Source organism: Alteromonas sp. MmMcT2-5, from assembly GCF_022348315.1.
Taxonomy (GTDB): Bacteria; Pseudomonadota; Gammaproteobacteria; order Enterobacterales; family Alteromonadaceae; genus Alteromonas; species Alteromonas macleodii.
This window is the reverse complement of sequence record NZ_JAKRFB010000035.1, coordinates 1-45,117: the sequence shown is the minus strand read 5'-3', so window position 1 is coordinate 45,117 and position 45,117 is coordinate 1. Positions and strand designations below refer to the sequence as shown.

The window sequence follows — 45,117 nt, the reverse complement described above, 5'->3', positions numbered from 1 at the left end:
TTTGCTTTGCTAATTGTTTAAAGTCGTCGGCTGTATGCATATCAAAATCACTCGAATATGAATACCACTATTAGATCAAACTTTTAAGACAATTGGTATGAGACCGCACCTTAGTTTGGGCATGGAAACTCCTAACCAAGTGCACGATCGAAAAGGCCAGCTACTAGAGCTGGCCTAAAAACTGTCAACCTATCTTAGGACGGGTCATAGTTTGCTCACCGTCAACTGGCTTTCCTTTGAGGTAAGTCTAACAAAATGGCGGCGAATATTCGTAATGAATTAAAACAAAGCCAATGCGGCAGGCCAAAACGCTATTAATAAATGTAGACAACCGCATGCCATGGCGCCAGCGATAAGATCGTCAAGCATAATACCTGTACCGCCGTGTAAGCGCTTATCGATAATACCTATTGGCCAAGGCTTTAAGATATCGAAAAGCCTGAATAGAATAAAACCTACAAGCAAAGAGGACGCTGAAATAGGTACAAACAGAAAGGTCACAAACATGCCCGCTATTTCATCCCACACAATAGAGCCGTGATCGTGAACCTGCATATCGTCAGCAGTCTTGCCACACAGGTAAATGCCTACAACTGAGAATATCAGCGTAAGCGCGATAAAGGAAATTAGGGAAATCTGGCTACAGGCAATAAGTAGGGGCAACGCAGCAAGTGAGCCAAAGGTTCCCGGCATGAAAGGAATAAGTCCACTGCCAAAACCTAGTGCAAGAAAATGCACGGGATTTTTCATACTCACTCTAGCGCGAAACTCAGCCTGCATGCTTTTTCCTTTTTATCGCTTTTGTCGGACAAATAGGCCGCCTAAAAGGCGTGCTCGTAACCTGACACGTTAACAGGTGTGTACTTTTCGTTGTCTTTGAGCAATGAAAGTGTGCCGTTATGACCGGTTAATTGGCCAATACATGTGGCTTTCACGTTTGTGCTTGCCAACGAGGTTTCAAGACTTCCGCGCTGCTCTTCACTTACAGTGAAAATAAGCTCATAGTCATCGCCTGCAGACAGCGCGTATTCGATAGCTTGCTCAGGTGTAACCGCGCTTGTTAATGCTCGTGACAACGGTAAACGCTCTACATGAACATTTGCACCGCAATTAGACGCTTTTAGGATATGACCTAAATCTGAAATTAAACCATCAGAGATATCAATGCACGACGTTGCAATACGTCGGATAGCTGTGCCCACCGCTACGCGAGGAGTTGGGAAGTAATGACGATTTACCAAGACATCTTTCGCTTCACCACTTACACTCAGCTTATTTTGCAGGATGTCTAAACCTGCACCTGCGTCACCAAGCGTTCCCGTGACATAAAGCCAATGACCTGGCTTAGCGCCGCTACGCGTTAGCTCAGAACCTGGCGGTATGAAGCCTTGAGCTGTAATCGTGAACGCCATTGGGCCTTTAACCGTATCGCCACCGATTAGCTGTACAGAATAGTACTGAGTTAGCTCATAAAGGCCCGAAACAAAGTCATCTAGCCAAGTTTCGTCGACTTCCGGTAATGACAGAGATAAGCTAATCCACGCTGGCTCTGCGCCCATTGCGGCAAGGTCGCTTAAGTTTACCGCCACTGTTTTATACGCAACAGACTTCGCCGGTGCGTCTTTCAAAAAGTGCACACCTGCAACCAGGGTATCTGTGGTAACGGCAAGCTGTTGGTTTTCAGGAACCGTTGTTACAGCACAGTCATCACCAATACCAATAACAACGTCTTTGCGTTTGTGGCCGCTGTTTGAAAAGTAGCGGCCGATAAGATCAAATTCTTTCACGGTAATTTTTAAACCCTTTTAGCGGCAGTCCATGCCGCCACGGTAAGGTTAGTCGCGCTCGTCTTTGCGCAATGTGCGCACTGCTTTGTCCAGTGCACCATTAATGAACTTGTGACTTTCTTCAGCACCAAATGCTTTAGCAAGCTCAATCGCCTCATTAATAATTACGCGGTAAGGGACGTCAATGCGCTCGGTCAGTTCCAGCGTCGCAATGCGCAAGATTGCTTTTTCAATAGCGTCTAACTCTTCAGGCAAACGGCCAAGGTAAGGCTTGATGGTCGCATCAAGTTTACTTGCGTTGTGTGCAACACCGCGAAGCAGAGCTTGGAAATACGCCATATCTACCTTTTGCATGTCGTTACTGGTGGCTAGCGCCAGTTCAACCTGCTGAATATCGTTGTGACTCATTTGCCATGAATACACGCCTTGCAGAGCGAGTTCACGGGCTTTACGACGAGCTGAAACTTTCACTTAATGTTTACCTTAAAGCTTTTCAACAGCATCGATAACGTTAACCATTTCCAGCGCACCAAGTGCAGCTTCTGCACCTTTGTTGCCCGCTTTGGTTCCTGAACGCTCGATAGCCTGTTCAATTGAATCTGTTGTAATTACGCCAAATGATACGGGTACACCGTATTCAAGAGAAACTTGCGCAAGACCTTTGTTGCATTCGCCTGCTACAAAATCAAAGTGTGGCGTACCACCACGAATAACCGCACCTAGTGCGATGATGGCGTCAAATGACTTTTTCTCAGCTAATTTCTTAGCTACTACAGGTAACTCGTAAGCACCAGGTACACGTACTAACGTGATATCGTCATCACTCACTTCACCGTGACGCTCTAGTGTATCTAGTGCACCTTCAAGTAAGCTTTCAACTACAAAGCTATTAAAGCGTGATACAACGATAGCAAATTTCTTACCGGTTGCTCTGATATTACCTTCAATTACCTGCATGGATTCATTCCTCGAGAAAAAACGGCGCGAAGTATACCACAACTGCGCCCAAACTAAATCGATTGTTTCTTTAACTTCAACTATTCGTAAACGGGTACGTTAGCTTAACTCAATGTGGGAAGGGAGTGCTTGTCGAAAACCCTCCACCGCATGAATGCGGTGGCGGAGCGTACAAGGATGTATTCACCGCGTGTTTGCGACGAGCACTCCCTCTCCACTTTAGCTCCGCCCTACAGCTAAGTACTAGTCGTGCACGTACTCCACTACTTCAAGGCCGTAACCTGAAAGTGCGTGATATTTAATTGGTTTACTAAGAAGACGCATTTTGTGTACGCCCATTGATGCTAGAATTTGACTGCCTACACCAATAGTGCGTGACGATCCCTGCCAGTCAGCGCCAGTCGGGCGCTCGCCTCGGTCTTCTGCGGCAAAGCGGCGTACCTGACTTTCAATATGCTCTTCTTTACCTAATAGCACCAATACGCCACCGTCTTCTGAAATTTTGCGCATGCCATCTGCAAGCGTCATCGAGCGATGAATACCGCGGGTAGACCCAAGAAGATCACTAAACGTATTGTGAAGGTGTACACGTACAAGTGTCGGCTCATCTTCTTTAATTTCGCCTTTTTTAAGTGCGAAATGAAGTTGGTTGTCGATGCTGTCTTTAAACGTGTGAAGCTCGAAATCACCATACTCGGTTGGCATATTGCATTGAGCGACCTTTTGAATGGTGGTTTCGTTGAGATTGCGATATTCAATTAAATCAGCAATGGTGCCGATTTTAAGATTATGTTTTTCAGCAAACTTTTCTAGTTCTGGACGACGGGCCATCGTGCCGTCTTCATTGAGGATTTCTACAATAACCCCAGCAGGCTCTAACCCTGCCAAACGCGGTAAATCTACACCGGCTTCTGTGTGACCTGCGCGGTTTAACACGCCACCGTCTTTAGCAATTAGCGGAAAAATATGACCCGGCTGTACAATGTCTGTCGCTTTCGCGTCTTTCGCTACAGCAGCTTTAATGGTTGTTGCGCGATCTGCCGCCGAAATGCCTGTGGTCACGCCGGTTGCCGCTTCAATAGACACAGTGAAGTTGGTAGAAAATTGTGCTTCGTTTTTATCCACCATAAGCGGAAGGTTCAGGGTGCGACAGCGCTCTTGCGTCATTGGTAAACACACTAAACCGCGAGCGTGGGTTACCATAAAGTTAATGGCTTCAGGCGTCACATGCTCTGCCGCCATTATCAAATCGCCTTCATTTTCCCTGTCTTCGTCATCCATCAAGATAACCATTTTACCTTGGCGAATGTCTTCAATAATTTCTTGTGTAGTGTTAAATACCATGTTGTGTGCTTCTTGTAGGGTTATTTTCTTAAAAATCCGTTCTCGGCAAGAAATGCCATGTCAATGCCTTTGCTTTTTGGTTCGGCGGCTTTGTCGCCCAACATCAGTCGCTCTAAATAGCGCGCAATAACATCAACCTCTAAGTTCACCGCTGTGCCCACCTTATAGCTCCCCATAATGGTTTCTTGCAATGTATGAGGAATGATCCAAAGCATAAATTCTGCGCCATTAACTTCGTTAACAGTTAAGCTGATACCATCAACGGTGATACTACCTTTATGCGCAATATATTTAGCCAAGGCTTCTGGCGCTTTTACCCAGAACTCTACGTAGTCTGAGTGCTTAATGATTTGTGTAACCTCGCCTACACCATCAACGTGACCGGAAACGATATGTCCGCCTAAACGGTCGCTTGGACGCATCGCTTTCTCAAGATTCACCGTAGAGCCTGCGCTGTAATGTGCAAAGCCTGTTAATTTGATGGTCTCTGCCGACACATCTGCACAATAATAATCGGGGCCCATATCAGTAACTGTTAAGCAAACACCATTGGTCGCAATACTGTCGCCGAGTGCGACATCAGACATATCAAGCGTAGGCGATGAAACGGTAAGTCGAATATCGTTGCCACGGTTATCAAGCTTCTTAATTGTACCTAGCGCTTGAATAATTCCAGTAAACATAAAGTTCCTCTTTAATCGCGTTAACCACGGGTGTTGCTAACATCAGGACGGAAGATAAGCTTAATATCGTTACCCACTTGACGATTTTCAATAAGCGAAAGCGAAATACATTCATTTAGCGACGTGAACGCGGGTAAATTAACCATACTGACTCCCTTATCACCTAAAAGCTTAGGCGCTTGGTAGCATATAAGTTCATCCACCAGCCCTTCTTGCAATAATGCACCGGCAAGGCCAGGGCCTGCTTCCACCCAAACTTCATTGTATTGCTTGTCACCCAATGCTGACATTAGCGCATGTAAGTCGAGCTTACCGTCTTTTTCGTCCAGTTGGAGATAGTGCTGAGTAGCGGTGTCTGGGTGAGCCTGTGACGTCGCCGTGAACGTAATATTGCCGTCGTTAAAAAGTGTGTAGTCTCTACTAAGCTTACTTTTGCTATCTACAACCACACGGGCTGGCTGGCGGATATGATCTAGTGGATACTTTTCAAACTGAGCCTCTTTTTCACGAACTAAGAGGCTAGGGTTATCGGCTTTCACCGTACCTGAGCCTGTGAGCACCACGCAACTTTGTGCACGATACTGTTGCACATCCCGCCTTGCTTCTGCACCAGTAATCCACTGACTCACCCCATTTTGAAGGGCTATTTTTCCATCTAGGCTAATGCCTAATTTCACGCGAACAAAGGGCTTACCAGTAAGCATGCGTTTAATAAACCCAGGGTTTAGCGCTGCGGCCTCAGCAGCCATCACTTCGCTTACCACTTCGATGCCTGCTTCCTGCAGAATGCTAATACCGTTACCGCATACGTTTGGATTCGGGTCGGTCATAGCAATAACAACACGCGCTACCTTTGCTTCTACTAAGGCAACAGCGCAAGGCGGTGTGCGACCAAAATGACTACAAGGTTCAAGTGTAACGTATGCCGTCGCGCCCTTTGCGCCTAGCGGACGTGCGTTAGATGCTTGTCTTAATGCATGCACTTCGGCATGGGGTGTACCAGCTTGAATGTGATATCCCTGACCAAGCAATTGATTGTTTTCGTCAACAATTACACAGCCTACGCGAGGGTTAGGAGAAGTGGTAAAACGCCCTTGTTGGGCAAGCTGAATGGCTTTTGCCATCCAAAAATAATCGTTTTTAACCGTATCGTGGTTCACTTGGATTCCTGTTGTAGCCCTAAGTGCCTAATGTTTGAGAGGTCGCCGACTTAATCTCCTAATCGCGCAATCTCTTCTCCGAATTCGCGAATATCTTCGAAAGAGCGATAAACGGAGGCGAACCGGACATAAGCAACTTTGTCGAGTTCTTTGAGGGCTTTCATAATTAGGTTGCCGAGCAGTTCACTGCTCACTTCACGTTCACCGGTTGCGCGCAACTGTGACTTAAGTGAGAGGATACATTGTTCAACTTTTTCTGTGCTCACAGGGCGCTTTTCGAGTGCGCGTTGCAAGCCTGCACGAAGTTTATCTTCGTTAAACGGTTCACGAGAACCATCGCGTTTAATAACGCGAGGCATCACGAGCTCGGCACTTTCAAAGGTCGTGAAGCGCTCGTGACACACCATACATTCACGGCGTCTACGCACCTGTTGCCCTTCTGCAACCAAACGAGAATCAATGACTTTTGTTTCTTGTTCTGAACAAAACGGGCAAAACATGAATAATCCTTAAATATTGCGTACTTAGGTATCTAAATTAAACCTAGACTAGTTAGTCCAGCATTAGTACCAAAGTACGCAATAAAACACAAACCTATTTATTTATAAACAGGGAATTGTGCGCAAAGTGCAACCACTTCGTCTTGAACACGTTTGATAACAGACTCATCGCCCATGTTATCTAGAATGTCGCAAATCCATGTTGCAACTTGTTTAGCTTGTTCTTCTTTGAAACCACGGCGAGTAATCGCTGGGCTACCAATACGAAGACCGCTGGTTACAAACGGTGAACGCGGGTCATTTGGCACTGAGTTTTTGTTTACCGTAATATTTGCGGCACCAAGTGCTGCGTCAGCATCTTTACCGGTAATGTCCTTGTCGATAAGGTCAAGAAGGAACAAGTGGTTGTCAGTACCGCCAGAAACGATGTTATAACCGCGCTCTTGCATTACAGAAACCATAGCTTTCGCATTTGCAACAACCTGCTGCTGATACACTTTAAATTCTGGCTGTAGTGCTTCTTTGAATGCAACCGCTTTAGCTGCGATCACGTGGCAAAGAGGGCCACCTTGGTTGCCTGGGAATACAGAGCTGTTTAGCTTTTTGTAAATCGCTTCATCGCCGCATGAAGAAAGGATTAAACCACTACGTGGGCCAGCAAGGGTTTTATGAGTAGTCGTTGTTACCACGTGAGCGTGAGGAAGCGGGTTTGGATAGACGCCCGCTGCTACAAGACCTGCTACGTGCGCCATATCTACGAGCAAGTAAGCGCCAACGCTATCAGCGATTTCACGGAATTTTGCCCAATCAACAATGCCAGAATACGCAGAGAAACCACCGATAATCATTTTCGGCTTGTGCTCTTTAGCAAGTGCCTCAACCTGAGCGTAATCGATTTCACCGGTTTCTTTGTTCAGACCATACTGAACAGCATTGTAGGTTTTACCAGAGAAGTTTACGTGTGAACCGTGAGTAAGGTGACCACCTTCAGAAAGGCTCATTCCCAATACCGTATCGCCTGCGTCAAGTAGTGCCATGAATACGGCAGAGTTAGCTTGTGAACCAGCGTGCGGTTGAACGTTCGCGTAGTCTGCACCAAATAGTGCTTTTGCACGGTCAATAGCAAGTTGTTCAACAACGTCTACGTGCTCACAACCACCGTAATAGCGCTTGCCTGGGTAACCTTCAGCGTACTTATTAGTAAGCTGCGAACCCTGTGCTTCCATTACACGTGGGCTACAGTAGTTCTCAGAGGCAATAAGCTCAATGTGATGTTCTTGACGCTCAACCTCTTTAGACATTGCATCGGCTAATTCAGGATCGAAGTCGGCTATATTCATTTCGCGAGAAAACATGGGGGCTCCTTAACTGCGGTTTTTATATGGCGTTACGCACTGATTGCTCAAATTCGAGCCATATTCTAGTCATTTTCGGGTGCTTGTATACCGCTTTATGACCAAATTAATATAAATGGCGCAGGTTTAACGAAATACCTGCGCCAGCGCGAGATCAGACCTGTTTTTCTAGGGCTTTAACACGGTCAAATAAACTACCAATTTTGGCAAGGCGAACCGTATTTTTGCGCCAGTCACGGTTAGTTTGTGCTGGCTGGCCAGAAGAATAAACGCCCGGTTCAGTGATATCTTGTACAATCATGGTGTAGCCAGTCACCTGAACATTGTCGCAAATGCTTATGTGACCGTTAATGCCAACTCCACCACCGATAATAACGTGTTTGCCGATATGGCAGCTACCGGCAATACCTGTAGCACCGCAAATACAAGAATGATCACCAATAATACAGTTGTGGCCAATTTGTACTTGGTTATCGATAATAACGTTAGTGCCTAAAATCGTATCTTCCATGGCGCCGCGGTCAATGCTGCTGCTTGCGCCAATCTGACTGTCGTCACCAATGCGAACCGACCCTGTTTGTGGAATAGGGATCCAAACGCCTTTATCGTTTGCGTAACCAAAGCCTGCCGCACCAATAACTGTTTGGCTATGAATTGTCACGCGCTTACCAATCACAACGTCATGATAGATAGTTACGTTCGGGTGAATGGTACAGCCTTCACCAATATGGGTACCTCTACGAATAACCGTATTCGCGCCTACAGTAACTCTATCGCCTAAAACCACGTTCTCTTCAATGATTACATTGTGGCCTAGCGATACATCACTGCCGATGCGGGCAGATGGCGCAATAACCGCTGTATCAGCAATACCTGTCGCTACCGCTGGGGTAGTATCAAACAACTGAGCGATGAGGGCGAACGCTGCATGAGGGTTTGCCACAACCAACGCTGGAACTGGGCTATCATCTTTTAAGTTTTTGTGCAGAATTACCGCACCAGCCTGAGTATCTTTTAACTGCGGCTTGTATTTAGGATTTGTTAGAAACGAAATTTGGTGCGATGCTGCACCAGATAACGTACCTACTGCAGATATCGTGATATTTCCATCACCCTGCACTTCCCCATTCACGTGCTTAGCAAGCTCATCCAAACTGTATGTGCGTTTATTCATAGCAGTCATTTAAATTACCTGTTCAGAGATATCGATAGAACCTGTTGACTTTTATTGTAGAAATTTAGGTTTAGTTGGAAACCCTTTTAATCGCGAAACAATCCTACAGGCTCTGGTTTTGAGTCTAACGCTTTTAGGCTATATCTGGTGGCTACAAACTCCCCAGAAAGCACACGCTTACCCTTTATAATGAAACCAAGTTTACCTTAAATCGCCTCATCAACCGACGCATAAATCAAACTTTTTAAAATGAGCGCTCAAATTTTCATCAAGCACGAAAAACGCCGAGCATAAGTGACAAGGGCCTATTGACCTTTTCTGTACATCAAAGGTCAACAGGCTCTAGCATAAACTACCCTCTTACGAGTAGAATACGCCCAATTAGGACTTTATTATTTTTCACCGCTTTTTCAGCGAGGATAGAGCATGGCTCAATACGTTTACAGTATGCATCGCGTGGGCAAAATCGTCCCACCTAATAGACACATTCTAAAAAATATCTCACTTAGCTTTTTCCCAGGCGCCAAAATTGGTGTGCTAGGCCTAAACGGTGCAGGTAAATCAACCTTACTTCGCATTATGGCTGGCGTAGATACCGATATTGAAGGTGAAGCGCGCCCTCAACCGGGCTTAAAAGTGGGCTACCTTCCTCAGGAGCCTCAGCTTGATGAAACAAAAGATGTTCGCGGCAATATCGAAGAAGCCGTCGCCGACGTTAAACACGCATTAACTCGCCTAGATGAAGTATATGCAGCTTATGCAGAAGCAGACGCTGATTTTGACGCCCTTGCTAAAGAGCAGGGCGAGTTAGAGGCTATTATTCAAGCCAAAGATGGCCACAACTTAGAAAATGCATTGGAGCGTGCTGCTGATGCCCTTCGCCTTCCAGCGTGGGATGCGGACGTTAGCAAACTATCTGGTGGTGAACGCCGCCGTGTAGCGCTGTGCCGCCTACTTCTAGAAAAGCCTGAAATGTTGCTTCTAGATGAACCCACTAACCACTTAGACGCAGAATCAGTGGCATGGCTAGAGCGTTTCCTTCACGATTATGAAGGTACGGTAGTCGCTATTACCCACGATAGATACTTCCTTGATAACGTTGCAGGTTGGATTTTAGAACTTGACCGTGGTGAAGGTATTCCGTGGGAAGGTAACTACTCTTCTTGGTTGGAGCAAAAAGAAAACCGACTTGAGCAAGAAGAGCGTACCGAAACGGCGCGTATGAAGAGCATGAAACAGGAACTTGAGTGGGTACGCTCAAACCCGAAAGGTCGTCATGCTAAAAGTAAAGCTCGTATGGCCCGCTTTGAAGAACTATCTACCAGCGATTACCAAAAGCGTAATGAAACCAATGAGCTTTTCATTCCACCAGGTGAACGCTTAGGTGACAAGGTTATTGAAGTAAGCAACCTTAAAAAGTCGTATGGCGATCGCGTACTTATCGACGACTTAACGTTTAAAGTACCAAAGGGTGCCATTGTAGGTATCGTTGGCCCTAACGGCGCGGGTAAATCAACCTTGTTCAGAATGCTTACTGGTGCTGAGCAACCTGATTCAGGGACCATCGATTTAGGTGAAACCGTTCAAATTGCTGCGGTAGAACAGTTCCGCGACCACATGAACGAAAACAACACCGTGTGGAAAGAAATTTCTGACGAACAAGACATTATTCGCATTGGTAACTTTGAAATTAACAGCCGCGCCTACTGCAGCCGTTTTAACTTTAAAGGCACCGACCAGCAGAAGTTCATCAAAGACTTGTCAGGTGGTGAGCGTAACCGTGTTCACCTTGCGAAACTGCTTAAAGCAGGCGGTAACGTATTGCTACTGGATGAGCCAACCAACGACCTAGACGTAGAAACACTTCGCGCCTTGGAAAACGCGTTGTTGGAGTTCCCAGGCTGTGCCATGGTTATCTCGCACGACCGCTGGTTCCTAGACCGTGTAGCAACACACATTATGGATTACCGCGATGAAGGTAACATCAACTTCTTCGAAGGTAACTACTCAGACTACGAAAGCTGGTTGAAGCAAGAATTTGGACAAGATGTGGTTGAACCGCACCGCCTTAAATATAAGCGTATGTCTAAATAACACAAATTCAGAGATGTAAGAGCTGTATCTCTGCTTTACGCCTAAAGCCGCTATCGCTGATAGCGGCTTTTTTATTTGTTCGCTTTTCATTGCGAACCCACGCAAATTAGCCAATACTAATACCAGTCCGCATAGGTCATTACCCACTCAGTGGGCAATTATCTACGCGGACTGATATAACAGCGTTAATGATAACTGGGTATTTGAAAAATGACGGATAAGCGCCAATTTCAACGGGTGTCACTGAATGTAAATGGCACACTGGCACACAATGACGTTAGTATTGATGTGGTAGTCAGCGACGTATCGCTTCAAGGCATTAAACTTCAAGCTACCGAAACGGCGTTGTCACACTTACCTTTTGACAGTCACGACCCTTACACTGCTACCTTCCAAGCAAATGAAGACAGTCCTGTAATAACCCTTTCTATTTCGCAGTTGTATCGTCATGCCGACAGTAGAAAAGAACGGGTTTCATTAGGCTGTAAAGTTGAGCGAATGGATGTAGACAGCATTAGCGCCCTTCGTCGTTTAATTACTTTAAACAGCGATGACGCCAGTATTGAAGAGAAAGACCTGAATGCATTAGTTGATGCGGTTTATCAGGCGCCACATTAACCTTTAAAAAACGCGTTTCACTCGTTTAATGCAGGAAAGACCCATTTAATAGGCCTTTCAATTTAACAGGCACCGTCAACACTTTACTTAAATGTTGAGCCTTTCGCATTACTCAAGCGCGTCTAACGCCTCAGATAAGCGCGCTACCGGCACCACTTTCATACCATTAATGGCTTGCTTAGGCGCATTGGCTTTTGGCACGATCGCCCGCTTAAAACCATGTTTCGCTGCTTCGATAATGCGTTCCGTTCCGTTAGGAACCGGGCGAATCTCGCCGGCTAGCCCGACTTCGCCGAATACAATTAAATCTCTGGGCAGCGAGCGATTTCTAAAGCTTGAAATCATGGCCAATAATAAGGCTAAGTCTGCACTGGTCTCTGATACTCTTACACCACCTACCACGTTGACAAAAACGTCTTGATCGTTCATTTGCACATTGCCATGGCGATGCAAAACCGCGAGCAGCATCGACAAACGGTTCTGATCCAACCCTACAGCGATTCGCCTTGGGTTCGACATCTGCGAATAGTCTACCAACGCCTGTATTTCTACAAGTAACGGGCGGGTGCCCTCCCAGATAACCATAACGCTAGACCCTGGCGTTTCATTGTCACCTCGACTTAAGAATATGGCCGATGGGTTGCTTACCTCTTTAAGGCCTTTTTCTGTCATGGCAAACACGCCGAGCTCATTTACCGCACCAAAGCGGTTTTTATGACTTCGAAGCGTACGGTAGCGACCATCACTTTCTCCTTCCAGCATCATAGAGCTGTCGATACAGTGCTCAAGAACTTTCGGACCCGCCAAGTTACCGTCTTTTGTTACATGGCCAACAATGAACATAGCAATATGATTTTGCTTGGCAAAGCGCGTTAAATACGCCGCGCTTTCTCGTACTTGCGACACACTGCCTGGCGCAGACTGCACGTCTGACACGTGCATCACCTGAATAGAGTCGATAACCATAATTTTAGGCTTTTTCGTAAGGGCTAAATCGCAGATGGTTTCCACGTTTGTTTCGGCTAACATCATCAGCTTGTCATCAGGTAGATTTAAGCGCTTTGCTCGCATGGCGACTTGCTGAAGCGACTCTTCCCCTGTGACATAAAGCGCGGTTTCACTTTTTGCCATCTGACACATTACTTGAAGCAGAAGCGTACTCTTTCCCGCTCCTGGCGAGCCACCAATTAACATAGCTGCCCCAGGGACTATTCCGCCCCCTAACACTCTATCTAGCTCTTTAAATGTTGACGAGAATCGCGGTAGTGATTCGAGATCTATTGCATTTAATGTCTCAATTTTGGCAGCGGTTTGCCCTGCATAGCCTGACGTGGTTTGGCGTGCGACACTTTTGGCACTTGCAACCACAAACTCACTTATCGTATTCCACGCTTTACACTCCGAACATTGACCTTGCCAGCGAGGGAACTCTGCACCGCAGTCAGAACACACATAAGCAGTTTTACGTTTTGCCATATTCCAGTTTTATCCATTGCTTAAAAAGAGTATTCTAACACTTAACAACGGTGAAATAAGCACAAACCTAAGGTCAGTTCTCCTCCAGTAAAACTGGTACAAAAGTATAACGACTTTACGGGTTAATGAGTTTTGCTGATTTGCCGATAACAACTAAAATAATGATACTAAACAACAAAGTTGCGCATTCATGAGTCAAGATTTAAAGCAATATGCTGATATTATTGAACAGCTAAAGCCCATGGTTAATGAGCCTGAGTTTAATCAGGTATTGCTTCAAACTGCATCTGATGTGCCGAAAGAAAAGCGCTTCCTCATCAAAATGGAAGTGAAACGCCTAGCCAAACCCTGTATGCGCACCATAGACTTGCGTGGTCATGTTGACGGAAAGTGCAATAAATATGTACACGAAGGACGTAGCCATTACATGGATGACGTCGCTGTTGACAAGTTTGAAGAGCAGTTGAGGGTATTTGGCCGATATACTTACGGTGTTTACGAAGCGGTACAAAACACCGAAAACAACTTTCGCTTAATGCGCGAAAAAGAACTCGCACAAGAACGCGCTGATAAAGAAAATCCTGAACTCAAAAAGCGCTCAGCAGTATTGGAGCAGTTTAAAGTTCCTACCGTAAACCTGCTTGATTACAGACAGCGCAACGCTGAACGCATGAACTTCGCTGTGGCGGTAGAATTATTCAATAGCGCCAATCAATCAATGCGCGGTTTGAGTGTTGATATATCTCTTGAAGGCTTGCAGGTAAAACTCTCTAAAGACGCGTTTTTCAAAAAAGGAGAAACGCTGTTTATATTCTTTAGGGGCTTAGAGAATGAATTTGCCATGGACAAAAAGAATGGCATTGCATATAAGCTCGTAAAGATAATAACTAAAAACGATGTTAACTATCTTGCCTTGCAGCGCGATAAAGAAAAGCCAAGCCCCGCATTCGACAAATTCTTAGAAAGCTTTATACACGGCAATAAACGCCGATATAAAGTTAATATGAGCAATACGATTGAGGCGATTACCAGTAAAATTTGTGAGCAGTACTTTTCGCCGCGTAGCCCCACGTTGCCGGTGTATATAGACGTCATTAATAAAACGCTGGTTCCCCGGTTTGCTATGGTTAACGAAGTGAACCGCGAAACCGTACAGTATTGGCAAGACGAAGACGATAACTGTCGATTGAACTTCTTACTCACCCAGGAAAGGCTTATGCGCTTATTGCAGAAGTCAGAAGAAGTAAGAGAGATTTTCGTATTTAGTTTTACTCATTTGCAGAACGACAAGGTCTATTTTTACTCAGCGTCTTACGAGGAACTCTTGCAAAAAGACGTACTAACCCGAGTATTTTTAGGGTTTGGCTCTAAAAAAGCGAGTTGGCGTGTATTTAAAATAACCTTAACAGAGGTTGACCCTGAGCAGGCCCATATTCCGCTTTCCATTCCGGATTCTGTCGGTAATAAAGTTAAAAAACTGAACACTCCGCCATCGGCTCGACTAATGTCAAAGCTGAAAAACCTGCGATTCTTGGCACACGTAACCGATGTAACCTCAGTAACAGGGCAAGAGACCTACAACGAGTTTAAGTTTAATCGAGAAAACCTCTCTCATCTGCGAAATTTTGGGCATCCGCGCAATCGCGCTCCTTCGAATGTTCAGGTTGTCAGGTTTAAATATGAAGAGCAACGCATTGAAAGTCGCTATCAGCTGAGAACCCAAATTGAAGCTCGCTTCAATAATGAAGAACTGGTGCACAAAGGGATCAGCGAAGATATTTCGGTGCATGGACTTGGACTTCGTATAGAGTTGAGCAAAGAATATAAAGGTAATTTAGAGGGCAAAGTAGAAGTCGCCTTCCCTCGTCTGCAAGAAATTGCCAGTTCCTTTGATATCATGCATTTGCAATACGAAATCATTTATCACAACGTCGACAAGAACATTCTTCATTTAAAAACTATGCCGGGCGACGAGGGCAAAAGTGCTAGAAACTTCTTTGAAGAACTGATTAAAAAGAACAAAGGCAGCCTTAAAGTAGAGAACGACGAAGAAGAAGTACCAGGCATGGGACAAGCGCTTCGTTGTATTAATGCGCGAAACGCTACTTCCCTATCCTTCTTAATGAGTAAGGAAGGTGTTCGCTACACTCCACAGGCTTGTATTGTCGGAAAGCAGGACGAACGCATAACCACCCTAACCACGCAATACGCCGAACGTGGGCAAGTGAATTTAGAGTTTCTCTTTAGAGACCGAAAACAAGATATACCTTTTGTACAAAGTGGCATTAAGGCCGTTAAGCTTGAAAATATGCCGTTGCGACAGGAATTATTTATCTCATTCGATGCATCACAAAAAGAGCCGCGAATGGCGATCATTCCTCGCTATTCCGATAAATTCGAAAATAACGAGCAGCGCCGAGCGTTTATTAGAGAAGCTATGGTTCGCGGCCAGTTCGTAGCTATTCATGTCATGCTAACCACAACCGGCAAGCCAGACATGACCATGCTGCAAACGGAAATCAATTACGTCACCATGTACGCCATGCACCGGGCCCGTGAGCTAGAGAAGAAAATGTGGAGTATTGCAGCGTGCTCTCATCTAGTCGATGTCACAGATGAAGTACTTATAAGATACGGCTTTACAGTGGAAGACATCACGGCAAATAAAACGTTAAAAAGTGCGGTTCAACCTAAGGCCATTGCGCGCAACGCGTAGTGAAATCGCAAAGCCTATCAATTTAAATGAGCCCGAAGGTTAAAACCCATCACGGGAGGATTTTAATCACAAGATTTTGGAAACTTGTGGCTGGTGAAAGGTAACCGATAAAGTGTGAAGCGCTAGTTTTATTGCCCCAAAACTAACGCTTGTATTACAGACTCTCGCTAACTACTTGTCTAGAAAATACAGAAGGCTATGTAAACTGCCAATGCGGATTGCCACATCCGCCTTTTCATTAACCAGTGGCTTACCGTGACACGCCACGCCTAGCGCTGATTCAGCCATCATGACCAAATCGTTAGCTCCATCACCCATAGCAACGGTTTGTTTGGCTGAAATTTGCCACTTCTCGGCAAGGGCGTTTACGGTTCGCGCCTTAACGTCTGCATTGACAATTTCACCCTCTACTTTTCCAGTCAGCTGCTCGTTTTTCACCGCAAGCGTGTTAGAAATGGCAAAATCGAGTCCAAGCCTTGCTTTTAGGTGGTCAGCGAAAAAGGTGAATCCACCTGAGGCGATCGCTAATTTCCAATTATGCTGTTTCAAGTGAGTAAGCAAGGCTTGAATGCCGGGCATGATAGGTATGCTGTCACGAATTTGATTAAGGTGACTAACTGGCACGCCTTCCAAGCAGGCCACTCTATGCGTTAAGCTATCATTAAACGCAATTTCTCCACGCATTGCCTTAGCGGTAACTTCTGCCACCTGCTCGCCAACACCCGCCAATTTAGCTATTTCATCGATACATTCAATCGCGATGACAGTGCTATCCATGTCCATGACCAGTAGTCCTGGCTCAGACAATGAGGGGCGAGAGCCCTGCAAACCAACATCAACATTATATGCCTTGGATACGTCGCCCAGCAGTGGCTTAATCTGCTCAAGTTCAGTGTTTTGCAAAGCACCTCTAATTTCTATTACATCATCCCCCATTTGCTTGTGTAAATGATGGAAAGCAGCGCTAGAAGGAGTAAACACATCGTTGAGTTTAATTAAAACGCTGTGCAGTAGATAAGGTGTTACAGCTTGACCAATAACGGTTAACGTATGTGAATACGCACTGTCTTTGTGACTATTGCTAACTACATGAGACAAAAGAGAAGCTAAATGGATATCGTCATTATCGATATTATTAAGAAGAGTGTCTTTCATAACGCACACAGAAACTGCGGTGATTGGCAAATGGTGCTCTAATGCTAACCAATTAGGCTAACTAATAAAATATCTCCTTTTAAATTATTTCGAATTATCCTACTGTTAGGCAACCCTCGTGACTTTATGGAAAAGCGAATTGGTAGACGGGCTAAGCAAAGCAGCTTCACAAACAAAGAATGACTCGCATTCGTTGTACACAGTTCTAAAGCGATTGTTCCACACAATAGTAGTGAGTGCGGTGTTTGCTTTGATAGTGGTATTGCTTCTGTTATTCCAACAATACCAAAACGACTGGCTTACCGTGCAAACTCGCTTCTCTGGAGAGAGCATTGCAAGGCAGTATGCAAAACTGCTACAACCTGCCTTTATCGCTGACGCACTTTCGAATCAGGAAACTGAGAACAATGTAGATTCCGCGCTATCTGATACTCTCACTCAACGGGAGTATATTGAAAGTGTCGCCTCTATTTTGGTCGACGAGCCACACATTCTTGCCTTGTCTGTGTTTGATAAGGACGGGAGGTATATTGCTCCTTTGCCTCAAATTGCCAGTGTGGTGTCGATGAGTCAGTCGCAAAGTGTAACGCCGCTAACCTATGTTGGCGTTATCACTGACGATAATGAAAATTTACTAGGTTATGTGAATATTCACATGAACACGCAGGCTGTCCTCGAGAGTCCACTGACATTGCGTTACCAGCTTGCTCTTATTGCGTGTATTCTCGTCTTTTTAGCGCTCATGCTAGGTATTTACCTAACCCGGGCCTTTTATAAATCTCGCCCATGGTTTATTCAGGTAATCGAATCAAAAAGAAATAAAGAGAAGCGCTAGATAGCTAATTTGGAAGTCTATGCTTCACTTCCAGCATCAATATCAAATAGTCGAGTGTAGTTCGCTGTGGTGGTGGACACTATTTCTTTATGTGACATGCCATAGCGGTCGCTTATAACATCAACGACATCTGATAAATAACGAGGTTCGTTTGCTTCTCCTTGTCTACCGCACATGGGCATATCAGGGGCATCCGTTTCTAAAAGCAATTTATCAAAATGGTGTTCTAACAAAAACCCAAGGGTGTTTCGTGTTTTTTGAGCACGCTCATAGGTAATCGTACCGCCTACACCTAGGTAAAACCCTCTATCAATATACCCTTTGGCCACTTCAATACTTCCTGAAAAAGCATGTACAACGCCTATACCTTGGTATTTGGTTTGCTTCAATGCTTCAACTAGCAGGTGATGACTTTTTCTGTGATGTAAAATTACGGGTAACGATACTTTATCGGCAAGTTTCAAATGGTTATGTAGCGCTTCCTTTTGAAGCGCTAATGGCACGCTTATATGCCCATCGATACCTGTTTCCCCCACGGCTTTTACCGAAGGGTGCAAGTTAGCCGTAGCGTCCTCAAGTTGACGAAGACTCTTCTTGAGTGTTTGCTCTGGCTTTTCAAGCTCACTGCCAGTTAAAAAATAAGGATGGAGTCCAAGCGCAGTATCAATAGATAAAAGGCTTTCATAGCGTTCATTGAGCGCTTGTAACGCCTGCCAAGATTCGGGGGTAATGCTAGGCGCCATGATGCGGGTAAGCCCTGCGGCTTTGGCGCTTTCTAATGCAACTCTAAGATCTTTCTTTTGTGCAAGTAAGTCGAGATGGCAATGACTATCAATCACGGTTTCGATGCCTCCTTGTTACTTATCTCGCCGCACGCTATCTACAAGCTCAATAGTTAAACGGGCTCACATTCTAGTGAAGTACTTTAGCGGGAACGAAAGGTGAACGTATTCCCTACGGCATAAGGCGCTGTGTTACCCACGCGCCATCTTCAGTTTTGTTGTATTCAAAGCGGTCATGTAGCCTATCTTCTCCACCTTGCCAAAACTCAATTTGATGAGGCACGATCCTGAAACCGCCCCAAAAGTCCGGCACGGGAAGCTCTTTGTTAGCAAACTTATCTTTTAACTGCTTAAACTGGGTCAGTAGAAGCTCCCTGCTGCCAATAGGTTTGCTTTGTTTTGACGCGTACGCTGCTAGCTGACTGTCTTTCGGTCGCGAAAAGAAATAAGCAGCATTCTCAGAAACAGAAAGCTTTTCAACGCTGCCACATACGCGAACCTGACGCTCCATAAAAAACCAGGGAAAGTGGCACGACACTTTAGGGTTTACCGCTAACTCTTGTGCCTTACGGCTGCCTAAGTTAGTGAAAAACACAAAGCCCTTTTCACTGACATCTTTTAACAAAACAATACGCTGAGAGGGTTGGCCGTTGGCATCGACGGTGGCAACCGTCATTGCAGTAGGATCAGGAATTCCGGCGTCTATGGCGTCTTTTAACCATTTATCGAACATGATAAATGGACTTGAAGTAATATCTGACTCACTCAAACTGCCCTTTGAGTACTGCCTGCGCATATCTGAAATTGCCATATACCGCTCCTAAAAAGAAGTTGTTGTGCCTGCTAGAGATGTTGAAACCGAGTAAATAAACCACCGTGTAAATGCTCACATAAGCGCATCTAACTGAGGTAGTTGTCCACAAGCCATCAGCTACACCACTTGGCGAAAATGCTGACTCACTATCTTTGCTAATATAACGTGCTAATATAACGCCAGTTACAGCTAACTAGCGTTATAAAGATAATATTAGCGTGAACTAGAAGTTACTGTCGTCTCCGTAACCTAGAGAGCGCAGAGCACGTTCATCGTCTGCCCAGCCTTGTTTCACTTTCACCCAAAGTTCTAGAAATACTTTGTTGTCGAACAAGTTTTCCATATCTTTACGCGCTTGCTCACCAATGGTTTTCAAATGCTTTCCGCCTTTGCCGATGATCATGCGTTTTTGGGTTTCACGCTCTACCAAAATCAGACCGCTGATACGATAAACACCATTGTCTGCCATTTTGAATTGCTCAATTTCCACAGTAGTAGAGTAAGGCAGTTCATCGCCGGTAAAGCGCATAAGCTTTTCGCGAATGATTTCAGCAGCCATAAAGCGGCTTGAGCGGTCAGTAATGTAATCTTCCGGGAAGAAAAACTCACTTTTAGGTAGCGACTTGGCCACTAACTCTCTAATTTCGTCAACCATTCGGCCCTGTTTAGCACTGATAGGGATCATGTGCTCAAACGGGTGCTTTTCGCCAAGTTTTTTAAGGTGAACCATAAAGTTTTCTTTATCTTCAACCTTATCCATTTTGTTTACGATGAGATAGCAAGGAAGGTTCGCTTGTTTAACCTTACTTAATACCATTTCATCTTCGGCGTTGAATCGATCGCCTTCGACAACAAAAAGCACAAGGCCAACTTCAGCCAAAGAGCTTGATGCCGCGCGGTTCATGTAGCGATTAATCGCGCGCTTTTCGTCTTGGTGAAGCCCTGGGGTATCAACGTAAATCGCTTGATAATCACCGTCGGTGTCTATACCAAGAATACGGTGGCGCGTGGTTTGCGGCTTACGCGACGTAATGCTTACTTTTTGACCTAGCAAGCGATTGAGCAAGGTCGATTTACCTACATTAGGGCGACCTACTATGGCAACTAGGCCACAGCGAGTTTGAATATCAGGCATTTCTGGCAAATTCGATTCATCATGCGTTGTCATCAAGCTTCTCCAATGTTAAACGAGCAGCTTCTTGTTCTGCTTTTCGGCGGCTATTGCCAGACGCCACTACCGCTTCTGGTAGACTTTCTACCTGACAGCTAACTTCAAAAGTCTGAGCATGATCTTTCCCTGAAATAGATAGCACTTCATAGGTTGGCAGCGCTTGTTTACGACCTTGTAAAAACTCCTGAAGACGAGTTTTGCTGTCTTTAGGGTGGGCATTAGGGTCTAGTTTGTTTATGCGGGTTTCCCATAAACGGTCTATAACGCCTCGTACCTCGTCCATACCGGAATCGAGATAAATAGCCCCTAAAATAGCTTCAACTGCATCGGCTAAAATCGAACTTCTACGATGACCACCGCTTTTGAGCTCACCGGGCCCTAAGTTAAGTAGTTCACCCACACTGGCTTCCTTTGCAAGTTCTGCCAGTGTGTCTCCTTTAACCAAAGTAGAGCGCATTCGTGTGAGTTTGCCTTCTGGCACAGTTGGGAATCGCTTAAACAGCGTTTCCCCAACAATCATGCCTAAAATAGCGTCACCTAAAAATTCTAGTCGCTCATTGTGCTGTTTAGCCGCACTGCGATGAGTAAGTGCTTGTTCCAATAAAGCTTCATTGCTAAATGTGTAGCCTATCGCCTTGTACAGACGACGATATTTATCAATTCCCTGCATTAATGAATGCCACCTGCTCGCTCAAATCGAACACCTGTTGGTACCCAAGTTGGAAGGAAGTCTGACGGACTGCGCTCAAATTCAAATGAAATCCAAATCGCCACCGCTTTTCCAACCAAGTTTGCATCTGGCACAAAACCCCAAAAACGGCTGTCGCGGCTGTTATCACGGTTATCGCCTAGCACGAAATACTGACCTTCTGGCACAATCCACTCATTGCTGCGCGTTCCAGGCTGGGTATAAAAATTAACCGGCGATATCTCGCGTACTGGGTGGCGCAAAATGTCGTGCTCTACTGTGCCTAAATCTTCGGTGTAACGCATAAGCTGCGCCATGTCCTGTACGAACTCACCACGCTCTTGGAACGTCAGCGGTACGGCTTTCAATTTAGGGCAGTTGTTGCCAGTCTCACACTTCGGTTTGATATAAACCTGTTTATTTTGATAAACCACAGTATCGCCCGGTAAACCGATCACGCGCTTAATGTAGTCAATTGAAGGCTCTTCAGGGTACTTGAAAACCACCACATCGCCACGCTCTGGAACGCCAGTTTCAATCAGCTTACTTCTGAAAACCGGGTCTTTCACGCCATAGGCAAACTTTTCAACCAAAATGAAGTCACCCACTAACAGAGTGGGCATCATTGAGCCTGAAGGAATTTGAAATGGTTCATATAAAAACGAACGCAATACCAACACGAAAGCAATAACAGGAAAAATCTGTTGCGAAGTATCAACAAGGTACGGCAGTTGAGGATCTTCTCCATAGCCCGCTCCTTCTGCGGTTGCCGCAGCCTGTAAGCGTGCTTTTCGTTTTGGTGCAAACACTAGGCTATCCACTAGCCAGATTAATCCTGTTATTAAGGTGAGTGCCACCAAAATCAAGGAGAAGTAATTCGCCATTATTTGCCCACCTTCAATACTGCAAGGAACGCATCTTGTGGCAATTCAACATTACCCACTTGCTTCATTCGCTTTTTACCTTCTTTCTGCTTTTGAAGTAGTTTCTTCTTACGGCTTACGTCACCGCCGTAACACTTCGCGATTACGTTTTTACGTAGCTGTTTAACTGTACTTCTTGCAACAATATGGTTACCGATAGCCGCCTGAATAGCGATATCGAACATTTGTCGTGGAATAAGCTCGCGAAGCTTTTCGACCAGCTCACGACCACGGCCTTGAGAGTTTTCTCTGTGCGTAATTACCGCTAACGCGTCTACACGTTCACCGTTAATTAGAATATCAACACGCACCATGTCTGATGTCTGGAAACGCTTAAAGTTGTAATCAAGCGATGCAAAACCACGGCTCGTAGATTTCAAACGGTCGAAGAAATCGAGCACCACTTCTGCCATTGGCAGTTCATAAGTTACCGCCACTTGCTTACCGTGGTATGTCATGTTGGTTTGCATACCGCGCTTTTCAACGCAAAGTGTAATTACGTTGCCTAGATACTCTTGTGGCACAAGAATATTGGCTTCAACCATAGGCTCACGAATTTCAGCGATATCATTTACCGGAGGCAATTTAGCTGGGCTATCTACGGTAAGGGTTTCGCCCTTGGTCGTTTCTACTTCGTATATTACGGTAGGCGCAGTAGTGATAAGACCCAAGTCATATTCACGCTCTAAACGCTCTTGAATGATTTCCATGTGCAGCATGCCAAGGAAACCAATACGGAATCCAAAACCTAGCGCTGCAGAGCTTTCTGGCTCATAGAATAGTGAAGCGTCGTTCAGGCTTAATTTCGCCAGGGCGTCACGGAAATCTTCATAATCGTCTGAGCTTATTGGGAAAATACCGGCATAAACCTGAGGTTTAACCTTTTTAAAGCCAGGAAGCATTGCGTCAGCTGGCTCGCGAGCCAAGGTAATGGTGTCGCCCACAGGCGCGCCTTGGATATCTTTAATTCCTGCGATGATAAAGCCTACTTCGCCGGCTCTTAATGTGCCCGTATCGAGTGGCTTAGGCGTAAATACACCAATTTTGTCAACCTGATGCGTTTGACCGTTTGACATAATTTGAATTTTGTCTTTCTTAGTCAACTGGCCTTCGACAATACGTACCAGTGAAACAACGCCTTGATAGTTGTCAAACCAAGAATCGATAATCAACGCCTTAAGTGGCGCTTCGCGGTCACCTTCTGGCGGCGGAATTTTATTTACAATAACTTCAAGTACATCTTCAATACCGATACCGGTTTTTGCTGAGCAGCGCACAGCGTCCAGCGCATCGATACCAACAATATCTTCAATTTCTTCTGCAACGCGGTCTGGTTCAGCCTGAGGCAGGTCGATTTTATTTAGTACAGGCACCACTTCCATATCCATCTCGATGGCGGTATAGCAGTTTGCCAATGTCTGTGCTTCTACGCCCTGACCTGCATCAACAACCAAAAGCGCACCTTCACAGGCAGCAAGAGAACGAGATACTTCATAGGTAAAGTCAACGTGTCCGGGAGTGTCGATGAAGTTAAGCTGATAAGTTTCACCGTCGCGCGCTTCGTAGTTCAGCGTTACGCTTTGCGCTTTGATAGTAATACCGCGCTCTTTTTCCAGGTCCATTGAGTCGAGAACCTGTTCAGCCATTTCACGGTCTGTTAGCCCTCCACAATGCTGGATTAGACGGTCTGACAGCGTAGACTTACCGTGGTCGATGTGGGCGATAATACTGAAGTTACGAATGTGCGATTGTTGCATAATGCTGGAAATTACCTGCAGAAAAATTCATTAAACAAAAAATGCTGCTTGCCTTGCTTAAAGGGTTATACGCAGCGCGTGCGGATTTTACCCATTTCTTGCGCGAAAAGCGAATTGGCGTGGTGGAAAATTTATTACTTTCAAGAAACATAACGAATGGAAGTGGCAACCTGACGTGACTTCCTCGTTCTATCTCAAAACTCGGCTACATTGATGAGCGTGAGTTAACGCTATCATCTTGTATAAATCGGCCTCGTATGGAGCAGTCCCGTATTAAACCATTGAGCAGCGTAAAGCCCTTCAAAAAATCAATGTTCTACTGCACTGTGATCTTGTTGACCCAATAGGACAGGTTGATATTTCGTACATTCTACACGACGCAACTTGTAAGCAATTAACTTATAGGTAAGGAAGGTTACTAACCCACTAGGCAGCATGGCCCATAACTCGTGAGTAAAGCCGTTACTGCTAAGTAATGATATAGACACCGAATATGCCCCGATAAACGCTATGAGCGGTAGCAAATACAACCAAGCCGATGCACTTAAAATACCTGCTTCCGGTATACCTACAGTCACTTCTTGGCCAACCCGCACAGGCATGGGAGTACGCAGCGTCAACTGCTGCGTTTTCGGTGCAAGCGCACGAGAAATAACGCCGGTACCACAATCACTTTGTGCTTGGCATGCGTTACAGGTGGATTTAATCGCTGCTTCTACGGTGACCGTATCACCATTAACGGCAACTACGGTGGCGGTTTCTCTTATCATTGTTACTCAATTGCGCGGTTATTTACTTACACTGCTGACGGGGCGTAAAGACGTAGCAATAGCGTTAGCGGTTTGCAAAGGTATTTCTCCCACCACTGTCACCTGGGCTTTGCCGTCTGTCAACGTTAAGAACGTACTCACTTCATTGCGCAGCGCCAGCGTTTCACCTAACGCATCTTCCGCAGGCTGAACATACACAGATACGTCAACCAATCCATCTGAAAAGAGTTTATATTCTACAATTTGCCCTGTTAAGGCCAATCGTCTTGTATCTTGCTTTATTTCTCGCATGCCAGCCGGCAAATAGGTGACATCCCATTTGTGTGCACGATTTGGCGTGTTGCTCAGCGCCATGGGCGCGGGTAACGACGCAGAATTAATTCGTGAGAAATAATCAGCAGGCTCTGGCGATATCGCAAAGGCCGTGACCTGAATCTGCTCTAATAGCGCCCCTTGCAAATCAAGCATGTTCAGTTTGAGCAACATACCAGACGACTCATCCAGCCACAGTTGATAACCAAATCGCGTGTTATCTCGGCTGACTATTCGAATTTGTTGCGCTGAACGTCCTGCCACCCGCGCTCTTCCCACAGCGACGAACTCATAGGCTTCGGCAAGCTGTTCAGGATGATACAATAATACACTTGGTATTGGGCCGTTGATATGCTTTGAACGCAAGCTATAGGGTTGTACATCTGGCTCAAATACACTCACCACATCGTTCACACGAATAAGCTCGCGGCCTGGTCCATTTTGAAGATTTAACTGCTCTAATTCAGAGCCATCTTCCATAATCCCGTGGCGCCATAAATATGGAACGGTTTCCTTTCCTGCAATAGTTTGCACAAAAGACACTTGGAAATTGGCATTGGTTATAATGTTTTGAAGTTCAGCTAACCACTGGTTGGCCGATTGAGGCTCGCGCGCGCGCGAAGCAGATGCATTTTGCTCGCTTCGACTTTGTTCAAGTTGCTCTTGAATCACGTCTTCTCGCACTGCTTCTTCTTGATCGGCTTCATCTAGTCGAACAGCCCTCGTGTTTGATTCTGAGTTAGCGTCTAATTCAACGTCGCCATCATTCACGTTTTGGACTGGGGCAATAGGAGATTTCGTTTCTTCGCTCAGCGAAGTAGTTTGGGCAATAGTGGGCTGAATAGCCGCGCCCGAAATGAAAAAAAGTGCAAGGATAGAACTACAGCGCATTTTTTCCTGCCTTAAAACAAACATACCAGCAGTATATGCTGGTATGATTAAAATATGAAATGCATGTCAGTCGCAATTTACTTGCGAAAGCACATTCCAACTAATGTTGACTGGCTGCGATAACTTATGGGCGCTCTGGTCCACTTGTTTCGCTTTCACCTTCGTCCTCTTGCGCTTGCTTAAGCTTTATTTGCTGCTCATGATCAGCAATCAATGCATTAATTTTGCGCTTTTTCTCAAGCATTTCATTCATGTCGTTACGTGGTAACGTTCTGGTTTGTTCCAAACTCACTGGAGACAATCCACCTTGAGGAGCAATCGTTGGCGCTGTCATAAATGGCTCGGTAGGCGCTTCTTGATTAGTGTATTGAACACCAAAGATAACTGCCACTGCCACCGACGCGGCTACTGCAAACTGGCCTGACTGCTTCGCAAAAGGAACAACATTGCCAATCAATGGTATCGACTGCCAGCGCGAGCGTTTAGGTGCGACTATAGCTGGCTCGTTTTCAAGCGCAGCTGCTACGCTTGCGGTGATGTCCAACTGTGGAGCAACACTTGCTTCTTTTCGCATTGCACCGCGATACACATGGTAACGTTGCCATTTGGCCTGAAGCGCTTCATCTTGCTTAATCGCATCGATGATGTCATTGCCTTCTATCTCACCATCCATGAATGCGGACAATTTTTCTTGCTGTTGCGTCATATATTCATTTCCAGATCAAAGTGATCGTTAACTACCCTAACACAGCTGTTAGTCATCGTGGAAAAAAGAAAGTTCATCTTTTTTTGATTTTATTTCTTTTTAATTTTCTAACAACGGTTGAATAACTTTATCAATCGCCTCGCGAGCCCTAAAAATACGGGATCTCACCGTACCCACAGGACACGACATTACGTTCGCGATTTCTTCATAGCTCAACCCTTCAATTTCACGCAGCGTTATCGCCATACGTAAATCGTCCGGCAGCTTCTCAACTACCTTAAACAGGGTTTCTTCAATTTCCTCAGATAACAGGCTTCGCTCGGGTGTAGATTGCTCTTTTAATGCATCACTACCTTCGTAGAAATCTGCTTCGTCAGCATCGACATCGCTTGCAGGCGGCTTGCGACCTTGAGATACAAGATAGTTCTTGGCACTGTTTACCGCAATGCGATAAAGCCAAGTATAAAATGCACTGTCGCCACGAAAATTAGGTAAGGCGCGGTATGCTTTAATAAACGCTTCTTGAGTTACATCAGCAACGTCACCAGTATTTTTCACATAGCGAGAAACGAGATGCATCACTTTATGTTGGTAACGAGTTACCAACAAATTGAACGCATTTTTATCGCCACGCTGTACTTTTTCGACCAGTTGTTGGTCGGTTATCTGCTCGCTCATTCGAGCCATTACTCCCTACTTCAACTACACAATAGCTCTAACAAGCATGTGTATAGACGCGTTCTTTTTACAAAAGTTCTGTAAAAGCATTAAATATTTTAAAAAATGCTTAGGCCAGGGGGCAAGAATGATTGTGTTTTGCTACTCATCCTTTAGACTTGCCGAACCTTTGCTCGTTTGAATTGATATAAAAATACATGAAATCTGTATCGTCTTCACTAACTTCCACATCAAATGCAATAGAACACCGTTGTGACGTATTGATTATTGGGAGTGGCGCGGCAGGATTGAGCTTAGCGCTTAAGCTTGCCGACCATTGTCAGGTTATTGTACTTAGTAAAAGTGACCGCAATGAAGGCTCTACCCGCTATGCACAAGGTGGTATTGCCGCAGTATTCGATGAACAAGACTCCATAGACGCACACGTAAAAGACACGCTTGCTGCAGGTGCTGGGCTTTGCGAAGAGCCAGCCGTAAGATTTACTGCAGAACGAGCAAAGGCGTCACTTGAGTGGCTTATCAGCTACGGTGTACCGTTTGATACAGAAAAAAGTGAATCTGGTGAGGAGCGCTTTCACCTTACCCGCGAGGGTGGACACAGCCACCGGAGAATTCTTCACGCTGCAGATGCCACAGGCGAAGCGCTTCAAATTACATTAAACGACGCGGTATCGACCCATCCAAACATCCACATATTTGAGCGCTATAACGCCATTGATCTCATTCCTTCAAAGGAAGAAAAGAACAGCGTGGTGGGTGCTTATGTTTGGAATAGACAACAAGAGCACGTTGAAGTAATTCGCGCCCCTTTCGTTGCGCTAGCGACTGGCGGTGGTAGTAAGGTGTACCAGTATACATCGAACCCCGATGTGTCGAGCGGTGACGGCATTGCCATGGCATGGCGAGCGGGTTGTCGAGTGGCCAATATGGAATTCAATCAATTTCATCCGACTTGCTTATTCCACCCGCAGGCACGTAACTTTTTGATTACAGAAGCGCTGCGCGGCGAAGGCGCAAACCTATGCCACGCCGACGGTACCCGCTTTATGCACAAATTTGATGAGCGTGGCGATCTTGCGCCGCGCGACGTAGTCGCTCGCGCAATCGATTATGAAATGAAGCGATTGGGCGCTGACTGCATGTACTTGGATATCAGTCATAAGCCTGCTGACTTTATCGTTAAGCACTTCCCTAATATATATCGAAAGTGCCGCTCGCTTGGTATCGATATAACCCGTGAACCTATCCCAGTCGTGCCTGCTGCGCACTACAGCTGCGGCGGAGTGATGACCGACTTTAATGCCAAAACCGACTTGAATAATGTATACGCAATCGGTGAAGTGGCCTACACAGGTCTGCATGGCGCCAACCGCATGGCATCTAACTCTTTACTTGAGTGTGTGGTTTTTGCCAGCGCTGCAGCGGAAGATATTATTAAAAATCTTCCCAGTGCAGACTGTGAAGAGTCTATTGCGCCTTGGGATGAGAGCCAAGTGTCTAACTCTGACGAAGAAGTCATCATTCAACATAACTGGCACGAACTTAGGCTGTTTATGTGGGATTACGTAGGTATTGTACGCACGGATAAGCGCCTTGAACGGGCCATGCGCCGCATTAAGCTATTAGAGCAAGAGATTACTGAGTATTACTCACACTTCAGGGTAAGTAACAACCTGCTAGAGCTTCGAAACCTTGTTACGGTTGCAGAACTCATTGTGCGATGCGCGATGGAGCGAAAGGAAAGCAGAGGGTTACACTTTAATTTGGATTACCCTGAACAGTTAGACAACCCCGTTCCTACAATACTTATACCCAGAAAACAGCTGTCAGGCGCTGACGTTGGCTCACTAATTACCCAAGACAGCTTCGCCGATGCCGACTAGTGATAAAGTAAGATCTGTATCAGTCTAAAGAAGGCGCTAATGTTAATGCGCCTTTTTTAATAGTTATCTCCCGCTTACCTTTTGCTAATCTGCACCTGATTAAACATTAATTCAGGCCTGATTAAACACTAAACTAGCCGATAAGTGCACAAGGCTGTCATTACTATCGGTAACGTCTATTAGCACACTATTATCTGTTTTACAGTGTTGTTGAATATGAATGTCACAGGGCAAAAACACGGGTTTTCTAAAGCGGCAATTTACTTCTTTTACGCTCATAGATTGTCTGAAGTCTTGATGACTTACAAACGCCGACACAGCGCGTGACAATGTCCACATGCCGTGCGCTATAGGCTGTTTAAACCCAAATGCTTTGGCAGATATTGCAGACAAGTGGATTGGGTTATAATCGCCAGAAAGCTTTGCATAGCGGCGACCTGTATTAGCCGAAGCACTAATTTCGCCGATGAGCGCCCTATTCTCTAATTCACAATCGTCATGTAAGTCATTTTTTGCACCAAGTGGAGCTACATGAACGGCTTTCACCTTCACTAAGTAACTACTTATCGCCCTGTAAACCAGGTTCCCTGCCTGCAGCGCCTCTAACATTACATCCACTTCCCAACCTCGGTTATGCGGTCTCACATCGTGAAAACGCACGCGACATTCAAAGGGTTCGCTTAAATCGCAATGGTCTATTACCGATACTTTGTTAGCGGCGTGGATAAGGCCAAGCAATGGAAATGGGCTTTGTTTGTCCAGCAAACACTGCATTTGCAATGGTAAGGAAAGCATCTGTAAATAAAGTGGATGGACATGCTCATTTGCCGGCCAGTCAACTTCCTGACAAAAAGAAGCGTAGTGCACATTGTCGACATTGAGCGTTTTGGTATAGATGCGCTGAGGCAACGTAGGCGGTTTAAACTGCATAAGCTGCCTGGCGTCAACGCGTTTAAATAACGCTTTGGTATACTCACGAAACATCTTTTTAATTCCTTTAAGGCGTTGCTTTTCGGGCCAAGATAATGGCTCTAGCCAACCGGCGATAGTCTGCTTCGCAGCACTCACCTTTTAAGATCCAAGCGAGATGGCTATGATCTTTTTCAAACCATCTGCGTTTTTGGCGCAGCACATTGATACACAGCCCCCAAGTAAAGAGCTGGGAAGAATGATGAATGTTCATTGATGTGCCGTCGACCTGAGCATCAACTAACAAGCTACCTTTTGGCATGCTTTGCAAATCCAGTGGGAGCGTGCTGTCGTCAACAACCCGGATAATACCATCGCTGGTCAAAGAGAGAGCGTATTGAGTAGCAGAAATTTTGTTACTAAACGCGTCATAAAGACGCCAGAAAATAACTAACGTGGTTGCAACAGCAACAAGCGCTATCAATTTTGAGAAGCTCAGCCAAGACCACAAGTATTGAGGAAGGCTGCACAATGCTGCGAAAAGACAAACAGCAACGCATACTTCCCCAAATAACCTTCTAAACCTATTGTGCGTAATGCAAATTCTATACTTTGACACGGTTGACGATAGTCGCCACCATGGCGGCTAGTTCAGGGTCTTCGCACTTTTGGTGTCCCATGATCCATGCAAACAAATCAGGGTCATCACTGGTAAGTAAACGTTCAAATGTTTCTTGATCTTCATAACTTAAAGAATCGAAGGCTTCTTCCACGAAAGGAAGTAAAAGTACGTCTAATTCTAGCATGCCTCTGCGACACGCCCACTTTAATCGCGCTAATCTTTTTGGTTCAAACATATGTCTTTCATACCGTTTTTTATTCGCTAACAATAATACCATGCCCTATGCGTGGGGATCACTGCTCTTTTGGTCAGATAGGCAAACTAAATAGAACTTAATCTGCGCACATTCCCATGTATTGCCCTTGAATATTGATGGTTTTACCATACCTTGAGTACATACAGCGAATTTTACAGTGGTGAATATGACATCTATCGCATCATTACAAAGTCTTCCAAGTGAATTTGTGGTCAAGCTTTCAAATGCCATGATAATTTCTTTGGAAGGAGAACAGGCCGACAGTTACCTGCAAGGGCAAATTACGGTCAACATTAATAAGCTAACCGAGAATACTGCCAGGCATTTCGCCCATTGTGATAATAAAGGCAAAACGTGGTCTACCGGGTACGTAACTCGCCACCAAAACAAATTATTGTTGGTTACCAATGAAGATGCGGGTAGTCATTCATTAGCACAGCTTAATAAGTATGGTGTGTTCTCTAAGGTTGATATTCTCGACGACACACAAACATACAGCGCTTATTTTATTTCGCTTGATGCAGTGAAAACTAACGAAGTAAAGGCAGCGTTAAGCCAGCTTTTTTCCGAAAACGAAGTGGAACGCCTTCTTGAGAGCGATACTCCTGACAATGGTTCTCTTAAAAAGGTCGAGAGCGAACACGGCGTCGCCTATTTTGCCAATACTAGCTGCAAAGGAATTATTGTTCTTTTAGATGATAATGGCGCAAAGCAAATAAATTCGTTAATAGAGGCGCAAACCCTTTCTTGCTATCCCCAAACCGTGTTTGACGCTATACAAATTCAAAGCGTACACGCTTTAGTGCAAGGCGACGCAGTGGCGGAATACGTGCCCCAGATGATTAATGTGCAGGCGCTCAACGGTATCGACTTTGATAAAGGCTGCTATATGGGGCAAGAGGTGGTTGCGCGAACCCGCTTTCTGGGTAAAAACAAACGCGCCGCCTACAGCTTTAAGCTTGAAGGTAACGTAAATATTAAACCTGGCGATGCATTAGAAAAGCAGTTGGGCGAAAATTGGCGTATAGCGGGCAAAATACTCAATGTTGCATCGCTTGATAATGAAACCTGGTTTATTGCAGTGCTCAACAACGATACCACCAGCGAAGATTTACACAGATTGGCTGATAATAACGCCATTACCTGTTACCCTAATACTTTGCCGTACAGTATTGAGCAGAAAGCTAGCAATATTGTGAAAAAACGTCGATAAGCAGTTTTTACTGCATTACATTTATTGCCCTTTATTAAAGGGCCAAGATAGGATTTGTTATGACAATTACTTCTGACAGCGTTGTAACGCTACACTACACCGTATCTACCGAAGACGGCACAACGCTAGACTCTTCAGAAGGGAAATCGCCACTAGTAGTACTACTAGGCCGTCGCTTCTTAATTGAAGGACTAGAAGATGCACTTATTGGTAAATCGAAGGAAGATAGCTTCAACGTTTCAGTAAACCCTGAAAAAGCATACGGTGAACGTGCTGACGAACTTGTACAAACTGTACCACGCTCAATGTTTGACGGTATGGATGTTGAAGTGGGTATGTCTTTCCGCGCAACTACGCCACAAGGTGAGCAATCGGTCATTATCATTGAAACAACTGACGAAGAGGTTGTTGTTGACGGTAACCACCCTCTTGCCGGTATTCCGCTAACTTTTGACGTGACTGTTGTTGACGTACGAGAAGCAACGAAAGAAGAGCTTGAGCACGGTCATGTGCACCAAGCAGAAAGCAGCTGCTGTGATCCTAAAACAGGTGAATGCTCTGACGATAAACACTAACGTGTGATAATCATCCAAAAAAGGGAGCCAGCGGCTCCCTTTTTTATGCTTAATAAACACCGATTAGTTAAATCGCGTCTTCGTTTTGTTCACCGGTACGAATTCGTACGGCGGTCTCAACGTTGTAAACGAAGATTTTCCCGTCGCCAATTTTGCCTGTCTTAGCTGACGTTTGAATAGCTTCAACCGCTTGCTCAACGCGGTCATCGTCCAGTACAAGCTCAATTTTGATCTTGGGTAGGAAGTCAACTTGGTACTCAGCACCGCGATAAAGTTCAGTATGGCCTTTTTGACGACCAAACCCTTTCACTTCTGACACTGTCATCCCTGCGATACCGACTTCAGCTAGCGCTTCCCTAACATCGTCCATTTTGAACGGTTTAATGATAGCTTCAATTTTTTTCATGACTACAACTCATCGTAAATTGTTGGAATTGGCACACGTTTATGCTGTGTACGCTCATAAATATAGAGCAATTTCTCTTCCACTTCCGCAGAAACTGGCTTTCCTTCCAAAAAGTCATCAATTTGGTCGTAAGACATGCCCAATGCTTGCTCATCGGCTTTTTGCGGAGACAGGCTTTCCAAGTCAGCAGTTGGCGCTTTAGTGATGACGTTATGTGGTGCACCCAAATGGGCTGCCACTGCACGTACTTGGCGCTTACTGAGACCAAACAACGGCGCAAGGTCACATGCACCATCACCATACTTGGTATAAAACCCTGTAATATTTTCAGCCGAATGATCGGTACCTAAAACGAGGCCATCAACCATCCCAGCAATTTCATACTGGATAACCATACGAGTACGTGCTTTAACATTTCCTTTCACAAAGTCTTGTTTCGCTTCATTGTCGGGAAGAAGGTTAGCACTGGCAAGCGCTTGTGAAGTAGACGCATGAATAGCATCTGCGCCAGGTTTTACATTCACTGCAAGAGAATGAGAGGGCTGGATAAAGTCGATAGATTTCTGTGCATCGTCTTCATCGGCTTGGGTATCATAAGGTAAACGAACCGCGATAAATTGGTATTTTTCGTGGTGCTCATCGTTTAATTCATTTACTGCTAATTGAGCTAACCGACCCAATGTGCATGAATCAATGCCGCCACTAATACCCAGTACCAGCGAATTTAAACCAGAAGTAAGTAACTGCTTTTTTATGAACGAGACTCGACGTGCGACTTCGTACTCTACGTCAATTTCAGGCAGCACTTTCATTTCATCAATAACTGCTTGTTTTTGCATCATTATATCCACGTATTTTTGGGGCGTCCTGGAACTTGATTCTACGACAATCTGACCGCAGATGTTAGTGGTATCCGCGCATCTATTTGGATTTACTCTTCTGGTATTGCAGTTGTGCAGCACTTAAGGTCAGCAATTTATTTATTATTAAGTTGAGATTCAAGCACAGCAGAACGACAAGCCATTAAACGTAAGGCGTATGGCCAAATATGCGGTTGCGCGGTAAAACATACCTTTGCCAACTCAAATTAGTTTACCCTAAAATATGAGTAAGTAGCGTAAAATTATGGCGCTACAACATTACATTGGAGAAAGGCGGCGCAAAAGCAAACCCGCCTGTTTCTCTTTATAGCAACGCGTGGAATCGAATACCGTTTATGACAAACACTAGGCTTACAGCACGACTATCCATAATGTCGAGACAGCAAGGATTAACCCTTCTAGAAATGCTTGTTGCCGTCGCTATTCTTGCCATTATTCTCACCACAGTTGCGCCTGGCATTCAAAATATCGTAATCAAGAATAGAATTACCTCTGACTTAAACAATTTAAGTGCAGTGGTTCAACGCGCTCGCTTTTCTGCGGTAGACGAACAAACGAACGTAGTGCTGTGCCCTACGCACAACTATACAGCCTGCACGTCGAGTTGGCGCAATGCAAAAATGGTGTTTATAGATGCAAATGGAAACGGCGGCCGAGATAACAATGAGGTCTTAATTGTAGCAAGCGATTCACTTAGTAATGCCAATACCATCTCCGGTATAACCGGCAGCCTTATCTTCGACGAGCAAGGCGGAATAGACCGCGCCGCAACCATCACTTTATGTCCCAATAACAACGATGCAAACTATGCGTCAGCACTTTTATTATCGCTTTACGGAAGAATATCTGTTGCCGTAGACAGTGATGACAACGGCAAAAAAGAAGACCTAGAAGGTAATGAGTTAAGCTGTAGCTAACCGTTCACTTTTCGTATCGTTAAGTTTCGAGCATTTTCTTACCAACATTCTGTGGGCGTCAGTGCGTCTTCACGTATTTTTATTACTCTACAGCTGTCCGTAGATGCTCTAGATGTCAGTGTAGCACTAATTTCATACATTCCCGTGTCGCTGATGGTTTGTGAGATGCGTACGCTGGCTATTCCAGAGGGTGGCAACGCATCGTGCGTTACGTACTCGCCTGTAAGTAGCCAACTTCGCGACTGAATTGCTTGGGCAGACAGAAGGTACGCTTTGACCTTGTTGAGCTGACTTAGTTGTTTGCTAGCGGTAATTGCCGACGTAGTCGCAACGCACAATATGCCTGCTATAGCCGTTGCAACCAGTATTTCTACAAGCGAAAACCCTTCAGTCAGATGATGTTGTATGTACGCTTTATAATTCCCTTCCATGGTACAGCTATCTCTCTAATTGAATTTCAGTACATTGAGATTACCAATTTGAACTAAGCAGGGTAACTGGACTTACGCATGGCTTTTCACGCTTACACATCCAACAACAAGCTAAGCATTCCACAACGGAGATTGAATGGGTTTACGCTTTTAGAAATGCTAGTCGTACTGGCAGTAATCAGTCTCCTATCGTTAATTGCTATTCCTTCATTTGATGCATGGAATGAGCGAAATGCCTTTAAACATGCTGCCACCGGAATAGCCTCACTCGCAAAACAGGCGAGAATGAAAGCATTAATAAACAAAAAGAACATGTTCCTGATTGCGCAAATTGAACATAATAGCTGTGTACTCGTGAGCGAAGAAAACTCGTGCTCTTGCGCCACCCGCCAAAGCTGTGCCTTGACTGAGTCGAGTTTCTTGTCACTGCCTTCGCGGTGGAATACAGAATTGAGCACAACCAATAATGAGGACAAGATTGTCGCGTTCAATAAAAACGGTACCCTCAATTTTGCGAGTAATACGACGCTAACGCTTTCAAGCCAGCGCTTCAGGGCAAAGTTAGTTATTAATACATTGGGGCGAATAAAGCTATGTAGCGTTCAGTCTATTTCTGGAATAGCGCCATGCTAAAACATGTAATGCGTCGTGGCGCAATCAAGCCGTATTGTGGATATAGTCTCACCGAACTGCTGGTGGCCTGTGGCTTGGCAAGTATAGTGATTTCAGCCGTTGCAACTCAAGCGGCGCGGTCGCACATTGCACAATCATCAATTCAACACGCTACCAGCGTAGAAGACGACATACGTGCGCTACAAAGTACAATTACACAACACCTAAGCAAAGCGGGTTTTGTTTACTCCCCTAACACCCTATCACCTTTCGGTGCGACCACAATCGAAAATACGGTATTCGAAATAACCACTGGCCACCGCGCAAATGAACCTGAAAATAGCTGTGTTACCTTTTCTTATGATAAGAACAAGGACGGCGTGGTATCGCAGGCTCAGGGGGAGTTTTTCGGATACCGATTGCACGACAATGCCATCGAGTACCGAGTAGCAGGACATTCCTGTATACAAAGCGGTTGGTACGACTTAACCGATACGCAAACTACGGTTGCCACCAAATTCACGGTTAACCGAAGGCACAGCAGTAGCTGGGGAAGTGCCTATGAAATTGAAATAGAGTTGCACAGTAAAGTTGATCCTACCGTCAAAAGCGCCAGAACGTTCATAGTTGAGGCTGTCAATGCCTACTACTAATACCGAAATGCAGTGGCCTCAAAGAGGCAACAGAAAAATTGAGTTTAGAACAAGCCATGGAGGGGTTGTACCTACACGCCCTACTGCACCGCTTCGTTTTCAGCAAGGCATCGCCGTGTTGGGAATTGTGGCCATATTATTAAGCGCTATTACCTTCTCAGCTATAAGTACATCACAGCAGGTTCAACAATTTTATACGATTGAAAAAACAAAGCGGGATACCGAGAAGGCGCATGTTACACACATGCAGCAAGTCAAAGAAATCGCCAAGCTGTTACGAAGTCATTCGGTCTCGCAAACGTTGAATAGGATAGACACATCCAATGCAACGATATTTATTGAGCAGACCGATTTAGTTGGTGAAGAACAGCAGTCTTTGCAACACTTTGACGTGCGGGTTTCACAAGACGAAAGTAATACGATTTACACAGCTAAATTTCTGCGCTATCCGTCACTGTTAAGGCTACCTACTTCAACTCAACAATTATCATGGGACAATCAGCTTACCGAATGGCTTTTTAATCGAAGCATAGAGCAGCTGAGTGCGACGTATTTTCCTCAAAGCGTTGCCAAACAGGATTGTGCGGACCTTCCGCCTGCCAGTATTTTCTGGATAGAGGGAGATTGCCAATTGGATAACGAAGATATAGCACACTCAGACGAAAACCAGCCTTTATTGCTACTTATAGTGGATGGCGACCTTTCGCTTCACGCCGATACGCAATTCCATGGTTTGATAGTTATGCTTTCCACCACGCCATATACGCACACTTTGCATATTTCGCCTGAGGCATCTATAAAAGGCGCTTACGTTTCCAACCACCCCTTGAACACGAGTCTTGATGGGTCATTAACACCGTCCACCACGGTGCTAAAAAACCTTCAATCGCACACTACACTCGCTAAAATTATCCCTATCCCGGGTTCATGGTATAGGAATAACTCAACAAACGATTGAGCTGAATATTAGGTAAACGAAAAACCAGAAATAAAGGATCCTCAAAGATGCCTAAATTGAAAAATACAGGAAGTATTTTAATTGAAGTGTTGCTGGCACTGCTTATTTTAACAAGCACTACCACCTATCTACTTGCCACTCGCATTGATTCTAGGCTTCTCTTTCAAGTGACTTTGAATGAAAACGCTGAGCACAATGGCTCATTGAATTCGGATCGACTCGCCCTGGTTAACGACCCGGTTGACCAACGTTGGGATGACATCGCAATATTTGGTGAACCGTCATTACTGGTAATTTCCGCCCAATAGCACATCAACGCTACGTTTTTTTAAGGCGTCAAAACGACCTGTGGCATTAATCGGTTTACGAATATCTACCAGTATTAATAATTAACATGACCAGCAATATTCATCGGACTCAAGGGATCCATTGTTATTTTTATCCCAACCCTTTCTCCCATCACTGAAGTAAAACAACGTGCCATCTGATGCTTGACCTGTACCGCTGACTGGCGTTGCCCTCAACTCATAAGCTGTTGCGCTGGCCGCTTGTATAGTTAAATTATAACGGCGATTTACTTGGGGCTCAGAAGACGGAGAATAAGTAGAAAAAACGGCTGGCGCGCCGGTGTTTGCGCCACCACTTGCCGCACCTTCATAACTGAAAGAACCACTGTGATGACGTTCCATTGCAGATGCGAACCCCAACAAGTCAGCCTGCCCGGTGCCGCGGTATCCATCGGCAATAACACCTTGGTAAGAAGGGTATGCAATGGCGGCAATAATGCCCACTATCGCCACAACTATCATAAGCTCAATTAATGAAAATCCGCTCTCTGTTTTTTTATGCTTCACAATTATTCCCTCTCTGTTTCTGAGTGCCAACTACCACGCTGAATTCGCTCGAATCTTCCGTAAATATTTTCAGCTAAACACTCAAATGCGTTAGTACATGCCTCGTCGTTGCCATCTTCATCAACGTCAATCACTGCTGAGACACATTCAGTACCCAAGCAAACCACTGGACTCACAATATCTTCTATAAGAATTTTGGTCTCTGGTGCGATGCCAGTTTGTTTTAATTCTGCTGAGCGGTCAGCGTCGTTAACTTCTCCGTCATTATTTACATCTGTGACGGCGTTGCCATTAAACATACTGACTAAATAAGCGCGACTATTACCCGTGGGCGGAGCACATGCACTGGTACTACTCACCGCCGGAACATAGGTCGTAAAGAACACCTTGTAATCGATAATTAGCGGAGAAGACAGTACCTTTTCACCGTTAGTGGTTAAATTCAAATACCACCCAGCCTTGTTAGCAAAGTCCTGTGAAGCCAACTCGCGCTCCCCCTCGTCACTACTATTTAAGGCATGACTCGTGGCGTTGTACATTCCACTCTCATAAACCGTTTGCATAAATGTGTAATTCCCATTTACATCACGGTTAAATACGCCGCTGTCTTTAAGCATATAAAAGTTGTCTTCAACTACGGTATCTAGCGGAGATGCACGCCATCCACTGCCAAGGGCTATGCCATAATACAACTCATCGCCTAGCGCTATCTCTGTTACGTCTGGCCCATAGTAGAAATGTCGGTTGGTTTCTGCTGTGTCGCCACCGAAGTCGGCAATGCGCGCGCCTTTTATAAAATTCGTACCTGAATTTCCATTATAGATGTCTAACCTGAATAACTGGCCGCCCATATCGGCCACATACATATGGTCCGCAAACCCATCGTTATCCCTATCAATAACTGAAATTCGCCCTGGAACGCTGTATGTCATATTCGTTAAGTTTAAATCCGCATCTTCATTACTTGCATGCCACAAGAGGCTGCCAGTATCAGCGTCGAACATAAACACAGCATTGCCAACGACATCATTTGCTCGAATAGCACGATCATCTTGTGCGTCATCGTAGCCACCGCCAACAATCATGACATTTTTAACTTGTCCGCCCATGTTCACTTTAGTGATTGTGGGTCTCGACCACGTCTGGCCCAACTTTGCCAGCGTCCCCGCCCCGCCTTCAATTTTGAATTTCAGCGTGGGTGAGGTCTTTTGCGTCACATCAAAGACATAATAATTACGTCCCCCCCTGCGCATACCAACATAAAGGTACTTGTTGTCTCCAACTGTTCTTAGAATCATGTCACCATCTAAGCCATATTTGTGCTCTAGCGATGATGTGTCTTTATAAAAATGATGTAGATTCTGCAGCAATGTTTTAGGCATGATGGCAAAGTTCTCTTCGCCTGTTGAAGTGTCGAATGAATGCAACATTCCTTGGTTGGTGGCGACAAAAATGGCCGAGTCGTCAGTACCGTAGTTAACAATTATAGGCTGAGAGTGAATGGGATCGCCCATTTGAGAGCGATAGTCAGTTGTACTTCCATCGCCGTTACTGTCTTTTACGTCCACGCCTCGAGTCCACTTTAAGATGGCATCTCTTAGTGCATTCGCATCAGTTTCATCCTGAATGGCAAGATCAGCATTCGTTATATTCGTATTGTTTTCGTGTAATTCATTGGCACTTCTTACAATGCTGCCCGTATCATTAAACACGTATATATTTCGGTTCCCGCCCAAGCGACTGGCTGCACCACCTTCACTTACCTCGCTACCGTCAGCAAGGGTTGACCAATAGCTGTGTGCATTTTCAGCAAAGAATCCCGTAACGCTATCCACCGCATTTAGGCTGTTTTTGTCGAGAATTTCATCACCACTTAAGCGATAACGTTTAAGGTTCCCTGGCCAAATCGCCCCCTCGCTCGGCTTAAATAATGCGAAGTATAATTCATCCCTATGGGTTAGACGGTTTAGCTGGTTAACCGCCACACCAGGCGACACAAAGGTTGCATTAATATCTTTTACAGAACGCAAAATAGTATTAAACGCCTCGAGCAAATCCGTACTGTTATCTGCCTGATAGAAACCACCACCACTTTGCAAAGCAAGCTGATTAAGGAAGTTGTTGGCGTTATTGTTCGCCGCAAACCCGATGGTGTGTGTAATAACCCTTGGGCCTATTACTGACGTTGACGCTTCACTGATATTTCTCACTAAATCTAGGCCGCACTTCTCACCGCTACTTCCGGTACAGCTTTTACCAAGTAACGTCTGAATTTTCGAAACACTGTGGTTGTTGTTCGCTTCACCGTCGGACAATAAAACAATGTGATTGTTTGTTTGGCACTGTAGGTCAGACACCGGTGAAATGTAACTTGCCGGTGTTGGGATCTGCTCAGTGATACAGTCGCTGTCTGACAAGTTGTCTTCCGAGCAGCCCGAAGGCAAAATTGAATCTGCACCTATGTAAGAGCTTCTGTGGCTCACACGAGTACTTCTTCGCACAGAGCTGCTAACGTCACTTTCCCCACGTTTTCGCCCATAATCTACGTCTCTACCGCCATAATAGTTAGCCGCTTCCAACAATGTGTCTACTATAGGGGTTAAACCGTTGGCGCTAAGCTCATCTATTTTGCTGATCAAATGTTCACGGACCGTTGCTGAAGCGTCAGGTGTCGCCGAGCCGTTAAACTTCACAATAAGCTTCGGTGCTTTAGATGGCGAGTTGTTATACGTATGCGCACCGCGGTACGACACAAAATCATCAAGAACAAAAGCCATATCGTTACCTGACCGCCACCCTGAACGATCCACAATTTGCTTAACAATGTTGCTCACGTCAGGCGTACGGTAGGTATAATTGTTGTAAAAATCAGGCATGGACCAGGTAATACCCGATGTTTTAGGCAAATTTCGTAAGCGGTTACGACGGTCTGGATGAAAATCAGACGCATCATCATCAGCTACGCCCCTAATACGCATGCTCGGGTTACCATAGGTCACCGTACTGTAAGCAGTAAATTCAAGATACGCTTCTGTTACTACCGCCCCTTGAGGAATGTTCACATTGCGAAATCGAACGCCTATGTAATCATTGTAAGATGGGTGGAAGGTCAGTTCACTGCCGGTATTCGGGTAGCCGTTTACGTTCTCTTCCAAGTTATCTCGTGAACTGGCTACTTGATAAATTGCTTCGCCTTGAACACAGCCCGTAGCGGTAGAGTCATCATAAGTTACCACTAACTGTGGCGCACCACTTTGGCCTACGTCACTGGCTCTTACCTCACGAGAGCTTGCTGAATCGGTGCTAGAGCCTTCTATTAAAATATTAAGGTTCTTGCCGCCACACCATGCCGATAAATCGACGACTTCTTGAATGACTGCACTTATGTCAGGTGTGGTTATCACCTCGCCTGAGGCGGGAAAGCTATTATCGGTTGCCCACTCAACGTTAGCCGCGGTCTTCGTTCGCGCACTCAAATTGTTCGAAGACGAAGCAAAGGCCGTGCTTGATGCCGATGCTTCAGCTGATATAACAAGGGATGTACCCGCCACATTGAATTTTTCTGAAGTAAACCTAATGCTGGCATTAACGATTGTCGCGCCTTGAGGTATGTTTAACTCGGTAAAACGCAGACCAGAGGTTACGGTTTGGATACCGCTGCTTAATACAAGGTCATTGCTGTCAGTGGTAACGCTACCGTCTATTTCATGTGCGTCGTGATCGTCTTCGTTGGTTGAAATGATAATTTCAGGTCTTACCGCTTCATCTATATTGCGAACCGGATAGAGGATTGGGCCACCGTAATCCGAAAAACGCATCAAACCTGCGTTAATATTGGTCGCCGAACCGAGCGCTTCTTTTAGTGCATTCTGTACGCGCAACATTCGAGTTTGGCTGGTGTTATCGTAAGATCCCATACTTCCCGATGAGTCCATGATAAACAGCACATTCGGGTTATAGGTTACGGCGTTATTTGCGTTGCCTAGGTAAATATCAAGGTCGTCACCAAACGCAGAGAAACCGATACAGCTAAATAGTGTAATAGAGGCAAGGTAAGTCGAGAGTTTCTTCATATTAATACCTATTGAGACGCAGGGCCAAATACAGAGGCAGCCAAGCTGTTCGCCACAACAGAAGATTTACCCGCCACTTTCCCACATCCTCTGATAATGAATACATGGCAATTGACGTTACTTCCACCAATCACGTTACTCGAGCCTCGACAAGCCTGCTCTCTGATAAACGCAGTGCGCGACCAACTCTTTGACGAGGCCTCACTTTGATACGTGCCATCCACCACATGTCTGTCACCAACAGCAAGGCCGCCTTCAGTCATATATCTGTCAGTCCACTCCCCGTCATCGAAACAGCTCATTGAATCTGCTTCAGGGTCAAACACGTTACCCTGCCGAGCTTCCGAGAGCGGGTCTGTCTTATTCGGGTCGGTAAGTAGGGTTTCATCTTCAGATTCAAAGAAAACGCCCGCGATCGCTGCTTCAGCAGCATCAAAAGCCAAACCACTTTGCTGCATAGACACTGCCATTTTAGACTGAGACAAGCTACTGGTTACCGCGCTTACCCCTAAAACAGTGATTGAAAGCAACACAAGAAGTGCGAATACCATCACTAAGCCTTGTTGTTTCATCGCGAACTCCTGACAAAATTTTTCATATTTCGAAGTGCCAACGTTTTTGAGAACACTTGATAATAATGGGCCGTGTCCATCGTTTTAGATGCTTCGTTTAACAGCGCATATTTCTGAGACTGTGTTTGTCTCACTTCATTTTGATAGCTTTTAAGCATTAGCGCCCAGCGCAGTGACACAACTTGTTGATTAAGCGCCCTTAAATCTTCAATTTCATCTGCGGTTACATACGAAACAGCTTGCCCTTGAGAATTGGTAATGCTGCTTGAAACGCCGAACTGCACTTGGAAACTTTCGACGTTATCGAGCAATGTTACGGTAAGGGGCGATACTGTCTGCACCTTTAGGCCACGAAGTACCCGACCATCATATCCTGTGCACTTAAGTGTACTGCCGCTTACAAAGTAGTGATTGACAACGTGAAACTCGAGACCGCCATAGCCGTGCTGGTTTCCAGTACAATCTTCGTCACTTAGTAGGCTCACAACCAGCTTATCACTGCCGCCACTAGAGGTTTGTATGCTGCCTAGTGTCGCGTTGGTAGCGAAATCCCCTGCTACAGCGATGGGGTGATTTTCCACATAGGCCGCTTCGGCAACGATATCAACGGATGTATCCACATCCGCGACTATCTGATCATAACGGCCGACTTCATAGAATTCTGCAGAGAGGCGAGCCATGATAAAGCGGCCTGACTCTTGTACTTGAGCCACGGCTTGATTGAGCTTATTCGTCACACTACTACTGACGAGCACTTGAATAATCGCGCCTGATATCACTAACCCCAGCGTTAACGTAATCATTAACTCGACAAGGGAGAAACCCTGCTGTGGGCGGTGGCGACGTGCATTCATAATGTAATGTCCTTAAACACACATGCGTTACTGTCACCTTCAGATTCGTTACATCGCGCATTAAGGGTATGGGTCTGATTTCCCGAAGAAGCGACAGGCCACGTCAACAACACTTCTACACGAGAACCTGCACTACAGCTGTAAATATCTGCCGTATTGTTGTCGTCACACGATACCGACACTTTAGTTTGAGGATTGGTTTGTACCGCTGAACACGATAGCGCCCAACCATCGTACTCAGCCATCTGTGCTTCAGTACAAGCCTGGCCTTCGCAATTTGGGATCCCTGCCGGCCTTGCCAGACAGTAGCAGTGATAAGGATGAGACGAGCCAGAACAACTTAACGTGGCAAAATTATAGGTATCGCTAGAGAAGTACGCATTGTTGACTACCATGCCGTCTCCCACTGTTGCTGGGCGAGCGGCGGCTCTCAATCGTTCTGCAAGTTGTGCTGCCACCATTTCGGCCTGAGTTCGGCTTATTGCGTCTTTATTGGCAAAAGAGCCCGTGAACTGGAGCGCAGCAACACCCAGTAAGCCCACAGCTAATATAAATAAGGTGATTAAGATCTCTATAAGACCTGCACCGCTTTGTGCGCGAATATGACTTCCCTTCACTCGCTTCATTATCACCTTTTCAGCAATCATCTTTTTTTGCCATATACCTAACATTCAAATTGGTGTTATCACCAATGTAGTATAGTAAGACAAAAGCGTATAACACTGGGTATCAATGGTTATTAAAACGTATAATTTTCTGTGACCTGTTCTAGCAAGCAAGTACAAGGCAGACTGCTCGACCATTTTATCTTTAAAGTAACAGGCTCTAAATGGTTAGCGTGCTATAACACCGCTTTACAATGTACGTTTACGGCACAAAAGGTGCTACCTTAAAGCCGAACCGTGTAGCCTGTTCATGTTAAAATACCCAGTTCTAAAGGTATTATTATCCATTCGCAACTTGTTGAATTTCCAGTAGACAAAAGCATAAAAAAACACCGCAACTAAGTGCTAATGCCGTTCACTTAAGGTGAGCGGCATTTTTCTTTCTGCTGTATCGCTGTGGTCTCTTCTTAACTGTTCGGGGGAAGCTGCGTTCTCGC

The 45,117-nt window shown here is 45.3% G+C and carries 45 protein-coding genes; 12 read left to right on the top strand and 33 right to left on the bottom strand.

Translation table 11 applies throughout. The annotated features are described in order from the left end of the window. Positions 1 to 279: 279 nt before the first annotated feature. The 10 genes from MHN09_RS14690 to lpxD form a co-directional block, all read right to left on the bottom strand. A complete protein-coding gene (locus MHN09_RS14690; RefSeq protein ID WP_187446180.1) occupies positions 280 to 780 on the bottom strand; it encodes a phosphatidylglycerophosphatase A in 501 nt (166 codons plus the stop codon). Positions 781 to 821: 41 nt separating this feature from the next. Continuing rightward, on the bottom strand, positions 822 to 1,787 hold the full coding sequence (gene thiL / locus MHN09_RS14685; protein ID WP_239241216.1) for a thiamine-phosphate kinase: 966 nt from the start codon (positions 1,785 to 1,787) through the stop codon (positions 822 to 824). Between the two features lie 48 nt (positions 1,788 to 1,835). Next, positions 1,836 to 2,258 (bottom strand): transcription antitermination factor NusB, encoded by a 423-nt coding sequence (nusB, locus tag MHN09_RS14680; protein WP_012518940.1) that lies wholly within the window; start codon positions 2,256 to 2,258, stop codon positions 1,836 to 1,838. Between the two features lie 12 nt (positions 2,259 to 2,270). Then, positions 2,271 to 2,744 (bottom strand): 6,7-dimethyl-8-ribityllumazine synthase, encoded by a 474-nt coding sequence (gene ribE, locus MHN09_RS14675; protein WP_014950088.1) that lies wholly within the window; start codon positions 2,742 to 2,744, stop codon positions 2,271 to 2,273. Between the two features lie 243 nt (positions 2,745 to 2,987). After that, positions 2,988 to 4,088, bottom strand: a complete 1,101-nt coding sequence (gene ribBA / locus MHN09_RS14670; protein ID WP_239241215.1) for a bifunctional 3,4-dihydroxy-2-butanone-4-phosphate synthase/GTP cyclohydrolase II — start codon at positions 4,086 to 4,088, stop codon at positions 2,988 to 2,990. A gap of 20 nt (positions 4,089 to 4,108) precedes the next feature. Beyond that, positions 4,109 to 4,771, bottom strand: coding sequence for a riboflavin synthase (locus MHN09_RS14665; RefSeq protein WP_014950090.1), 663 nt, complete (start codon positions 4,769 to 4,771; stop codon positions 4,109 to 4,111). A 20-nt stretch (positions 4,772 to 4,791) separates the two neighbouring features. Beyond that, positions 4,792 to 5,931 (bottom strand): bifunctional diaminohydroxyphosphoribosylaminopyrimidine deaminase/5-amino-6-(5-phosphoribosylamino)uracil reductase RibD, encoded by a 1,140-nt coding sequence (gene ribD / locus MHN09_RS14660; protein WP_239241214.1) that lies wholly within the window; start codon positions 5,929 to 5,931, stop codon positions 4,792 to 4,794. 50 nt (positions 5,932 to 5,981) lie between these two features. Further along, positions 5,982 to 6,431 carry a transcriptional regulator NrdR gene (gene nrdR, locus MHN09_RS14655; RefSeq protein WP_012517538.1) on the bottom strand — a complete coding sequence of 150 codons (450 nt, stop codon included), beginning with the start codon at positions 6,429 to 6,431 and terminating at the stop codon, positions 5,982 to 5,984. A 98-nt stretch (positions 6,432 to 6,529) separates the two neighbouring features. After that, positions 6,530 to 7,786, bottom strand: coding sequence for a serine hydroxymethyltransferase (gene glyA / locus MHN09_RS14650; protein ID WP_014950092.1), 1,257 nt, complete (start codon positions 7,784 to 7,786; stop codon positions 6,530 to 6,532). A gap of 154 nt (positions 7,787 to 7,940) precedes the next feature. Continuing rightward, positions 7,941 to 8,969, bottom strand: a complete 1,029-nt coding sequence (gene lpxD, locus MHN09_RS14645; protein WP_239241213.1) for a UDP-3-O-(3-hydroxymyristoyl)glucosamine N-acyltransferase — start codon at positions 8,967 to 8,969, stop codon at positions 7,941 to 7,943. Between the two features lie 417 nt (positions 8,970 to 9,386). Here lpxD and ettA point away from each other — a divergent pair, with 417 nt between their 5' ends. Together ettA and MHN09_RS14635 are read left to right on the top strand one after the other, a co-directional pair. Then, positions 9,387 to 11,054, top strand: coding sequence for an energy-dependent translational throttle protein EttA (gene ettA / locus MHN09_RS14640; protein WP_014950094.1), 1,668 nt, complete (start codon positions 9,387 to 9,389; stop codon positions 11,052 to 11,054). A gap of 210 nt (positions 11,055 to 11,264) precedes the next feature. Next, positions 11,265 to 11,672 carry a PilZ domain-containing protein gene (locus MHN09_RS14635; protein ID WP_014950095.1) on the top strand — a complete coding sequence of 136 codons (408 nt, stop codon included), beginning with the start codon at positions 11,265 to 11,267 and terminating at the stop codon, positions 11,670 to 11,672. 108 nt (positions 11,673 to 11,780) lie between these two features. Here MHN09_RS14635 and radA read toward each other — a convergent pair whose 3' ends face one another. Continuing rightward, complete coding sequence (gene radA, locus MHN09_RS14630; RefSeq protein ID WP_014950096.1) at positions 11,781 to 13,148, bottom strand: DNA repair protein RadA; 1,368 nt, start codon at positions 13,146 to 13,148, stop codon at positions 11,781 to 11,783. A 190-nt stretch (positions 13,149 to 13,338) separates the two neighbouring features. Between radA and MHN09_RS14625 the strand changes: the two genes are divergently transcribed. After that, positions 13,339 to 15,864, top strand: coding sequence for a PilZ domain-containing protein (locus tag MHN09_RS14625; protein WP_239241212.1), 2,526 nt, complete (start codon positions 13,339 to 13,341; stop codon positions 15,862 to 15,864). A 171-nt stretch (positions 15,865 to 16,035) separates the two neighbouring features. Here MHN09_RS14625 and serB read toward each other — a convergent pair whose 3' ends face one another. Continuing rightward, a complete protein-coding gene (gene serB, locus MHN09_RS14620) occupies positions 16,036 to 17,019 on the bottom strand; it encodes a phosphoserine phosphatase SerB (protein ID WP_239241211.1) in 984 nt (327 codons plus the stop codon). A 118-nt stretch (positions 17,020 to 17,137) separates the two neighbouring features. On the opposite strand from serB, the gene MHN09_RS14615 reads away from it, so the two are divergent. After that, positions 17,138 to 17,854, top strand: a complete 717-nt coding sequence (locus tag MHN09_RS14615; RefSeq protein WP_014950099.1) for a hypothetical protein — start codon at positions 17,138 to 17,140, stop codon at positions 17,852 to 17,854. Between the two features lie 17 nt (positions 17,855 to 17,871). Here MHN09_RS14615 and MHN09_RS14610 read toward each other — a convergent pair whose 3' ends face one another. The 10 genes from MHN09_RS14610 to rpoE form a co-directional block, all read right to left on the bottom strand. After that, positions 17,872 to 18,693: a TatD family hydrolase gene (locus MHN09_RS14610; RefSeq protein ID WP_239241210.1), complete on the bottom strand. Its 822-nt coding sequence runs from the start codon at positions 18,691 to 18,693 to the stop codon at positions 17,872 to 17,874. 115 nt (positions 18,694 to 18,808) lie between these two features. Beyond that, the gene (pdxH, locus tag MHN09_RS14605) at positions 18,809 to 19,447 is read right to left on the bottom strand and encodes a pyridoxamine 5'-phosphate oxidase (RefSeq protein ID WP_014950101.1); all 639 of its coding nucleotides are present in this window, start codon (positions 19,445 to 19,447) and stop codon (positions 18,809 to 18,811) included. A gap of 226 nt (positions 19,448 to 19,673) precedes the next feature. Continuing rightward, positions 19,674 to 20,585, bottom strand: a complete 912-nt coding sequence (gene era, locus MHN09_RS14600) for a GTPase Era (RefSeq protein ID WP_014950102.1) — start codon at positions 20,583 to 20,585, stop codon at positions 19,674 to 19,676. A 19-nt stretch (positions 20,586 to 20,604) separates the two neighbouring features. Then, on the bottom strand, positions 20,605 to 21,291 hold the full coding sequence (gene rnc / locus MHN09_RS14595) for a ribonuclease III (protein WP_171337348.1): 687 nt from the start codon (positions 21,289 to 21,291) through the stop codon (positions 20,605 to 20,607). Then, positions 21,291 to 22,193 (bottom strand): signal peptidase I, encoded by a 903-nt coding sequence (lepB, locus tag MHN09_RS14590; RefSeq protein ID WP_014950104.1) that lies wholly within the window; start codon positions 22,191 to 22,193, stop codon positions 21,291 to 21,293. The genes rnc and lepB overlap by 1 nt, the downstream gene beginning before the upstream one ends. Next, positions 22,193 to 23,989 (bottom strand): translation elongation factor 4, encoded by a 1,797-nt coding sequence (lepA, locus tag MHN09_RS14585; RefSeq protein WP_014950105.1) that lies wholly within the window; start codon positions 23,987 to 23,989, stop codon positions 22,193 to 22,195. Before lepA ends, lepB begins: the two co-directional genes overlap by 1 nt. A gap of 308 nt (positions 23,990 to 24,297) precedes the next feature. After that, complete coding sequence (locus MHN09_RS14580) at positions 24,298 to 24,759, bottom strand: SoxR reducing system RseC family protein (RefSeq protein ID WP_239241209.1); 462 nt, start codon at positions 24,757 to 24,759, stop codon at positions 24,298 to 24,300. An 18-nt stretch (positions 24,760 to 24,777) separates the two neighbouring features. Further along, positions 24,778 to 25,962: a MucB/RseB C-terminal domain-containing protein gene (locus MHN09_RS14575; RefSeq protein WP_239241208.1), complete on the bottom strand. Its 1,185-nt coding sequence runs from the start codon at positions 25,960 to 25,962 to the stop codon at positions 24,778 to 24,780. Between the two features lie 124 nt (positions 25,963 to 26,086). Then, positions 26,087 to 26,668 carry an RseA family anti-sigma factor gene (locus MHN09_RS14570; RefSeq protein ID WP_014976995.1) on the bottom strand — a complete coding sequence of 194 codons (582 nt, stop codon included), beginning with the start codon at positions 26,666 to 26,668 and terminating at the stop codon, positions 26,087 to 26,089. A 99-nt stretch (positions 26,669 to 26,767) separates the two neighbouring features. Further along, positions 26,768 to 27,346 carry an RNA polymerase sigma factor RpoE gene (rpoE, locus tag MHN09_RS14565; RefSeq protein ID WP_012518957.1) on the bottom strand — a complete coding sequence of 193 codons (579 nt, stop codon included), beginning with the start codon at positions 27,344 to 27,346 and terminating at the stop codon, positions 26,768 to 26,770. Positions 27,347 to 27,543: 197 nt separating this feature from the next. On the opposite strand from rpoE, the gene nadB reads away from it, so the two are divergent. After that, a complete protein-coding gene (gene nadB, locus MHN09_RS14560) occupies positions 27,544 to 29,229 on the top strand; it encodes an L-aspartate oxidase (protein ID WP_014976996.1) in 1,686 nt (561 codons plus the stop codon). 111 nt (positions 29,230 to 29,340) lie between these two features. On the opposite strand, the gene MHN09_RS14555 is transcribed toward nadB, so the two are convergent. The 3 genes from MHN09_RS14555 to MHN09_RS14545 form a co-directional block, all read right to left on the bottom strand. Continuing rightward, positions 29,341 to 30,213: a MaoC/PaaZ C-terminal domain-containing protein gene (locus tag MHN09_RS14555; protein WP_039228294.1), complete on the bottom strand. Its 873-nt coding sequence runs from the start codon at positions 30,211 to 30,213 to the stop codon at positions 29,341 to 29,343. Between the two features lie 13 nt (positions 30,214 to 30,226). Continuing rightward, complete coding sequence (locus MHN09_RS14550) at positions 30,227 to 30,622, bottom strand: hypothetical protein (protein WP_014950111.1); 396 nt, start codon at positions 30,620 to 30,622, stop codon at positions 30,227 to 30,229. Between the two features lie 121 nt (positions 30,623 to 30,743). Beyond that, positions 30,744 to 30,995, bottom strand: a complete 252-nt coding sequence (locus tag MHN09_RS14545; protein WP_014950112.1) for a succinate dehydrogenase assembly factor 2 — start codon at positions 30,993 to 30,995, stop codon at positions 30,744 to 30,746. Between the two features lie 187 nt (positions 30,996 to 31,182). On the opposite strand from MHN09_RS14545, the gene MHN09_RS14540 reads away from it, so the two are divergent. Then, positions 31,183 to 32,229 carry a glycine cleavage system protein T gene (locus MHN09_RS14540; RefSeq protein ID WP_239241207.1) on the top strand — a complete coding sequence of 349 codons (1,047 nt, stop codon included), beginning with the start codon at positions 31,183 to 31,185 and terminating at the stop codon, positions 32,227 to 32,229. Positions 32,230 to 32,288: 59 nt separating this feature from the next. Continuing rightward, positions 32,289 to 32,804, top strand: coding sequence for a peptidylprolyl isomerase (locus MHN09_RS14535; protein WP_014979789.1), 516 nt, complete (start codon positions 32,289 to 32,291; stop codon positions 32,802 to 32,804). A gap of 67 nt (positions 32,805 to 32,871) precedes the next feature. Here MHN09_RS14535 and MHN09_RS14530 read toward each other — a convergent pair whose 3' ends face one another. After that, complete coding sequence (locus MHN09_RS14530) at positions 32,872 to 33,210, bottom strand: P-II family nitrogen regulator (protein WP_014950115.1); 339 nt, start codon at positions 33,208 to 33,210, stop codon at positions 32,872 to 32,874. A 2-nt stretch (positions 33,211 to 33,212) separates the two neighbouring features. Continuing rightward, on the bottom strand, positions 33,213 to 34,049 hold the full coding sequence (gene nadE, locus MHN09_RS14525; protein ID WP_014950116.1) for an ammonia-dependent NAD(+) synthetase: 837 nt from the start codon (positions 34,047 to 34,049) through the stop codon (positions 33,213 to 33,215). A 413-nt stretch (positions 34,050 to 34,462) separates the two neighbouring features. On the opposite strand from nadE, the gene MHN09_RS14520 reads away from it, so the two are divergent. After that, positions 34,463 to 35,008, top strand: a complete 546-nt coding sequence (locus MHN09_RS14520) for a GspH/FimT family pseudopilin (protein ID WP_239241206.1) — start codon at positions 34,463 to 34,465, stop codon at positions 35,006 to 35,008. A gap of 38 nt (positions 35,009 to 35,046) precedes the next feature. Here MHN09_RS14520 and MHN09_RS14515 read toward each other — a convergent pair whose 3' ends face one another. Then, positions 35,047 to 35,439: a prepilin-type N-terminal cleavage/methylation domain-containing protein gene (locus MHN09_RS14515; protein WP_014977002.1), complete on the bottom strand. Its 393-nt coding sequence runs from the start codon at positions 35,437 to 35,439 to the stop codon at positions 35,047 to 35,049. Positions 35,440 to 35,517: 78 nt separating this feature from the next. On the opposite strand from MHN09_RS14515, the gene MHN09_RS14510 reads away from it, so the two are divergent. From MHN09_RS14510 to MHN09_RS14495, 4 genes are read left to right on the top strand one after another with little or no spacing between them, the layout of a single operon-like run. Continuing rightward, positions 35,518 to 36,072, top strand: coding sequence for a prepilin-type N-terminal cleavage/methylation domain-containing protein (locus MHN09_RS14510; RefSeq protein ID WP_239241205.1), 555 nt, complete (start codon positions 35,518 to 35,520; stop codon positions 36,070 to 36,072). Beyond that, on the top strand, positions 36,066 to 36,704 hold the full coding sequence (locus MHN09_RS14505; protein WP_239241204.1) for a potassium:proton antiporter: 639 nt from the start codon (positions 36,066 to 36,068) through the stop codon (positions 36,702 to 36,704). The genes MHN09_RS14510 and MHN09_RS14505 overlap by 7 nt, the downstream gene beginning before the upstream one ends. After that, positions 36,691 to 37,662, top strand: a complete 972-nt coding sequence (locus MHN09_RS14500) for a hypothetical protein (protein ID WP_239241203.1) — start codon at positions 36,691 to 36,693, stop codon at positions 37,660 to 37,662. Before MHN09_RS14505 ends, MHN09_RS14500 begins: the two co-directional genes overlap by 14 nt. A gap of 47 nt (positions 37,663 to 37,709) precedes the next feature. Next, positions 37,710 to 37,970 (top strand): hypothetical protein, encoded by a 261-nt coding sequence (locus MHN09_RS14495; RefSeq protein ID WP_239241201.1) that lies wholly within the window; start codon positions 37,710 to 37,712, stop codon positions 37,968 to 37,970. Between the two features lie 81 nt (positions 37,971 to 38,051). Here MHN09_RS14495 and MHN09_RS14490 read toward each other — a convergent pair whose 3' ends face one another. From MHN09_RS14490 to MHN09_RS14470, 5 genes are read right to left on the bottom strand one after another with little or no spacing between them, the layout of a single operon-like run. Then, a complete protein-coding gene (locus MHN09_RS14490) occupies positions 38,052 to 38,516 on the bottom strand; it encodes a type IV pilin protein (protein WP_283625447.1) in 465 nt (154 codons plus the stop codon). Between the two features lie 2 nt (positions 38,517 to 38,518). Then, positions 38,519 to 42,589 (bottom strand): PilC/PilY family type IV pilus protein, encoded by a 4,071-nt coding sequence (locus MHN09_RS14485; RefSeq protein WP_049586579.1) that lies wholly within the window; start codon positions 42,587 to 42,589, stop codon positions 38,519 to 38,521. Positions 42,590 to 42,597: 8 nt separating this feature from the next. Continuing rightward, positions 42,598 to 43,161: a PilX N-terminal domain-containing pilus assembly protein gene (locus MHN09_RS14480; protein WP_014950125.1), complete on the bottom strand. Its 564-nt coding sequence runs from the start codon at positions 43,159 to 43,161 to the stop codon at positions 42,598 to 42,600. Next, positions 43,158 to 44,015 carry a PilW family protein gene (locus MHN09_RS14475; protein ID WP_014950126.1) on the bottom strand — a complete coding sequence of 286 codons (858 nt, stop codon included), beginning with the start codon at positions 44,013 to 44,015 and terminating at the stop codon, positions 43,158 to 43,160. The genes MHN09_RS14480 and MHN09_RS14475 overlap by 4 nt, the downstream gene beginning before the upstream one ends. Further along, positions 44,012 to 44,662 (bottom strand): pilus assembly protein PilV, encoded by a 651-nt coding sequence (locus tag MHN09_RS14470; RefSeq protein WP_187446169.1) that lies wholly within the window; start codon positions 44,660 to 44,662, stop codon positions 44,012 to 44,014. Before MHN09_RS14470 ends, MHN09_RS14475 begins: the two co-directional genes overlap by 4 nt. Positions 44,663 to 45,117 lie beyond the last annotated feature (455 nt).

Coding starts and splice junctions, on each gene's coding strand:
- serB (WP_239241211.1), bottom strand. CDS start 17,019: ATGAAAGACACTCTTCTTAATAATATCGATAATGACGATATCCATTTA.
- nadE (WP_014950116.1), bottom strand. CDS start 34,049: ATGCAAAAACAAGCAGTTATTGATGAAATGAAAGTGCTGCCTGAAATT.
- MHN09_RS14535 (WP_014979789.1), top strand. CDS start 32,289: ATGACAATTACTTCTGACAGCGTTGTAACGCTACACTACACCGTATCT.
- ettA (WP_014950094.1), top strand. CDS start 9,387: ATGGCTCAATACGTTTACAGTATGCATCGCGTGGGCAAAATCGTCCCA.
- MHN09_RS14495 (WP_239241201.1), top strand. CDS start 37,710: ATGCCTAAATTGAAAAATACAGGAAGTATTTTAATTGAAGTGTTGCTG.
- MHN09_RS14635 (WP_014950095.1), top strand. CDS start 11,265: ATGACGGATAAGCGCCAATTTCAACGGGTGTCACTGAATGTAAATGGC.
- lpxD (WP_239241213.1), bottom strand. CDS start 8,969: ATGACTGCTATGAATAAACGCACATACAGTTTGGATGAGCTTGCTAAG.
- MHN09_RS14485 (WP_049586579.1), bottom strand. CDS start 42,589: ATGAAGAAACTCTCGACTTACCTTGCCTCTATTACACTATTTAGCTGT.
- ribE (WP_014950088.1), bottom strand. CDS start 2,744: ATGCAGGTAATTGAAGGTAATATCAGAGCAACCGGTAAGAAATTTGCT.
- ribBA (WP_239241215.1), bottom strand. CDS start 4,088: ATGGTATTTAACACTACACAAGAAATTATTGAAGACATTCGCCAAGGT.
- MHN09_RS14570 (WP_014976995.1), bottom strand. CDS start 26,668: ATGACGCAACAGCAAGAAAAATTGTCCGCATTCATGGATGGTGAGATA.
- MHN09_RS14510 (WP_239241205.1), top strand. CDS start 35,518: ATGGCTTTTCACGCTTACACATCCAACAACAAGCTAAGCATTCCACAA.
- MHN09_RS14555 (WP_039228294.1), bottom strand. CDS start 30,213: ATGTTTCGTGAGTATACCAAAGCGTTATTTAAACGCGTTGACGCCAGG.
- rnc (WP_171337348.1), bottom strand. CDS start 21,291: ATGCAGGGAATTGATAAATATCGTCGTCTGTACAAGGCGATAGGCTAC.
- MHN09_RS14515 (WP_014977002.1), bottom strand. CDS start 35,439: ATGGAAGGGAATTATAAAGCGTACATACAACATCATCTGACTGAAGGG.
- MHN09_RS14520 (WP_239241206.1), top strand. CDS start 34,463: ATGTCGAGACAGCAAGGATTAACCCTTCTAGAAATGCTTGTTGCCGTC.
- radA (WP_014950096.1), bottom strand. CDS start 13,148: ATGGCAAAACGTAAAACTGCTTATGTGTGTTCTGACTGCGGTGCAGAG.
- MHN09_RS14545 (WP_014950112.1), bottom strand. CDS start 30,995: ATGTTTGAACCAAAAAGATTAGCGCGATTAAAGTGGGCGTGTCGCAGA.
- MHN09_RS14475 (WP_014950126.1), bottom strand. CDS start 44,015: ATGAATGCACGTCGCCACCGCCCACAGCAGGGTTTCTCCCTTGTCGAG.
- nadB (WP_014976996.1), top strand. CDS start 27,544: ATGAAATCTGTATCGTCTTCACTAACTTCCACATCAAATGCAATAGAA.
- rpoE (WP_012518957.1), bottom strand. CDS start 27,346: ATGAGCGAGCAGATAACCGACCAACAACTGGTCGAAAAAGTACAGCGT.
- MHN09_RS14505 (WP_239241204.1), top strand. CDS start 36,066: ATGCTAAAACATGTAATGCGTCGTGGCGCAATCAAGCCGTATTGTGGA.
- lepA (WP_014950105.1), bottom strand. CDS start 23,989: ATGCAACAATCGCACATTCGTAACTTCAGTATTATCGCCCACATCGAC.
- lepB (WP_014950104.1), bottom strand. CDS start 22,193: ATGGCGAATTACTTCTCCTTGATTTTGGTGGCACTCACCTTAATAACA.
- MHN09_RS14625 (WP_239241212.1), top strand. CDS start 13,339: ATGAGTCAAGATTTAAAGCAATATGCTGATATTATTGAACAGCTAAAG.
- MHN09_RS14530 (WP_014950115.1), bottom strand. CDS start 33,210: ATGAAAAAAATTGAAGCTATCATTAAACCGTTCAAAATGGACGATGTT.
- MHN09_RS14665 (WP_014950090.1), bottom strand. CDS start 4,771: ATGTTTACTGGAATTATTCAAGCGCTAGGTACAATTAAGAAGCTTGAT.
- MHN09_RS14470 (WP_187446169.1), bottom strand. CDS start 44,662: ATGATTGCTGAAAAGGTGATAATGAAGCGAGTGAAGGGAAGTCATATT.
- nrdR (WP_012517538.1), bottom strand. CDS start 6,431: ATGTTTTGCCCGTTTTGTTCAGAACAAGAAACAAAAGTCATTGATTCT.
- MHN09_RS14500 (WP_239241203.1), top strand. CDS start 36,691: ATGCCTACTACTAATACCGAAATGCAGTGGCCTCAAAGAGGCAACAGA.
- MHN09_RS14575 (WP_239241208.1), bottom strand. CDS start 25,962: ATGCGCTGTAGTTCTATCCTTGCACTTTTTTTCATTTCGGGCGCGGCT.
- MHN09_RS14580 (WP_239241209.1), bottom strand. CDS start 24,759: ATGATAAGAGAAACCGCCACCGTAGTTGCCGTTAATGGTGATACGGTC.
- MHN09_RS14480 (WP_014950125.1), bottom strand. CDS start 43,161: ATGAAACAACAAGGCTTAGTGATGGTATTCGCACTTCTTGTGTTGCTT.
- pdxH (WP_014950101.1), bottom strand. CDS start 19,447: ATGGCAATTTCAGATATGCGCAGGCAGTACTCAAAGGGCAGTTTGAGT.
- MHN09_RS14690 (WP_187446180.1), bottom strand. CDS start 780: ATGCAGGCTGAGTTTCGCGCTAGAGTGAGTATGAAAAATCCCGTGCAT.
- era (WP_014950102.1), bottom strand. CDS start 20,585: ATGCCTGATATTCAAACTCGCTGTGGCCTAGTTGCCATAGTAGGTCGC.
- glyA (WP_014950092.1), bottom strand. CDS start 7,786: ATGTTTTCTCGCGAAATGAATATAGCCGACTTCGATCCTGAATTAGCC.
- MHN09_RS14540 (WP_239241207.1), top strand. CDS start 31,183: ATGACATCTATCGCATCATTACAAAGTCTTCCAAGTGAATTTGTGGTC.